Annotated in this window: 52 protein-coding genes and 2 tRNA genes (2 of these 54 running past the window's edge); 41 read left to right on the top strand and 13 right to left on the bottom strand. The window is 71.6% G+C overall.

Annotated elements, in window-relative coordinates:
- Both ABZ822_RS12510 and ABZ822_RS12515 read left to right on the top strand, forming a co-directional pair.
- Window positions 1-701, top strand: the 3' portion of a protein-coding gene (locus ABZ822_RS12510) for an aminodeoxychorismate lyase (RefSeq protein WP_360851147.1). 124 nt of this gene lie to the left of the window's left edge; only the last 701 of its 825 coding nucleotides appear in the window; its start codon lies off the left edge, out of view; it ends in the stop codon at window positions 699-701.
- Between the two features lie 85 nt (window positions 702-786).
- The gene (locus ABZ822_RS12515) at window positions 787-1626 is read left to right on the top strand and encodes a GNAT family N-acetyltransferase (RefSeq protein WP_360851150.1); all 840 of its coding nucleotides are present in this window, start codon (window positions 787-789) and stop codon (window positions 1624-1626) included.
- Window positions 1627-1666: 40 nt separating this feature from the next.
- On the opposite strand, the gene ABZ822_RS12520 is transcribed toward ABZ822_RS12515, so the two are convergent.
- Complete coding sequence (locus ABZ822_RS12520; protein WP_360851153.1) at window positions 1667-2176, bottom strand: DsbA family protein; 510 nt, start codon at window positions 2174-2176, stop codon at window positions 1667-1669.
- Between the two features lie 163 nt (window positions 2177-2339).
- Here ABZ822_RS12520 and ABZ822_RS12525 point away from each other — a divergent pair, with 163 nt between their 5' ends.
- A complete protein-coding gene (locus ABZ822_RS12525; protein ID WP_360851156.1) occupies window positions 2340-2807 on the top strand; it encodes a hypothetical protein in 468 nt (155 codons plus the stop codon).
- An 88-nt stretch (window positions 2808-2895) separates the two neighbouring features.
- On the top strand, window positions 2896-3096 hold the full coding sequence (locus tag ABZ822_RS12530) for a hypothetical protein (RefSeq protein ID WP_360851159.1): 201 nt from the start codon (window positions 2896-2898) through the stop codon (window positions 3094-3096).
- Window positions 3097-3132: 36 nt separating this feature from the next.
- Here the strand turns inward: ABZ822_RS12530 and ABZ822_RS12535 are convergent, their stop codons facing one another.
- Window positions 3133-3690, bottom strand: a complete 558-nt coding sequence (locus ABZ822_RS12535) for a CGNR zinc finger domain-containing protein (RefSeq protein WP_360851162.1) — start codon at window positions 3688-3690, stop codon at window positions 3133-3135.
- A 252-nt stretch (window positions 3691-3942) separates the two neighbouring features.
- Window positions 3943-4356 (bottom strand): SsgA family sporulation/cell division regulator, encoded by a 414-nt coding sequence (locus ABZ822_RS12540; protein ID WP_003959770.1) that lies wholly within the window; start codon window positions 4354-4356, stop codon window positions 3943-3945.
- A 190-nt stretch (window positions 4357-4546) separates the two neighbouring features.
- Between ABZ822_RS12540 and ABZ822_RS12545 the strand changes: the two genes are divergently transcribed.
- A complete protein-coding gene (locus ABZ822_RS12545; RefSeq protein ID WP_360851474.1) occupies window positions 4547-5032 on the top strand; it encodes a TIGR02611 family protein in 486 nt (161 codons plus the stop codon).
- A 54-nt stretch (window positions 5033-5086) separates the two neighbouring features.
- Window positions 5087-5158, top strand: a tRNA-Val gene (locus ABZ822_RS12550).
- Between the two features lie 80 nt (window positions 5159-5238).
- Here ABZ822_RS12550 and ABZ822_RS12555 read toward each other — a convergent pair.
- The gene (locus ABZ822_RS12555) at window positions 5239-8016 is read right to left on the bottom strand and encodes a hypothetical protein (RefSeq protein WP_360851165.1); all 2778 of its coding nucleotides are present in this window, start codon (window positions 8014-8016) and stop codon (window positions 5239-5241) included.
- 299 nt (window positions 8017-8315) lie between these two features.
- Here ABZ822_RS12555 and ABZ822_RS12560 point away from each other — a divergent pair.
- Window positions 8316-8387 (top strand) — tRNA-Val (locus ABZ822_RS12560).
- Window positions 8388-8481: 94 nt separating this feature from the next.
- Here the strand turns inward: ABZ822_RS12560 and ABZ822_RS12565 are convergent.
- Window positions 8482-9207, bottom strand: coding sequence for a 3'-5' exonuclease (locus tag ABZ822_RS12565; protein WP_360851168.1), 726 nt, complete (start codon window positions 9205-9207; stop codon window positions 8482-8484).
- A gap of 179 nt (window positions 9208-9386) precedes the next feature.
- On the opposite strand from ABZ822_RS12565, the gene ABZ822_RS12570 reads away from it, so the two are divergent.
- Both ABZ822_RS12570 and ABZ822_RS12575 read left to right on the top strand, forming a co-directional pair.
- Entirely contained in the window at window positions 9387-9953 is a 567-nt protein-coding gene (locus tag ABZ822_RS12570) for a DUF4365 domain-containing protein (RefSeq protein WP_360851171.1), read from the top strand.
- Window positions 9953-11197, top strand: a complete 1245-nt coding sequence (locus tag ABZ822_RS12575) for a hypothetical protein (protein WP_360851174.1) — start codon at window positions 9953-9955, stop codon at window positions 11195-11197. The genes ABZ822_RS12570 and ABZ822_RS12575 overlap by 1 nt, the downstream gene beginning before the upstream one ends.
- 110 nt (window positions 11198-11307) lie before the next feature.
- Here the strand turns inward: ABZ822_RS12575 and ABZ822_RS12580 are convergent, their stop codons facing one another.
- Entirely contained in the window at window positions 11308-11877 is a 570-nt protein-coding gene (locus tag ABZ822_RS12580) for a DinB family protein (protein WP_360851177.1), read from the bottom strand.
- 109 nt (window positions 11878-11986) lie between these two features.
- Here ABZ822_RS12580 and thrS point away from each other — a divergent pair, with 109 nt between their 5' ends.
- Complete coding sequence (gene thrS / locus ABZ822_RS12585) at window positions 11987-13981, top strand: threonine--tRNA ligase (RefSeq protein WP_360851179.1); 1995 nt, start codon at window positions 11987-11989, stop codon at window positions 13979-13981.
- A 56-nt stretch (window positions 13982-14037) separates the two neighbouring features.
- On the opposite strand, the gene ABZ822_RS12590 is transcribed toward thrS, so the two are convergent.
- The gene (locus ABZ822_RS12590) at window positions 14038-14697 is read right to left on the bottom strand and encodes a potassium channel family protein (protein WP_360851182.1); all 660 of its coding nucleotides are present in this window, start codon (window positions 14695-14697) and stop codon (window positions 14038-14040) included.
- A gap of 67 nt (window positions 14698-14764) precedes the next feature.
- Between ABZ822_RS12590 and ABZ822_RS12595 the strand changes: the two genes are divergently transcribed.
- The gene (locus ABZ822_RS12595) at window positions 14765-15328 is read left to right on the top strand and encodes an HIT domain-containing protein (protein WP_360851185.1); all 564 of its coding nucleotides are present in this window, start codon (window positions 14765-14767) and stop codon (window positions 15326-15328) included.
- A gap of 85 nt (window positions 15329-15413) precedes the next feature.
- Here the strand turns inward: ABZ822_RS12595 and ABZ822_RS12600 are convergent, their stop codons facing one another.
- A complete protein-coding gene (locus tag ABZ822_RS12600; RefSeq protein WP_360851188.1) occupies window positions 15414-17069 on the bottom strand; it encodes a hypothetical protein in 1656 nt (551 codons plus the stop codon).
- A gap of 222 nt (window positions 17070-17291) precedes the next feature.
- Complete coding sequence (locus ABZ822_RS12605; protein WP_360851191.1) at window positions 17292-19490, bottom strand: elongation factor G-like protein EF-G2; 2199 nt, start codon at window positions 19488-19490, stop codon at window positions 17292-17294.
- Window positions 19491-19679: 189 nt separating this feature from the next.
- Here ABZ822_RS12605 and pgsA point away from each other — a divergent pair, with 189 nt between their 5' ends.
- The 15 genes from pgsA to ABZ822_RS12680 all read left to right on the top strand — a co-directional run bounded on the left by pgsA (window position 19680) and on the right by ABZ822_RS12680 (window position 35931).
- Window positions 19680-20342, top strand: a complete 663-nt coding sequence (pgsA, locus tag ABZ822_RS12610; protein WP_360851194.1) for a phosphatidylinositol phosphate synthase — start codon at window positions 19680-19682, stop codon at window positions 20340-20342.
- Entirely contained in the window at window positions 20342-21352 is a 1011-nt protein-coding gene (locus tag ABZ822_RS12615) for a phosphatidylinositol mannoside acyltransferase (RefSeq protein WP_360851196.1), read from the top strand. The genes pgsA and ABZ822_RS12615 overlap by 1 nt, the downstream gene beginning before the upstream one ends.
- Window positions 21349-22512, top strand: a complete 1164-nt coding sequence (locus ABZ822_RS12620) for a glycosyltransferase family 4 protein (protein ID WP_360851199.1) — start codon at window positions 21349-21351, stop codon at window positions 22510-22512. Before ABZ822_RS12615 ends, ABZ822_RS12620 begins: the two co-directional genes overlap by 4 nt.
- A gap of 551 nt (window positions 22513-23063) precedes the next feature.
- Window positions 23064-23609: a hypothetical protein gene (locus ABZ822_RS12625; protein ID WP_360851202.1), complete on the top strand. Its 546-nt coding sequence runs from the start codon at window positions 23064-23066 to the stop codon at window positions 23607-23609.
- A gap of 281 nt (window positions 23610-23890) precedes the next feature.
- Window positions 23891-24820, top strand: a complete 930-nt coding sequence (pdxS, locus tag ABZ822_RS12630) for a pyridoxal 5'-phosphate synthase lyase subunit PdxS (RefSeq protein ID WP_360851205.1) — start codon at window positions 23891-23893, stop codon at window positions 24818-24820.
- Between the two features lie 152 nt (window positions 24821-24972).
- Window positions 24973-25563: a pyridoxal 5'-phosphate synthase glutaminase subunit PdxT gene (gene pdxT, locus ABZ822_RS12635; protein WP_360851208.1), complete on the top strand. Its 591-nt coding sequence runs from the start codon at window positions 24973-24975 to the stop codon at window positions 25561-25563.
- A 62-nt stretch (window positions 25564-25625) separates the two neighbouring features.
- Window positions 25626-26378, top strand: coding sequence for a YebC/PmpR family DNA-binding transcriptional regulator (locus ABZ822_RS12640; protein ID WP_360851210.1), 753 nt, complete (start codon window positions 25626-25628; stop codon window positions 26376-26378).
- A 156-nt stretch (window positions 26379-26534) separates the two neighbouring features.
- The gene (gene ruvC / locus ABZ822_RS12645) at window positions 26535-27095 is read left to right on the top strand and encodes a crossover junction endodeoxyribonuclease RuvC (protein WP_360851213.1); all 561 of its coding nucleotides are present in this window, start codon (window positions 26535-26537) and stop codon (window positions 27093-27095) included.
- A complete protein-coding gene (gene ruvA / locus ABZ822_RS12650; RefSeq protein ID WP_360851216.1) occupies window positions 27092-27706 on the top strand; it encodes a Holliday junction branch migration protein RuvA in 615 nt (204 codons plus the stop codon). Before ruvC ends, ruvA begins: the two co-directional genes overlap by 4 nt.
- Before the next feature lie 86 nt (window positions 27707-27792).
- Window positions 27793-28848, top strand: a complete 1056-nt coding sequence (ruvB, locus tag ABZ822_RS12655) for a Holliday junction branch migration DNA helicase RuvB (RefSeq protein ID WP_360851219.1) — start codon at window positions 27793-27795, stop codon at window positions 28846-28848.
- 173 nt (window positions 28849-29021) lie between these two features.
- Window positions 29022-29546, top strand: coding sequence for a preprotein translocase subunit YajC (yajC, locus tag ABZ822_RS12660; protein WP_360851222.1), 525 nt, complete (start codon window positions 29022-29024; stop codon window positions 29544-29546).
- A gap of 160 nt (window positions 29547-29706) precedes the next feature.
- A complete protein-coding gene (gene secD, locus ABZ822_RS12665) occupies window positions 29707-31500 on the top strand; it encodes a protein translocase subunit SecD (protein ID WP_360851225.1) in 1794 nt (597 codons plus the stop codon).
- Between the two features lies 1 nt (window position 31501).
- Window positions 31502-32629: a protein translocase subunit SecF gene (gene secF / locus ABZ822_RS12670; protein WP_360851228.1), complete on the top strand. Its 1128-nt coding sequence runs from the start codon at window positions 31502-31504 to the stop codon at window positions 32627-32629.
- Window positions 32626-33180: an adenine phosphoribosyltransferase gene (locus ABZ822_RS12675; protein ID WP_360851231.1), complete on the top strand. Its 555-nt coding sequence runs from the start codon at window positions 32626-32628 to the stop codon at window positions 33178-33180. The genes secF and ABZ822_RS12675 overlap by 4 nt, the downstream gene beginning before the upstream one ends.
- A gap of 216 nt (window positions 33181-33396) precedes the next feature.
- On the top strand, window positions 33397-35931 hold the full coding sequence (locus tag ABZ822_RS12680; RefSeq protein ID WP_360851234.1) for a bifunctional (p)ppGpp synthetase/guanosine-3',5'-bis(diphosphate) 3'-pyrophosphohydrolase: 2535 nt from the start codon (window positions 33397-33399) through the stop codon (window positions 35929-35931).
- 73 nt (window positions 35932-36004) lie between these two features.
- On the opposite strand, the gene ABZ822_RS12685 is transcribed toward ABZ822_RS12680, so the two are convergent.
- Both ABZ822_RS12685 and ABZ822_RS12690 read right to left on the bottom strand, forming a co-directional pair.
- Window positions 36005-37234: a DUF349 domain-containing protein gene (locus ABZ822_RS12685; RefSeq protein ID WP_360851237.1), complete on the bottom strand. Its 1230-nt coding sequence runs from the start codon at window positions 37232-37234 to the stop codon at window positions 36005-36007.
- Window positions 37235-37369: 135 nt separating this feature from the next.
- Entirely contained in the window at window positions 37370-38197 is an 828-nt protein-coding gene (locus tag ABZ822_RS12690) for a peptidylprolyl isomerase (protein WP_360851240.1), read from the bottom strand.
- Window positions 38198-38338: 141 nt separating this feature from the next.
- Between ABZ822_RS12690 and ABZ822_RS12695 the strand changes: the two genes are divergently transcribed.
- The 4 genes from ABZ822_RS12695 (at window position 38339) to ABZ822_RS12710 (ending at window position 42924) form a co-directional block, all read left to right on the top strand.
- Window positions 38339-39052 (top strand): MBL fold metallo-hydrolase, encoded by a 714-nt coding sequence (locus tag ABZ822_RS12695; protein WP_360851243.1) that lies wholly within the window; start codon window positions 38339-38341, stop codon window positions 39050-39052.
- Window positions 39053-39063: 11 nt separating this feature from the next.
- On the top strand, window positions 39064-40326 hold the full coding sequence (hisS, locus tag ABZ822_RS12700) for a histidine--tRNA ligase (protein ID WP_360851246.1): 1263 nt from the start codon (window positions 39064-39066) through the stop codon (window positions 40324-40326).
- Between the two features lie 263 nt (window positions 40327-40589).
- A complete protein-coding gene (locus ABZ822_RS12705; RefSeq protein ID WP_360851249.1) occupies window positions 40590-41243 on the top strand; it encodes a vitamin K epoxide reductase family protein in 654 nt (217 codons plus the stop codon).
- Window positions 41244-41403: 160 nt separating this feature from the next.
- Window positions 41404-42924, top strand: coding sequence for a replication-associated recombination protein A (locus ABZ822_RS12710; protein ID WP_360851252.1), 1521 nt, complete (start codon window positions 41404-41406; stop codon window positions 42922-42924).
- A gap of 184 nt (window positions 42925-43108) precedes the next feature.
- On the opposite strand, the gene ABZ822_RS12715 is transcribed toward ABZ822_RS12710, so the two are convergent.
- On the bottom strand, window positions 43109-44017 hold the full coding sequence (locus ABZ822_RS12715; protein WP_360851255.1) for a DUF2470 domain-containing protein: 909 nt from the start codon (window positions 44015-44017) through the stop codon (window positions 43109-43111).
- 55 nt (window positions 44018-44072) lie between these two features.
- Between ABZ822_RS12715 and rpsD the strand changes: the two genes are divergently transcribed.
- Entirely contained in the window at window positions 44073-44684 is a 612-nt protein-coding gene (gene rpsD / locus ABZ822_RS12720) for a 30S ribosomal protein S4 (protein ID WP_360851258.1), read from the top strand.
- A gap of 111 nt (window positions 44685-44795) precedes the next feature.
- Here the strand turns inward: rpsD and ABZ822_RS12725 are convergent, their stop codons facing one another.
- Entirely contained in the window at window positions 44796-47054 is a 2259-nt protein-coding gene (locus tag ABZ822_RS12725; RefSeq protein WP_360851261.1) for a tetratricopeptide repeat protein, read from the bottom strand.
- 185 nt (window positions 47055-47239) lie between these two features.
- On the opposite strand from ABZ822_RS12725, the gene ABZ822_RS12730 reads away from it, so the two are divergent.
- From ABZ822_RS12730 to aroQ, 10 genes are all read left to right on the top strand, one after another.
- Entirely contained in the window at window positions 47240-47680 is a 441-nt protein-coding gene (locus tag ABZ822_RS12730) for a DUF948 domain-containing protein (protein WP_360851264.1), read from the top strand.
- Window positions 47681-47687: 7 nt separating this feature from the next.
- A complete protein-coding gene (locus ABZ822_RS12735) occupies window positions 47688-48002 on the top strand; it encodes a DUF6167 family protein (protein ID WP_360851266.1) in 315 nt (104 codons plus the stop codon).
- Window positions 48002-50668 carry an alanine--tRNA ligase gene (gene alaS, locus ABZ822_RS12740; RefSeq protein WP_360851269.1) on the top strand — a complete coding sequence of 889 codons (2667 nt, stop codon included), beginning with the start codon at window positions 48002-48004 and terminating at the stop codon, window positions 50666-50668. The genes ABZ822_RS12735 and alaS overlap by 1 nt, the downstream gene beginning before the upstream one ends.
- A gap of 19 nt (window positions 50669-50687) precedes the next feature.
- Complete coding sequence (gene ruvX / locus ABZ822_RS12745) at window positions 50688-51152, top strand: Holliday junction resolvase RuvX (protein ID WP_360851478.1); 465 nt, start codon at window positions 50688-50690, stop codon at window positions 51150-51152.
- A 131-nt stretch (window positions 51153-51283) separates the two neighbouring features.
- Complete coding sequence (gene mltG / locus ABZ822_RS12750; RefSeq protein ID WP_360851273.1) at window positions 51284-53119, top strand: endolytic transglycosylase MltG; 1836 nt, start codon at window positions 51284-51286, stop codon at window positions 53117-53119.
- 165 nt (window positions 53120-53284) lie between these two features.
- Window positions 53285-54139 carry a shikimate dehydrogenase gene (locus tag ABZ822_RS12755; RefSeq protein ID WP_360851276.1) on the top strand — a complete coding sequence of 285 codons (855 nt, stop codon included), beginning with the start codon at window positions 53285-53287 and terminating at the stop codon, window positions 54137-54139.
- Window positions 54140-54482: 343 nt separating this feature from the next.
- Window positions 54483-55667, top strand: coding sequence for a chorismate synthase (gene aroC, locus ABZ822_RS12760; RefSeq protein WP_360851278.1), 1185 nt, complete (start codon window positions 54483-54485; stop codon window positions 55665-55667).
- A gap of 74 nt (window positions 55668-55741) precedes the next feature.
- Window positions 55742-56293: a shikimate kinase gene (locus ABZ822_RS12765; protein ID WP_360851481.1), complete on the top strand. Its 552-nt coding sequence runs from the start codon at window positions 55742-55744 to the stop codon at window positions 56291-56293.
- A 22-nt stretch (window positions 56294-56315) separates the two neighbouring features.
- Complete coding sequence (aroB, locus tag ABZ822_RS12770; protein ID WP_360851281.1) at window positions 56316-57413, top strand: 3-dehydroquinate synthase; 1098 nt, start codon at window positions 56316-56318, stop codon at window positions 57411-57413.
- A protein-coding gene (aroQ, locus tag ABZ822_RS12775; RefSeq protein ID WP_360851284.1) for a type II 3-dehydroquinate dehydratase crosses the window boundary here: on the top strand, window positions 57410-57671 show its 5' portion. The gene runs 179 nt beyond the window's last position; the window shows 262 of its 441 coding nt (coding positions 1-262); it begins with the start codon at window positions 57410-57412; its stop codon lies beyond the right edge, outside the window. The genes aroB and aroQ overlap by 4 nt, the downstream gene beginning before the upstream one ends.

The following is a 57671-nucleotide window of genomic DNA, read 5'->3' on the forward strand; positions in this document are numbered from 1 at the left end:
TCGCCCTGACCCGGCACCTCCAGCGGCTCGCGCGCTCCGCCCGCGGGCTCGGGCTGCCGGAACCCGACCTGGACGAGGTGCGGCGGGGCTGCGAGGAGGTGCTCGTGGCCGAACCGGTTCCCCTGGCCCGGCTGCGCATCACATACACCGGCGGGGTCTCGCCGCTGGGCTCGGACCGGGGCACCGCCCCGGCCACGCTGGTCGTCGCCCTGGACGCCACGAAGCCCAGGCCCGACAGCACGGCCGTCGTGACCGTGCCCTGGACCCGTAACGAGAACGGTGCCCTGGCCGGCCTGAAGACCACCTCCTACGGCGAGAACGTCGTCGCGCTCGCCCGGGCGCGGGAGCACGGGGCCACCGAGGCACTCATGGCCAACAACGCCGGTCTGCTCTGCGAGGGCACCGGCGCCAATGTGTTCGTGGTCGTCGACGGTGAACTCCTCACCCCGACGCTCGCCTCCGGCTGCCTCGCCGGCATCACCCGCGCGCTGGTCGTCGACTGGGCCGGCGCGAAGGAGACGGACCTGCCGTTCGACGTCCTGCGGCGGGCGGACGAGGTGTTCGTGACGTCCAGCCTCCGCGACGTCCAGGCCGTGCACCGCCTCGACGACCGCGAGCTGCCCGGTGCGCACGGGCCGGTCACCGCCAAGGCGATGCGGATCTTCTACGAGCGGTCGGCCGAGGACTTCGACCCGCGCTGAGCGGTGTGCGCGGGCGAGCCCCGGTAGGCCTGTGCGCTGTCAAAACGGGTGACGGCAGGACCTGGCGCGGGGTAGAACACCTCTGATGACCACGACCCTGCGGCCCACGGGGCCGGACCGGCACGGCGCGGACGGGATGCGGTCCCGTGACTACGAGGTCTGCGTCAACGGCCGTCGCGTCGGCACGACCGGGCTCTCCACGGACGGCAGATTCGGTCCGGCGGTGGGCCGGATCGTGGATCTGCGGATCGAGGTGCCCGACCGGCGGCGCGGCCGCGCCACCGTCGCCGCGCTCGCCGCGGAGGAGGTCCTGCGCGGCTGGGGCTGCCGCCGCGTGGAGGCCACGATCCCGGAGTCCGCGGAGGTGGCGCTGCGCCTGGCCGCCGCGCTCGGATACATCGAGCGCAACCGGAACATGGTCAAGCGCGTGCCCGACCGGCCGTCCCCGCTACCCGACGGCAGCGCCGTACGCCCCATGACGGCAGGGGAGTTCGGGGTCTGGAGCGCCAACGCCCGGCGCACGTACGCGCAGAGCTGGATCGACCGGGGCATGGCCGAGGAGGAGGCGCGGGCCAAGGCCGAAGCCGATCACGCGGCCCTGCTGCCGGACGGGATCGACACCGCCGCGGCCCTGCTGCGCGTCCTGTCCCACGGCGGGGAGGACGTCGGCACCCTCTGGGTCTCGCTCGCGGACACCCTGCCCGGCGACATGGACGGCTTCGTCTTCGAGGTCGAGGTCGCCGAGCGGCACCGGGGGAACGGCCACGGGCGGTCGCTGATGCTCGCCGCCGAGCAGGAGTGCCGGGTAGCGGGCGCCGACCGGCTGGGCCTGAACGTCTTCGCGGGCAACACCCCGGCACTGCGGCTGTACGCGTCGCTGGGCTACGCGACGACCCGGCGCCACCTCTGGAAGTCCCTGATCTGAGCGTCGCGGTCCGCCGCGGATCCGGCCCGGCGGCGGGGGATCAGCGGCCCAGGAGCCGGTCCGCGATCTCCACGATCCGTGACCGCAGCCCCTCCTGGCTCTTCCCGCCGTCGAAGCGCTCCCCGTCGATCATGTACGTGGGGGTGCCCGTCACCCCGATCGCCTTCCCCTCCGCCTGGTCGGCGTCCACGATCAGCATGTGGCGTCCGTCGATCAGCGCGGTGTCCATCTCCTCGGCGTCCAGGCCCAGTTGGCCCGCCACCTCCACGAGCAGCGGCTCGCCGCGTGCCGCGAGCTCCTCCGTACGCGCGAGCACCGCCTCGACGTACGCCCATCCCTGCCCCTGCGCCGCTGCCTCCTCCGCGGCCTGGGCCGCCGCATAGGCGTGCCGGTGCTTCTCCAGGGGGAAGTGGCGCAGACGCAGCTCGAGCGCGTCGCCGTAGCGCTCGCGCAGGGCGTGCAGGTCGTCCAGGGCGGCGCGGCAGTCCGGGCACTGCAGTTCGCACCAGATGTCGAGGACGACGGGACCGTTCGGGGTGGCGTTGCTCATGGCGGACAGTCTCGCAGGAGGCGGTGACGGCGCCGGACCGGGACCTGGGAAGGACCGTGTCCCGGAGATGTCCCTGAAGGGGCCCGCGGGGCATGGCCGCTGTCGGCGCCGCGGTGCAGGATGGAGGGCGGAACACCACGACGGGGATGGGAGTGCTTGCGCCATGCTGACCACGACCGTATGCGTGGCGCTGTCCGCCGCGGGTCTCGCGATCGCGATCCTCACGGCGTACCGGCGTCGCTACGCGCGCGCGACGCGGATCGCCGCCTTCGCGCTGGTCCCGGTGGGGCTGGCCATGGCGGGCCTGGCCCAGCTGGGCGGGAAGGTGGGGCGGGCCGTCGGGGACTGGGCCGCCGACCTGGTGTTCAAGCCGACGGTGTGGGCGGGCTTCGCCGTTCTCGCCGTCTCCGTGGTGCTCTTCATGATCGCCAGGGTCGCGGGGCGGCGCACGGGGCGCGGCGCGCCTCAGGGCACGGAGGGACGGCCCGGGGTTGAGCCGGCGGCGTCGGCTCCCGCGGTGGGGCCCGGACGCAAGGCGGCACAGCCCGCGCCGAAGGCGAAGAAGGGGCGGTCCGACGGCCTCGACGATTTCGAGGACATCGAGGCGATCCTGAAGAAGCACGGGATCTGACAGGAACTGTCAGATCAGGACGAAGTCCCCTGAAAATTGCGCGTGTTGAGCATGGGCGGGCTCGCCGCTGCGCCATCATCGGCGGGAGATGAACGACGACCTCGCCACCCCGGGCGCCGACCCGTCCCTGTCCCACGGAACAGCCCATCTGTCCCACGGCACAGGAGAATCCGGCGCCGAGCCGCGCGGCTGCCTGTTCGCGCTGTCCCAGCCCCCGCTGATGCTCTTCCTCGCGGTGATCGGTGCCCTGCTGCTGTTCACCGCGCTCTACGACCTGTACCCGTGGTGACGCGGGCCGTGTCCGCCGCACCGGCGGCCCGCCGGATCAGTCCGCGGCCTCGCGGCGCCGCGCCCGGTAGGCGGCCACGTGCAGACGGTTGCCGCAGGTCCGGCTGTCGCAGTAGCGCCGCGAGCGGTTCCGGGAGAGGTCCACGAAGGCCCGCCGGCAGTCCGGGGCCTCGCAGCGCCGCAGACGCTCCTGCTCGCCCGCGACGACGAGGAAGGCCAGAGCCATGCCCCCGTCGGCCGCCAGATGGTCGGCGAGGGACGCGCCGGGCGCGAAGTAGTGCACGTGCCAGTCGTAGCCGTCGTGGTCCGTCAGGCGGGGCGTGGTGCCCGCCCCGGCGACCATCTTGTTGAGCAGCTCCGCGGCCTCCCGGGTGTCCTCGGAGGCGAAGACCTCGGCGAAGAGGCCGCGCACCGCCCGTACGGCCTCCAGATCGTGATCACCGAGCCGTCCGACGTCGCTGATGGTGTGGCGCTCGACGAAGCCCCGCAGGGCCGCGACGTCGGGGAGCGCGTCGGGCTCCTCGCCCTCGGGGACCGTGTTCACGAGATCGACGACCGATTCGAGCGCGCACCGGGTGTCGTGGTTGATCAGCACGGTTCGCTCCCTGGCCGGTGGTCGGCTTCGCTGCCGGTTCCGCGCGTGTGTGCGGCTCCGGATGGTGGCCGACTCTAGCGCCCGCAACGCAGCGGCGCCTTCGTCGCGGGTGCGATCCGCGGCGAAGACGCCGGTGGCTGGCTGCTGTGTGCGGTGTTCCGGGCTCGCGCCGTCTCCCCGAGTCGGACGGCTACGGGCTGTGAGCGGTTCGGGGCGGTTGGTCCCTGCGGTGCCTCTCCGGTGTTCCCCGGCTCAGCTTTCGGCCAGGATGTGGGAGAGCTCGGTATCGAGGTCGAAGTGGCGGTGCTCGGTGCCGGGCGGGACGGCGGCGTCCGTCCGCTTGAGGAACGATTCCAGCGCCCGCGCCGGGGCCTCGAGCAGCGCCTCACCTTCCGGGGAGCTCAGGGCGATGCAGACCACGCCCTGGCCATGGCTGCGGGACGGCCAGACCCGGACATCTCCGGTGCCGGTCGGCCGGTGCAGTCCCTCGGCGAGGAGGTCGCGGGCGAACACCCACTCGACGGTCTCCTCGGCTCCGGTGTGAAAGGTGGCGTGCACGGCGTAAGGATCGGCCGTGTCATACCGCAGACCCGCTGGGACGGGCAGGGAGGATTCGCTCGACACAACGAGGCGCAGGTGCAGCTCGCAGCTGACCGTGGTGTTCATAAGCGCCAAGGCCTTTCGCTCAGTGTGCGCTCGGGGATTCGCACGTCGGCGAAATCGACATGCCACCTACGGTGTCGTTGTAAACCCCTCTGCCCGTTTTGAGGTTGTTCAGGTACCCCGAATGGCGGAGTTCCTGATCATCCTCGGCGCCCATTCCGGTGACGCTTCTCCGTCGGGTACGTTGGGTCGTATGAATGCGGAGAGTGACGAGCGGCAGGAGGCTGCCGGAGTGGCGGCCACCGGCCCGACGGGGGACGGTATGACGGGTGATGCCATGACGGGGACCGGTGCGACGGCTGTCGGCGGACAGCTCGGGTCGAAGGCTCCGCAGTTCATCAAGGCATCCAAGCCGCTGCATCTGAGCTGGCAGGTGGGCGTTTTCCTGGTCGGTCTCGCCGTCGTGGCGGGTGGCGTGATCATGCTGCCGCTCCCCGGCCCCGGCTGGCTGGTGATCTTCGCGGGCATGGCGATCTGGGCGACCGAGTTCGTCTGGGCCCAGCTCGTGCTGCGCTGGACGAAACGGAAAGTGACCGAAGCCGCTCACAGGGCGCTCGATCCGAGGGTGCGGCGGCGCAACATCATCCTGACCGCGATCGGCCTGGCGATCATCGCCGGCGGTGTCGCGGTGTACATCGCCAACTACGGCCTGATGATGCCGTGGCATGTCGCCCGCTGACGCGCAGATGGTCATGGGCACCCTCTGACATGGGGTAATCTGTGCCCTGCGCCCGGGCGATTAGCTCAGCGGGAGAGCGCTTCGTTCACACCGAAGAGGTCACTGGTTCGAACCCAGTATCGCCCACACCGGCCGAGGGCCGGAGGCTTCGAGCCTCCGGCCCTCGGTGTTTTCCGGATCCGGCGGGCCGGAACCTGTTCCCGGAATTACCGCATTCGGCCCAGCGCATCGCGGATTTTCCGCGCGTCACGCAGCCGGTGCTCGTACGTCGCCCCGGTGCCCAGCAGGAGCAGGCCCGCGAGCGCCGGCGGGAGCCAGCGGGGGAGGGCGTCCACGACCTGCACGATGTACGGGGCCAGCTCGTGGAGGGCCACCAGCGCCAGGACCGTGCCGCCGAGCAGCAGAGGCGCCCGGAGCCGCCGGTGGGCGCCGTGGAGCGTCACGGCCAGCGCGCCCAGTCCGAGCAGCAGAGGCCGCATCCAGTGCGTGTCGTCCCAGGCCGCCATGAGGCTCGGCAGCAGCGTCGCGCCCAGGCCCGGGCCGTACGCCGCCCAGGAGGACACCGACGGGTCCTGGCGGTGCCTGCGGACGCCGACGAACAGCGCGGCGGCGCTCACCGGCATGGTGTACGCCTCGGGAGCCGCCACGTCCCACCCCGCGAGCCTGGCCCAGGACGCGAGGACGAACAGCGCTGCCGCGGCGTGGCCCGCGGCCCGGCGGTCCGGGCGCAGGGCCGTGCCCGACACGACGACACCGGCGAGTGCCAGGACCGAGGCGAGGGTGGGGAGGTCCCGCGCGGCCAGGCCGGTCGCGAGGAGCAGTGCGGCGTAGCCGGTGCACTCGACGGCGAGGCCGGCGGGCAGGGCCCGCAGCCGGGCCGCGACGAAGGCGGCGGACGCGGCGACGGCGAGGACGGCGAACGCGGTCCGCCGCGGCGGGAGATCCACGGCGGCACACACGGCGACGGTGAGGGCCACGGTGCAGGCGGTCGCGACGGCCGCCGTGACCCGTTGCCGTACGGAGCGGCCGGCGGCCGAGGCTGCCGCGTGGACGACGAGGAGACCGCCGAGGGTGCCGAGGGTCACCGACTGCTCCGCCAGGCTCCAGAAGGCGGCCATCAGCGTCATGACGACGGCGCACAGCAGTGCGGCGAGCGAGGCCGCGTCCTTCCCCGCCCCGTGGGACGGGTCGGGGGGCGAGGAGGCGGGCCGGGGGCCGGAGGCGACCGGTTCGTCCGCGGCGGACGGTGACGCACTGCCCTCCCTGAATGCGGCGGCATCCGTCACGTCGGCGTCCGCCGCGACGTGGTGCGCGGAGGCCAGCGTCACCGAGGCCACGAGCAGCACTCCGGCCTGTGCCACCAGCAGGGCCACGGCGACCGGATGCGGGAGGTCGAGGGCGACCGGCAGGACGGCGCCGACGGCACACCAGGTGACGACCGCCGCGACCACGGCCGCGGTGCGCCCGGCCGGCGCCCGCCGGTGGAGCGCCATGGCCGTGATGGCGACGACCGCCAGGACGGCCGGCACGGCGCCCGTGCCCGGCCAGCCCAGGGCGACACCCGAGGTGGCGTCGGAGGCGAGCGCGTCCCGCGCCCCGGAGGGCGCGCCGGACCAGACCGCACCGCTCCACGTCACCGGCGCCAGGACGGCCACCGCGACGGACGGCAGGGTCCAGAGCGCCGCGCCCGCGTACACGAGGCCCGCTGCCGCCGACAGCCCGGAGGCCACCGCCGTCCGCGCGGCCAGGAACCGGGTGGCGGCCAGCACGCCGGCGCCGCACAGCACGTAGCCGAGGACCGACCACGACGCGGGCAGGGCGGTCCGCAGCAGTCCGCCGACCGCGGTGACAAGGGCCAGCCCGCCCGCTGCCGCGGGCCAGGCACGCGCGACGGCGCCGAGCGCGGAGACGAGAGGGTCGGTGGCCCAGCCGCCGGTGGTGGCACCGGCCGGTGTCCGGTCCTCGGGCGCCGTTACCGGTGCGTCGACGTCGTCGGTGGAGGGCCTGCCCGTACGGGGCCACGCGGCCGTCACGCCGAGCGCGGCCGCGACGAGCAGCAACCCCGCGGCCTGTGCCGTCCGGAGCGGATCGGTCGTCGTCACCGACACCCCCGCCGCGATCACCGCCCCGAGGACGCCCGTGACGGAGGCCGAGACGGACGCGGTCAGCCGTACGGCACGTCGTGCGGCTCGCTCGCGGAGGGGGAGGACGAGTGCGAGGTCGGCCGTCGCCGTCGCGAGAAGCGCCGAGGCGAAGCCCAGAGGACCGGCCCCGGCCGCCACCGCCGTGAGGAACAGCGGCAGTTGTGCCATGACTACGGCGACGGGCAGCGGCAGCAGGAGCCCCCGCGTCCCGGCGAGCGTGTCCGGACCGGAGCCGTCACCGGCCCCCGCGAACGGCGGCCGTCGCAGCCACAGGCCGTACCCGCCCCAGATCGCGGCCACAGCGGCGGTCGCGAGCGCCGCGTAGCCCGCGGGATCGGTGTCCGCCAGTGCCACCTGGTGCAGGGCGTACGCGTCGAGAAGCAGGAGGACCAGTCCGATGCCCGCCACGGCTTCCGCGGTGGACCGCAGCGCACGGCGCAGCAGGAGGGCGGGCGTTCCCATGGCGCCCAGCGTGAGCGCGCCGAGCACGGCGGCGCGGCCACCGATGCCCATGTGTCCCCAGCTCACGACCGTGAAGGCGGTCACGGCGACGGCCAGGAGCACGCCGCCGAGGGCGAGGAGCACGTTCTGGACGGTCGGCGGCCGGGTCTCCCGCCTCGACGTCGGTCCGGCGCCGGGGCTCCGCGGCGCGGACCAGGGGCCGGGCGGCGGCCCCCAGGAGGGCGGGGGAGCGGCACCGGGGCCGTACTGCCGTAGCTGGTCGAGCAGTTGGGCCCTGCGCGTGAGCAACCAGGCGCGATGCGACTCCACCCGGGCCAGCGTGAGTTCGAGCTGGTGGAGCTCGGCGGCGGGCGGCAGAGCCGGGGGCACGTTGTTCATGCCCCGGAGTGTGGTGGCCGCCACACGGCCCGGGCATGGGTACGCGTACTCAGATCCGTTGAGTACGGGGTGCCCTGCGCGACTGGTGGCCCCGGGCCCGGTCGCGGAGCCCGTCGCCCGTTCCCCGTCCGGTCCGTCCCGTCCGGCCGGTCCGCCTGTCACGCCCTTGAGACCGGTGCCGTGGGGCGGCTGCCCCCGGCCTCCGCGGACCGCGCCACGGCCCCCGGATGTCGTTTGATGGAACTCTCCTGGGCACGGTATGGTTCTGGCCGTGCCGCAGGGGACGCCCCCGGCACAGGGGGCGATTAGCTCAGCGGGAGAGCGCTTCGTTCACACCGAAGAGGTCACTGGTTCGAACCCAGTATCGCCCACACCTCTACAAGGCCGGGACGCCAACAGGCAGCCCGGCCTTCGTCCTTGGTGCACACGGGCCGCCGGCCGGCGAGCCCCGCAGTGCCGTCGTCCCTACGCCGCGGCCGGCAGGTCCGGGCGCAGCGGCCACGCGGGATCGACCGCCTCCTCCATGCCGTTGCGTGCGAACCACGACTGCAGCCCCCGCGCCTGCGCCGCGTGCCAGACCGCCTGCCGGGCGTGCAGCTCGGCCGGGCTCAGCTCCTCCAGCCGCGGCCCGAACCGCAGGCACAGGGCCCGTACGACCTCCAGCGCGCCCACGGCGTCGGCTGCCGCGTCGTGGGCGGCCGTCAGCGTCACGCCGTAGTGCTCGCACAGGTCGGTGAGGGTGCGGCGGCCCTTGCGGTAGCGGTCCAGGTACTTGTCGAGGACCCGGGGGTCGAGCACGCACATCGGTGAGCAGCCCAGGTAGTCCGCGAGGGACTTGGCCCGGTGCCGTCTCAACTCCCGGTCGAGGAGCGTCAGATCGAACGGTGCGTTCATGATGACCAGGGGGGTGCCCGCCGCCGCCTGGGCGGCCAGTGCCCGCGCCACCTCCTCCATCACCGGCGCGGGCCAGCGGCCCTCGCGGTTCAGATGATCCTCCGTCAGGCCGTGCACGGCGACGGCCTCCTCGGGTATCGGAACTCCCGGATTCACCAGCCACCGGTAGATGCGCGGCACCGCTCCCGAGGAGCTCTGCACCACCAGGGCGGCGGAGACAATGCGGTCCTGCTCGACGTCGATTCCCGTTGTCTCGGTGTCGAATGCGGCGAGCGGTCCCTCGAACCAGCACGACATGTCAAACTCCTCGCGCGATACCGGTGGATCGGAATGGAGACCCTCTGTCCGAGCTGGTGATACCCGGGCTGTTTGCGGCGTACGCGGGGCGGAGACAACACAATTGACGGACCGTTCGAAAGTCATCCGGTCCGCACAACGGGGATTCACCACGACAAGGCCCGGAAGGCTTTTCGCACATGACGCTCGCGCAGCCCGAACAAGGGGGGCTGCTGCCGGAGCGGTTAGCACCGCTGCGCGGCGGACTGGCCACCACTGCCTGCATGGAGACGATCCAGGTGGGCTATCTCCACGCGGTCGCTGCCGCGGCGGGCTGCTCGCTCGCGCAGCCCTTTCCCGACAACGGAATCGACTGGCACGTGAGCCACATTGCGCCGGGCCATGCGGTGGACGACGAAGTGACCATCAAAGTGCAGCTCAAATGCACCTATCAAATAGCGCCGCGCCCGCCCGGGGCGTCGTTCTCCTTCACGCTCGACAACGAGCACTTGGTGAAGCTCGCCCGAACTCCGGTGTCGGTGCACAAGATCCTCGTGGTGATGCTCGTGCCGCGCACACCCGAGGAATGGCTGCGCGCGTCCCATGACCGTCTCGAACTCCGCCACTGCTGTTACTGGATCAATCTGGCGGGGCACCGGGTGACGGGCAAGCGCAGGACCACGGTGCGGATTCCGACGACGCGGATCTTCGACGACCGAGCCCTCTGCGAGATCATGACCCGGGTCGGGGTGGGAGGGAGACCGTGATGCACCGGCCGTCCGACAGGTCCGTTCGCCCGCACCCCCGCGAGTCCGTACACCCTCACCCCGATGAGTCCGACGGTCCCTCCGGGGCCGGCGGGCCGGCCCCGGAACGGGTCGACCCCTCCGTGCTCGGCACGCTGCTCGGCCGTCACGGCTGGCAGCGGCGCGGAGGCGAGCCCGGCCGCTACGCACGCTGGACGCCGCCCGGTCCCGCGTCGGCCGGCACCAGCCTGCTGGTGCCGGAGAGCCGCGCCTTCCCCGACAGCGGGGACCTGATCGCCGAAGCCCTCATGGCCCTGGCCCGCAGCGCCGCCCCGTCCGCCCGCGACGTCCTCATGGGGCTCACCGTGCCGAGCGACGAGATCCGGTGGTGGCGGGACGTTCCGCTGTCCGGCGGCGCAGGCGGGGCCTGGCCCGCGCAGGAGCAACTCCGGTCGGGGGCACGGGAGATGCTGATCGCCGGGGCACTCGCCGCGCGGGGGCGGGCCGGCTACCACGGTGCGCGGCACCGGCGGCACGCGGAGGCCGCCCTCGAGCACGTACGGGTCGGGCCGGAGCCGGGCAACGGCCGCCGGCTCACCGTGTTCGTGCCGGTCGAGCGCGGCCGCGCCGCGGCCGCCGGCCTGCTGCGCGCCCTGCACGCCGCCCGCGACGCGGCCGACTACCAGCGCGCCACCGGCGGTATGGAGGCCTTCGACGCCGCCGTCGGACTCGGGGTCAGCCGGGAGCTGACCGAAGCGGTCGTGGCGCTCGTCCGGGGCTCGGAGGGGATCCGGCTGGCCGTGGAATGGGCACCGGCAGCGGGTGCGCCGCAGGGGTTCGCGGACACCCCGGAGCCGGTGGAGTTCTCGCCCGGCGACCTGCCGGCCCTGCGCGAGGCGGGCGCGCGGTACGTACGGCAGGAGCCGTCCGTGCCGGTACGGATCACGGGCGCGGTGGTGCGGATGCGGCGTTCGGCGCCCACGGGGCCCGGGAGCGTACGGCTGCGGGTGCTCGCCGGGGCGGACGTGCCGCAGGTGCGGATGACGCTGGACGAGGAGGCGTACCGGATCGCCGGGCAGGCGCACCTGGTCGGTCTGCCGGTCCGGGTGAGCGGCCGGCTGGAGAGCCGGGGCGGGTTCCGCCGGCTCACCGGTGCGGAGGGTGTGGTGCCGGTGCAGGTGGACGAGGCGGAGCGGGACCGGCTGCTCAAGTCCCTCCACGAGAACCTGGACTTCTTCGAGGGCGCGTGCGGCGGGGAGGAGTAAGGGCCGACGGCGCGGCACGGGTGCGCGCGCTCCGGAGATCGAAGCCGCGCTCCGGAACCGGACCCCGCGCTCCGGAACCGGACCCCGCGCTCCGGAACGGGCCCCGCGCTCTAGAAGATGCCGGACTTCCGGTGCCGGTAGAGGTCGCGCAGCAGCGCCAGTTCCGCCCCGTGGTGGATCATCTCGCGGTTGATGTGCAGCACGAGGGCCGTCATCGTCCGCTCCGCGTACGGTCCTTCGGCCGGGCCGCAGGCGCGCTCCAGGCCTTCCTCCCCGAGGCCGCGCACGCCGGCCGTCCACGCCGCGTACCCTTCGTCGAGCCGGGCCAGGGCGTCGTCGGCGGTGGCGGGGTAGTCGTAGGACTCGTAGCCGACGGGCGGGCCGCCGAAGTGGGAGGCCACGCGCGCGCCGAGGACCCCGACGAGGATGTGGCCGAGCCGCCAGGCGATCGTGGTCACCGGCGACGGGTCGGGCTCGGGGAAGGCGAAGTCGATCGTGTACGCGCCGCCGCCGACGGCGATCGGGGCGGTGGATTCACCCCTGGGTCGCACGTTCCAGCAGCCGGGCACCGGCTCCCAGAAGTACTCGTCGTCGGACAGCCCGTCCAGGCGCGGGCGCAGCTGGTTCCGCCAGTGCCATGCGAGCTGATCGACGAGCTCGTTGTTCCAGTCGTTGGCCATACCGGTCACGGTAGGCGGCGGGCAGCATTTTCGCGTCGCCCCCGCACGGCTCGGTACGATTCAGGCGCGCAGTGTCCGCTGCGGCAGCACCCACAGTCAGGAGAGTCCGGTGTCAGACGTCCGTGTGATCATCCAACGCGATTCCGAGCGGGAAGAGCGCGTGGTGACCACGGGCACGACGGCGGCGGAGATCCTCGGCGGCGACCGCAGCGTCGTGGCCGCCCGCGTCGCCCCCTCGGGCGGGGTCGCGGCCCTCAAGGACCTGGCGTACGAGGTGGCCGACGGCGATCTCGTCGAGCCGGTCCTCGTCTCCTCCGACGACGGTCTGAACATCCTCCGCCACTCCACCGCGCATGTGATGGCGCAGGCGGTGCAGGAGCTGTTCCCCGAGGCCAAGCTCGGCATCGGCCCGCCCGTCAAGGACGGCTTCTACTACGACTTCGACGTGGAGACCCCGTTCCAGCCGGACGACCTCAAGCGCATCGAGAAGAAGATGCAGGAGATCGTCAAGCGCGGCCAGCGTTTCTCGCGCCGCGCGGTCTCCGACGAGGACGCCCGCGAGGAGCTGTCCGGGGAGCCGTACAAGCTGGAGCTGATCGGTCTCAAGGGCTCGGCCGCGGACGCCGCCGAGGGCGCGTCCGCCGAGGTCGGAGCCGGCGAGCTGACGATCTACGACAACCTCGACGCCAAGTCCGGCGAGCTGTGCTGGAAGGACCTGTGCCGCGGCCCGCATCTGCCGACCACCCGCGTCATCCCCGCGTTCAAGCTGATGCGCTCGGCCGCGGCGTACTGGCGCGGCAGCGAGAAGAACAAGCAGCTCCAGCGCATCTACGGCACCGCCTGGCCGTCGAAGGACGAGCTGAAGGCATATCTGGACTTCCTCGCCGAGGCCGAGAAGCGCGACCACCGCAAGCTCGGCTCCGAGCTGGACCTGTTCTCCATCCCGGAGGACATCGGCTCGGGCCTCGCCGTCTTCCACCCCAAGGGCGGCATCATCCGCCGGGTCATGGAGGACTACTCGCGCAAGCGGCACGAGGAGGCGGACTACGAGTTCGTCTACACCCCGCACGCGACCAAGGGGAAGCTGTTCGAGAAGTCGGGCCACCTCGACTGGTACGCCGAGGGCATGTACCCGCCCATGCAGCTCGACGAGGGCGTGGACTACTACCTCAAGCCCATGAACTGCCCCATGCACAACCTGATCTTCGACGCGCGGGGCCGCTCGTACCGTGAACTTCCGCTCCGCCTCTTCGAGTTCGGGACGGTCTACCGCTACGAGAAGTCGGGCGTCGTGCACGGCCTCACCCGCGCCCGCGGCTTCACCCAGGACGACGCGCACATCTACTGCACCCGCGAGCAGATGGCCGACGAACTGGACTCGCTGCTCACGTTCGTGCTGAACCTGCTGCGCGACTACGGCCTGGAGGACTTCTACCTGGAGCTGTCCACCAAGGACCCGGAGAAGTTCATCGGCTCGGACGAGAATTGGGAGCAGGCCACCGAGGCGCTGCGCGAGGCCGCCGAGAAGCAGGGCCTGGACCTGGTGATGGACCCGGGCGGCGCCGCCTTCTACGGGCCGAAGATCTCCGTGCAGGCCAAGGACGCGATCGGCAGGACCTGGCAGATGTCGACGATCCAGGTCGACTTCAACCTGCCCGACCGCTTCGACCTCACCTACACCGCGGCCGACGGCTCGCGGCAGCGCCCGGTCATGATCCACCGCGCGTTGTTCGGCTCGATCGAGCGGTTCTTCGCGGTGCTGCTCGAGCACTACGCGGGCGCGTTCCCGGCATGGCTCGCCCCGGTCCAGGCGGTCGGCATCCCGATCGGCGACGACCACGTGCCGTATCTGCGGGAGGTGGCCGCGGGGCTCCGCAAGCAGGGCATCCGGGTCGAGGTGGACGCCTCGGCGGACCGGATGCAGAAGAAGATCCGGAACGCGCAGAAGGCCAAGGTGCCGTACATGCTCATCGCGGGCGACGACGACGTCTCCAAGGGCGCCGTCTCCTTCCGCTACCGCAACGGCGAGCAGAAGAACGGTGTGCCCGTCGACGACGCGGTGGCCGAGATCGTCGGCGCGATCCAGGACCGCGTGCAGGTCTGATCCGCATGCACCGGCCCGCGGGCCGGTGCACGAGCCCGCAGCAGGCCCTCGGAGCGTCAGCGCTTCGGGGGCCTGCGCTCGTCGCCCGGCCGCGCGAAGGTCTGCAGCAGCCAGGAGGAGAAGGAGCCGGTGACCGCGCCCAGCAGCGCGAGCCCGCACGCCATCAGCACGACGGCGACGATCCGGCCGGTCGGCGTCACCGGCACCGCATCGCCGTAGCCGGTCGTCGTCAGCGTCGAGCAGGCCCACCACACCGCGTCGCCGAAGGTGAGGATCGAGGCGCCAGGCGCACCGCGCTCGGCCCGGTAGACGGCCAGGGACGCGGCGAAGCCCAGAAGGAGCGCGGTCAGGCTCGCGTACGTGATCACCCGCGCGTAGAGTCTGAGCACCGGCTCCTGGTGCCGCTGCTTCATCACGTTGTACATCTGCACCATGCGCAACGGCCGCAGCAGCGGCAGCGCCAGGACCACGGCGTCCAGCGGGTGGGTGGCGACGAACCGCAGACCGCGGCCGCTCAAGCGCAACCGCACCCCGTAGTCGACGAGGAAGCAGGCCCACGTCACCCCGGTCACGATCAGCCAGAACCGGTCCCAGAAGGGCGAGAGGCCCGTGTCGAGCACCCGCACCGCGTACGAGGTCAGGAACAGGAGCGACGCGACGAAGAGCGGAACGGTGGTGCGCCGCTCCCAGCTCCGCATCCGGCTGTCGTCGTTCATCGGCTCAGCATCGCGGGCGGCCCCCGGGCGACCGCCCCGGCGACACGCTGCGAACGGGCGAAGCCATATGCTGCACAGCATGACGAGTGAGCCGGAACAGCAGATCGGAGTCGGGACGCCGGATGCGTTCCAGCGGATGTGGACGCCGCACCGCATGGCTTACATCCAGGGGGAGAACAAGCCGAGCGGTCCCGGTGCCGGCGACGGCTGCCCCTTCTGCACGATCCCGGAGAAGTCCGACGAGGACGGGCTGATCATCGCCCGCGGCGAGCACGTCTACGCGGTCCTCAACCTCTACCCGTACAACGGTGGCCACCTCATGGTGGTCCCCTTCCGGCACATCGCCGACTACACGGATCTGGACCTGGCCGAGACGGCGGAGCTGGCCGAGTTCAGCAAGCGGGCGATGACCGCGCTGCGCACGGCCTCCGGGGCGCACGGCTTCAACATCGGCATGAACCAGGGCACGGTCGCGGGCGCCGGTATCGCCGCCCACCTCCACCAGCACGTGGTGCCGCGGTGGGGCGGGGACACCAACTTCATGCCTGTCGTGGGGCACACGAAGGTGCTGCCGCAGCTGCTCGCCGACACCCGCCGGATCCTCGCCGAGGCCTGGCCGGCCGCGGACTGAACCGGGACGGACACGTCGTACGCGCGAGGGGCGCGGGCCCGCCATGGGCCCGCGCCCCTCGCCCGTACCGGTGCGGCGGGTACGCCTACGCGTCGTAGAGGTCGGCCTTCATCGGGCTCGCGCCCTGGACGTTGCCGCTGAGCAGCGTGGAGCGGTTGCCGAACTGCTCGGTGTCGACGCCGTTCTCCTCCAGGACGCGGAGCGCGGCCGAGTGCACCACCCGCAGCACGGGAGTGGCGGCGCGCAGCGCGTCGTCCGCCATGAAGCGGTGGCGCCACGGCTTGTCGGCCCAGGCGTGCCGCAGTCCGAAGGGCTCGGGGAGCCCGACCTTGCCGCCGAGGTAGTCGAGGACCGGCGGGAACCAGGTGAGGGGGGCGCGGGCGGCGAGCCGCACCACCTCCTTGGCGTCGACCAGCGGCAGGGCCACCGACTTGGTCTCCCAGAACTTGACGGCCTTGGCGACCTCTTTGGACTTCGCCGCCGGCTTGCTGGTGAACAGCGGGTGCACCGGGCCGAGCGCGTGCCCCGTCACCTCGATGCGCAGGGTCTCGTGCAGGACGGTCACGGTGACCAGCATCGTGATCACGAGCTGGCCGTCCCAGAGGACGAACTGCACGCCCAGATAGTGGCGGTTGCCGCTGCCGAACTGCTGCTCGTTGCAGATCCGCTGGACCTCATGGCCCCTGATCTGGAAGGCGTCGGTGTCGCTGTCCTGCGGCCGGGCCACCTCGTCGGCGCCCTCGCCGATGGGGGAGACGATCCAGTGCGTGACGGACGGCTTCGGGAAGCCGCCGGTGTGCAGCGGGCCGCGCTCCAGCATGCGCAACTGGTCGTGGACCGCCTTGACCACGTCCCAGCTCCGGAAGGGGTTGATCTCCTTGTCCGGATCCCGGGAGACCAGCTCCTCCGCCATCTGCCAGCTGCCCCAGCGCGTGCCCATGCCCAGGATGCCCTTGGGGCCCGCGTAGAAGACGAGGTTGCTGCGCTCCTCGGCGGACAGCTTGGCCAGCCCGAGGCGCAGCCGCTCGGCGCTGGTCTCGTTGGGGTTCTGCGGTACGGCCTCGGGGATCTTCGCGCCGATCCCGCCCCCGGCGAGCATGCCGGCCCAGGCGTCGCGCAGCACCTTCGCCGTACGTTCGGCGATCTGCTTCGCCCACACCCAGCCGATCACCGGGGCGATCACCATCGCGCGCAGGTAGATGCCCCAGAAGCCGGTGAACGGCAGCCGGAGAAGGAAGATCACGGCCAGCACGCCCATGGCGATGAGGACGGCCGTGCCCAGGGCGCCCGCTCGGCGGTTCTGCGACCCCGCGAGCGTACGGCGGATCTGGAACGCCGCCAGCCAGAGCAGCATCCCCGGCAGGAACAGCAGGCCGAAGAGCACCATCACCACGGTGAGTTTGGTGTCGCGCTCCTTGCGGATGCGGTTGGCCGCCAGGCAGTGCTCGACCACCGCCTGCGGCTCGGTGCCGAAGGACTGGATGATCGGCGCCCGGCCGCCCCCGAGCAGCCGCGTCTGCACGGCGCGCGAGAACGCCTCACCGAGGTTCGGCTCGAACAGTGACAGCTTCGGCGGAGTCACCTTCGACTTGTGCCAGTCGCTGTTCGCTTTCAGCAGCTCGGCGACCGGACTGTCCCGGTAGGCCGCCGAGGCCAGGGCGTTCGTCGCCGCCGTCTGTCCCGCGGCGCCCGTGAGCGGAACCTGCGCCCCGGGACTGAAGTCGAAACCGCCGTCTGCCACTACCGCCCCCAAGCCGCTGCGCTTCCGCTCAACGATCTTCCCGACTACAACGCCCGGCAACCCTGCCTGTGTTCAGGGACTACCGTCGGACGTGCATCTCAGCGTATCGGCGGAGTGCCGCCCACCGCACGGCAGTTGGGTGGGCGGCACCTGGATCTCGCCCCGGATCCGGCCTCGTTCACACGCCGGATCCGGTCGTTCCTGTGCGCCGGTCCGGCTCCTCTACGCGCCGGACCCTTCCTCCTCGCGGATCTTCGTGGCGAGTTGCGGCGGCATCGGTTCGTGCCGGCTGTACGAACGGCTGAACCGGCCCGTGCCGTGCGAGAGCGACCGCAGATCCACCGCGTACCGGCCGATCTCGATCTCCGGCACCTCGGCCCGTACGAGCGTGCGCCCGCCCGGGGTCTGTTCGGTGCCCACGACCCGGCCGCGGCGCCCCGACAGATCGCTCATGACGGACCCCACGTACTCGTCCGAAACCAGTACCTGGACCTCCGAGTACGGCTCCAGCAGATGGATCTTGCACTGTGCCGCGGCCTCGCGCAGCGCGAGCGCGCCCGCCGTCTGGAAGGCGGCGTCGGAGGAGTCGACCGAGTGCGCCTTCCCGTCGAGCAGGGTCACGCGGACGTCCACGAGCTGGTAGCCGGCGGCGACGCCGCGCTGGGCCTGGGCGCGTACGCCCTTCTCCACCGACGGGATGAACTGGCGCGGCACCGCACCGCCGACGACCTTGTCGACGAACTCGATGCCGGACCCCTCGGGCAGCGGCTCGACCTCGATCTCGCAGATCGCGAACTGCCCGTGTCCGCCGGACTGTTTGACGTGCCGGCCGCGCGCGCCGGCCTTCTCGCCGAACGTCTCACGCAGCGACACCTTGTGGGGCACGGCGTCGACCTGGACGCCGTACCGGCTGCGCAGCCGTTCCAGCACCACGTCCATATGGGCCTCGCCCAGGCACCACAGGACCACCTGGTGCGTGTCCGGATTCTGCTCCAGGCGCATCGTCGGGTCCTCGGCGACCAGGCGGGACAGGCCGACCGAGAGCTTGTCCTCGTCCGCCTTGCTGTGAGCCTCGATCGCGACGGGGAGGAGCGGGTCGGGCATCACCCACGGCTCCATCAGGAGCGGGTCGTTCTTGGCGGACAGGGTGTCGCCCGTCTCGGCCCGGCTCAGCTTCGCCACGCACGCGAGATCACCGGCGATGGCCTGGGACATGACCCGCTGCTGCTTGCCGAACGGTGCCGAGAGCGCGCCGATCTTCTCGTCCACGTCGTGGTCCTCGTGGCCGCGGTCCTCCAGGCCGTGGCCGGAGACGTGCACGGTCTCGTCGGGGCGCAGCGTGCCGGAGAAGATCCGTACGAGGCTGATCCGGCCGACGTACGGGTCGGAGGCGGTCTTCACGACCTCCGCGGCGAGCGGACCCTCGGGGTCGCACGCCAGGGCGGGGCGCGGGGCGCCCTCCGGGGTGGTGACGGCCGGCGCTTCGCGCTCCAGCGGGGTCGGGAAGCCGCCGGTGATCAGCTCGAGCAGTTCGACGGTGCCGATGCCCTGCTTGCTGCCCTCGGACGCGGGGGCGGCCGCGAGGACCGGGTGGAAGGTGCCGCGCGCCACGGCCCGCTCCAGGTCCTCGATCAGCGTCTTGACGTCGACCTCCTCGCCGCCGAGATAGCGGTCCATGAGGGTCTCGTCCTCGCTCTCGGCGATGATCCCCTCGATGAGGCGGTTGCGGGCGTCCTCGATGAGCGGCAGATGCTCGTCGTCGGGTGCGCGGTCGACCCGTTCGCCCGAGGAGTAGTCGAGGATCCGCTGGGAGAGCAGGCCGATGAGGCCGGCGACAGGGGCGTGCCCGTCCGCGCCCTCCTCGCCGTGCAGCGGCAGGTACAGCGGCAGGACGGCGTCGGGGTCGTCGCCACCGAACACCCTCTGACACACCGCCGTCATCTCCTCGAAGTCGGCACGCGCCGACTCCAGGTGCGTCACCACGATCGCGCGCGGCATGCCCACCGCCGCGCACTCCTCCCACACCATGCGCGTCGACCCGTCCACGCCGTCCGCCGCCGAGACGACGAAAAGGGCCGCGTCCGCTGCTCGCAGACCGGCCCTCAGCTCCCCGACGAAGTCGGCGTATCCAGGTGTGTCCAGAATATTGATCTTGATCCCGCCCCATTCCACCGGGACGAGGGTGAGCTGTACGGATCGCTGCTGCCGGTGCTCGATGTCGTCGTAGTCGGAGAGACTGCTCCCGTCCTCGACCCGGCCCGCCCGGTTCACCGCGCCCGCTGCGAGGGCGAGTGCTTCGACCAGCGTGGTCTTTCCCGATCCGCTGTGGCCGACCAGCACCACGTTCCGCAGCGAAGAGGGCTGGTCGGCCGATACTGCCCTGCCGGCGGCCCCGGGGTGTGTGTTCGTCCTGTCGCCCATGTGCCTCGCCTCCCGGTCTGCACCTGTTGCGTTCTTTCGAGCTTTCCACCGCTCTCAGGCCGCGTCCATACGTCCGGACCCCGGGCACGCCCCGGGTGCCCTCACCCCGGGCAGGCGCGCGCTGGCTACGATGGGGCGGCGCCGGTGGCCGTAGGGGCCGCGCGGCCCCCACCGACCCTCGGGAAGGCCATGCTGAACAAGTACGCGCGTGCGTTTTTCACGCGTGTTCTCACACCGTTCGCCTCACTCCTGCTGCGCCTCGGCGTCAGCCCCGACGCGGTCACGCTCACCGGTACCGCGGGCGTCGTGGCGGGCGCGCTGGTCTTCTATCCCCAGGGCGAGCTGTTCTGGGGCACTGTGGTAATCACCCTGTTCGTCTTCTCGGACCTGGTGGACGGGAACATGGCCCGGCAACTGGGCAGGTCGAGCCGGTGGGGCGCCTTCCTGGACTCCACGCTCGACCGGGTCGCGGACGCGGCGATCTTCGCGGGGTTCGCGCTCTGGTACGCGGGCGGCGGCGACAGCATCGCGCTGTGCGCGGTCGCGATCTTCTGCCTGGCCAGCGGGCAGGTCGTCTCGTACACCAAGGCGCGCGGCGAGAGCATCGGGCTGCCCGTCAATGTGAACGGGCTGGTGGAGCGCGCCGAGCGGCTGACGATCTCGCTGGTGGCGGCGGGCTTCGCCGGATTCGAGACGTTCGGGGTGCCGCACATCGGGATCCTGCTGCCGATCGCCCTGTGGATCGTGGCCGTCGGCAGTCTGGTGACACTGGGGCAGCGTATGGTCACCGTACGGCGTGAAGCCGCGGAGGCCGACGCGAGTTCGGCCTCGGCGCAGGGGAGCGAGGCGTGATGACGGGGATCGGGCACCGGCTGACGGACGGGCTCTACGGCCTGGGCTGGAGCACGGTCAAGCTCCTCCCCGAGCCCGTGGCCGTGAGGCTGGGGCAGCAGATCGCCGACGCGGCCTGGAGACGGCGCGGCAAGAGCGTGCTGCGCCTGGAGGCCAACCTCGCCCGCGTCGTCCCGGAGGCGGGCCCCGAGCGACTCGCGGAGCTGTCCCGCGCGGGCATGCGCTCGTACCTGCGGTACTGGATGGAGTCCTTCCGCCTCCCCGCCTGGAGCAAGAAGCGCATCGCGAGCAGCTTCGAGGTCAAGGACATCCACTTGCTGGAAGAGGGCCTGGCCGCGGGCAAGGGCGTGATACTCGCCCTGCCTCACCTGGCGAACTGGGACCTGGCCGGCGCCTGGGTCACCACCAAGCTCGGCGTGCCCTTCACCACCGTCGCCGAGCGGCTGAAGCCGGAGACGCTCTACGACCGGTTCGTCGCCTACCGCGAGGGCCTGGGCATGGAGGTCCTGCCGCACACCGGCGGCCGCGCGTTCGGCACCCTGGCGCGGCGGCTGCGCGCGGGCGGCCTGGTCTGCCTCGTCGCCGACCGCGACCTGTCGGAGTCCGGAGTGGAGGTGTCCTTCTTCGGGGACACGGCGAGGATGCCGGCGGGGCCCGCGATACTCGCCCAGCAGACGGGCGCCCTGCTGCTCCCGGTCACCCTCCGGTACGACGAGCCGCCGCTCATGCGCGGCCGCGTGCATCCGGCGATCGAGGTCCCGGCGACCGGCAGCCGGGCCGAGAAGACGTCCGCGATGACCCAGGCGCTCGCCGATGTCTTCGCCGCCGGGATCGCCGAGTACCCGCAGGACTGGCACATGCTGCAGCGGCTGTGGCTGAAGGATCTCGAGCCCCGGGAGCCGGCCGGCGGTGCCGCTGCCGCCGCTCCTGGAGAGGCAACAGGCGCCGCCGGCCCGGGCGTTCAGGACAGCGGTTCACGTGACGACGGCTCCGGAACGGAGAAGCCTTGAGGATCGGCATCGTCTGCCCGTACTCGTGGGATGTGCCGGGCGGCGTCCAGTTCCACATCAGGGACCTGGCCGAGCACCTGATCCGCCGCGGCCACGACGTCTCCGTCCTGGCCCCGGCGGACGACGAGACGCCGCTCCCGCCGTACGTCGTCTCGGCCGGACGCGCGGTCCCGGTGCCGTACAACGGCTCGGTGGCGCGCCTCAACTTCGGCTTCCTGTCCGCCGCGCGGGTCCGCCGCTGGCTGCACGAGGGCGACTTCGACGTCCTGCACATCCACGAGCCCACCTCGCCCTCGCTGGGATTGCTGTCCTGCTGGGCCGCTCAGGGCCCGATCGTGGCCACGTTCCACACCTCCAACCCGCGCTCGCGGGCGATGGTCGCCGCGTACGCGATCCTGCAGGCGGCCCTGGAGAAGATCAGCGCCCGGATCGCGGTGAGCGAGTACGCGCGCCGCACCCTCGTCGAACACCTCGGCGGTGACGCCGTGGTCATCCCGAACGGTGTGGACGTCGGTTTCTTCGCCGACGCCGAACCCAAGCCCGAGTGGCAGGGCGGCACCATCGGCTTCATCGGCCGCATCGACGAGCCCCGCAAGGGCCTGCCCGTGCTCATGAAGGCGCTGCCCCGGATCATCGAGGAGCGGCCGGAGACGCGGCTTCTCGTCGCCGGGCGCGGCGACGAGAAGGAAGCGGTCGCCGGACTGCCGGCCGAGGTGCGCAAGCGCGTGGAGTTCCTCGGCATGGTCAGCGACGAGGACAAGGCGCGCCTGCTGCGCAGCGTGGACGTGTACGTGGCACCCAACACCGGCGGCGAGTCCTTCGGCATCATCCTCGTCGAGGCGATGTCGGCGGGCGCCCCGGTCCTCGCGAGCGACCTGGACGCGTTCGTTCAGGTCCTGGACAGGGGAGAGGCCGGCGAACTGTTCGGCGTCGAGGACCCGGACGCGCTGGCGACCGCCGCCGTACGGCTGCTCGGCGACCCCGCGCGCCGCGAGGAACTCAGCGACCGCGGCACCCGTCACGTACGCCGCTTCGACTGGGAGACGGTGGGCGCCGACATCCTGGCGGTCTACGAGACGGTCACCGACGGCGCGGCCTCGGTCGCCGCGGACGACCGTACGAGCGGTCTGCGCGCCCGCTTCGGGCTGGCCCGGGACTGACGCCACGGGCGCCCGAGGCGACTGACGCCGCGTGCATGCGAGGGCGACGGCGTGCCCTATCTCGGGTGAGTGCCTGGGGTCTTGGGGGTCTGTCGGTTGGGGGCGTTGGGTGTACTTCCCGTGCCGGCGGGCGCCGGTGGGTGGTGTTCGAGCATCGGGCGGGGTGGGGGTCGGCTGGGCTGGGTGTCCGAGGGTCGGGCGTCGTTGGGGTTGCCCGACGAACGGGCGGGCGTGGCACGGGCGTTTCAAAGTGCTTGACCGAAGGCAAGCGTTTTTGCAACGGGTACGGGGGCCAGTTCGGGCCCGTTTGAACTGTGGCCGACCACCGGCCCGTGCTGCGGGTGCGGGCCTGTACCGGGCTGCCGCCGCCCCGCTGCTCCGCTTTGCGCCGTCGGCGCGAGACGAAACGGCTACCCGTGGGGCGGTCCCAGCCGATTCGGCCCAGTTGAGACCTGGGCCGATCGACCGGACTTCCGCCGGAGCGCCCCGCAGGGCACCGCGGTGATTCGCCGTGCCGGAAAAGGATTTCCCGGCCGGTAGCCTTTCCGCCCGTGACCTCGACTTGGATCTGGATCGCGGTGGCGCTCGTCGCGATCGCGCTGTACCTGAGCTGGACCGCGGGACGGCTCGACCGGCTGCACGCACGGATCGACGCCACCCGCGCCGCGCTCGACGCGCAGCTTCTGCGCCGCGCCTCGGTCGCTCAGGAGGTGGCGACGTCGGGTGTGCTCGATCCGGCCGCGTCGATCGTGCTGTACCAGGCCGCGCACGCCGCCCGCCAGGCGGAGGAGGAGCAGCGCGAGGTGACCGAGAGCGAACTCAGCCAGGCGCTGCGCGCGGTGTTCGGCGAGGCCGCGCAGGTCGATGCCGTACGCGACGCCCCCGGGGGCGAGGAGGCGGTCGGGGAACTGGCCGCAGCGGTGCGCCGCGTCCCGATGGCGCGGCGCTTCCACAACGACGCCGTGCGCGCGGCGCGCGCCCTGCGGCGCCACCGCAAGGTGCGCTGGTTCCGGCTCGCGGGGCACGCGCCGTTCCCGATGGCCTTCGAGATGGACGACGAGCCGCCGGCCGCCCTCGCGGCCCACGCCCGGCCCTGAGCCGCGCCGCGGCCACGGTGTGATGCACGCCATCGCGCGGTGGCGTCCTGGTACGGCCGGCTCCGCTGCGGAGCGTCCTCGTGCGGCCGGAGTCCGGGGAACGACCGGGCCACCGGCGGTTGATTGGCCCTTGTCGCGGCACGGCGGCGCGCGGTTGTCTCTTCCCGGTAGCAGGCCCCCGTGGTCGTGCGGTCCACCCGAGCCGGGTGCGGGTCGGGGACGGACTTCGAACGGGCCTACGATGGGCTCATCGCACATTCGTCATCGAGTGAGGTCAAACCGTGTCCAGCACGCTCCCCAGCACGTCTGCCAACGCTTCCTCCGGGACCCCCGAGACCGGCACCGCGCGCGTCAAGCGCGGCATGGCCGAGCAGCTCAAGGGCGGCGTGATCATGGACGTCGTCACGCCGGAGCAGGCGAAGATCGCCGAGGACGCCGGCGCGGTCGCGGTCATGGCGCTGGAGCGTGTGCCCGCCGACATCCGCAAGGACGGCGGCGTGGCCCGGATGTCCGACCCGGACATGATCGAGGGCATCATCGGCGCCGTGTCCATCCCGGTGATGGCCAAGTCCCGTATCGGCCACTTCGTCGAGGCGCAGATCCTCCAGGCGCTCGGCGTGGACTACATCGACGAGTCCGAGGTCCTCACCCCGGCCGACGAGGTCAACCACAGCGACAAGTTCGCCTTCACCACCCCCTTCGTCTGCGGCGCCACCAACCTGGGCGAGGCCCTGCGCCGGATCGCCGAGGGCGCGGCCATGATCCGCTCCAAGGGCGAGGCCGGCACGGGCAACGTGGTCGAGGCCGTGCGCCACCTCCGCCAGATCAAGAACGAGATCGGCAGGCTGCGCGCCTTCGACAACAACGAGCTGTACGCCGCGGCCAAGGAGCTGCGCGCCCCGTACGAGCTGGTGAAGGAGGTCGCGGAGCTCGGCAAGCTGCCCGTCGTGCTGTTCTCCGCCGGCGGTGTCGCCACCCCGGCCGACGCCGCGCTGATGCGTCAGCTCGGCGCCGAGGGCGTCTTCGTCGGCTCCGGCATCTTCAAGTCCGGCGACCCGGCCAAGCGCGCCGCCGCCATCGTGAAGGCCACCACCTTCTACGACGACCCCAAGATCATCGCGGACGCGTCCCGCGGCCTGGGCGAGGCCATGGTCGGCATCAACTGCGACACCCTCCCCGAGACCGAGCGGTACGCCAACCGCGGTTGGTGAACGGGATCTTCGACAGGTGGGCGGTCGGCGGGGGACCGCGGGCCGCCCACCGGCCGTCAGCCCCTGAGACCCGGCCGCGGAGCTGCGTAACCCGTAGAGCTGCGTAACCCGCACCGCCCGTACGCCACCCACACCGCTGAGAGGTCCCTCCCGTGTCCACCCCAGTCATCGGCGTCCTCGCCCTCCAGGGCGACGTCCGTGAGCACCTCGCCGCGCTCGCCGGGGCCGGTGCCGAGGCCCGCCCGGTCCGCCGGGCCGAGGAGCTCGCCGAGGTCGACGGCCTGGTGATCCCCGGGGGCGAGTCGACCACGATGTCCAAACTCGCGGTGATCTTCGGCCTCCTGGAGCCGCTGCGCGAGCGCGTCCGCGGCGGCATGCCCACGTACGGCACCTGCGCGGGCATGATCATGCTGGCGGACAAGCTGCTGGACGGCCGGGACGACCAGGAGACGCTGGGCGGCATCGACATGATCGTGCGCCGTAACGCCTTCGGGCGGCAGAACGAGTCCTTCGAGGCCGCCGTGGACTTCACCGGCATCGAGGACGGGAAGGTCGAGGGCGTCTTCATCCGCGCCCCGTGGGTGGAGTCGGTCGGCGGCGACGTCGAGGTGCTGGCCACGCACGAGGATCACATCGTCGCCGTGCGTCAGCGCCATGTGCTCGCCACGTCCTTCCACCCGGAACTCACCGGGGACCACCGGGTTCACCGTTTGTTCGTGGACACGGTGCGAGGCGGTGGCTGAGCGGATCCCGGTAGGATCACCGGTGTTGGTCCAGGAACGGGTTACGTGAAGGAGACAGGCGGATGTCCGGCCACTCTAAATGGGCTACGACGAAGCACAAGAAGGCCGTGATCGACGCCAAGCGCGGCAAGCTCTTCGCGAAGCTGATCAAGAACATCGAGGTCGCGGCCCGCATGGGCGGTGCCGACATCGACGGTAACCCGACGCTCTACGACGCCATCCAGAAGGCGAAGAAGCAGTCGGTTCCGAACAAGAACATCGACTCCGCGGTCAAGCGCGGTGCGGGGCTCGAGGCCGGCGGCGCCGACTACGAGACGATCATGTACGAGGGCTACGGGCCCAACGGCGTCGCGGTGCTCGTGGAGTGCCTCACCGACAACCGCAACCGCGCCGCCTCGGACGTGCGCGTCGCCATGACGCGCAACGGCGGCTCGATGGCCGACCCGGGCTCGGTGTCATACCTCTTCCACCGCAAGGGCGTGGTGATCGTCCCGAAGAACTCGCTGGGCGAGGACGACGTCCTGGCCGCGGTCCTCGACGCCGGTGCCGAGGAGGTCAACGACCTCGGCGAGAGCTTCGAGGTCCTCAGCGAGGCCACCGACCTCGTCACGGTGCGCACGGCGCTCCAGGACGCGGGCATCGACTACGACTCGGCCGACGCCAACTTCGTCCCCACCATGCAGGTGGAGCTCGACGAGGACGGCGCGCGCAAGATCTTCAAGCTGATCGACGCGCTGGAGGACAGCGACGACGTGCAGAACGTCTTCGCCAACTTCGACGTCGCGGACGACGTCATGGAGAAGGTCGAGGCCTGATCCCGGGTCACCCACGGGGTCGACCACCTGCGGCAGTGGGCCGGCGGGGCAACATGCCCGGCCGGCCCGCCGCTGTATGTGCGGGAGTTGTCGGTGGGGGCCGATAGCCTGCGGGAACGCAGGAACAGGTGCGCGAGAGAGTGGGGAGGGGCCGCGGTGCGGGTGCTCGGCGTGGACCCAGGGCTGACCCGGTGCGGCATCGGCGTGGTCGAGGGCGTCGCCGGCCGGCCGCTGACGATGCGCGGAGTCGGCGTCGTACGAACCCCCGCGGACGCGGACATCGGCGAGCGGCTGGTGGCGATCGAGCGCGGCGTGGAGGAGTGGCTGGAGGAGTACCGGCCCGAATGCGTCGCCGTGGAGCGGGTGTTCAGCCAGCACAACGTCCGCACGGTCATGGGCACCGCCCAGGCCAGTGCCGTGGCGATGCTCTGCGCCTCGCGGCGCGGGCTCCCCGTCGCCCTGCACACCCCCAGCGAGGTGAAGGCCGCCGTCACCGGCACAGGACGCGCCGACAAGGCGCAGGTGGGCGCGATGGTGACCCGGCTGCTGCGGCTGGACGCTCCGCCCCGGCCCGCCGACGCGGCCGACGCCCTCGCGCTCGCCATCTGCCACATCTGGCGCTCTCCGGCGCTGAACCGGCTCCAGCAGGCGCACGCCGCGGCGCGGCGTACCGCGCCGTCCCGTATCCCGCCGACCCCGAAGGGCACCGCCCGATGATCGCCTTCGTCAGCGGCTCCGTCGCCGCTCTCGCCCCGGACACCGCGGTCGTCGAGGTCGGGGGTGTGGGCCTGGCGGTGCAGTGCACCCCGGACACGCTCTCCGGGCTCCGCCTCGGGCAGCCCGCCCGGCTCGCCACCTCCCTCGTCGTGCGCGAGGACTCCCTCACGCTCTACGGCTTCGCCGACGACGACGAGCGGCAGACCTTCGAACTGCTGCAGACCGCCAGCGGCGTCGGCCCGCGCCTCGCGCAGGCCATGCTCGCCGTGCACTCCCCGGATGCCCTGCGGCGCGCGGTCGCCACGGGGGACGAGAAGGCGCTCACCGCCGTACCGGGCATCGGCAAGAAGGGCGCCCAGAAGCTGCTGCTCGAACTGAAGGACCGGCTCGGCGCACCGACCGGCGCGGTCCAGGCCGCGGCGCCGGCGGCCGGAGCGGCCGGCTGGCGCGACCAGCTCCACACCGCCCTCGTGGGCCTGGGGTACGCCCCGCGCGAGGCGGACGACGCGGTCACCGCCGTGGCGCCCCAGGCCGAAGCGGGGGACGGCCCGCCCCCGCCCGTGTCCCAGCTCCTGCGCGCGGCCCTGCAAACCCTGAACCGGGCGCGATGACGCGTGCGTGAAGCGGCCGCGGGCGCCCGCGCACCCGGCCCCGTACAGGACCACGCGCACCACAACGACAGGCAAGGAGCACCGAGTTGAACTGGGAAGACGGCGCGGACCGCCTCGTGGGCCCCGCCGCCGACGGCGAGGACCAGGCGGTCGAGGCCGCCCTCCGCCCGAAGGACCTCGAGGAGTTCATCGGCCAGGAGCGGGTGCGCGAGCAACTGGACCTCGTGCTGCGCGCGGCGCGCGCCCGCGGCGCGACCGCCGACCACGTCCTGCTCTCCGGCGCCCCCGGCCTGGGCAAGACCACCCTGTCCATGATCATCGCGGCCGAGATGGGCGCCCCGATCCGCATCACCTCGGGCCCCGCCATCCAGCACGCGGGCGACCTCGCCGCGATCCTCTCCTCCCTCACCGAGGGGGAGGTCCTCTTCCTCGACGAGATCCACCGGATGTCCCGGCCCGCCGAGGAGATGCTCTACATGGCGATGGAGGACTTCCGTGTCGACGTGATCGTCGGCAAGGGCCCTGGCGCCACCGCCATCCCGCTCGAACTCCCGCCATTCACCCTGGTCGGCGCCACCACCCGGGCCGGCCTGCTGCCGCCCCCGCTGCGTGACCGCTTCGGCTTCACCGGTCACATGGAGTTCTACGAGCCGGCGGAGCTGGAGCGCGTCCTCCACCGCTCGGCCCGGCTGCTCGAGGTCGACATCGAGCCGGAGGGCGCCGCCGAGATCGCCGGCCGCTCCCGCGGCACCCCGCGCATCGCCAACCGCCTCCTGCGCCGCGTGCGCGACTACGCCCAGGTCAAGGCCGACGGGGTCGTCACCCGCGACGTCGCAGCCGCGGCCCTGGGGGTCTACGAGGTCGACGCCCGCGGACTGGACCGCCTGGACCGCGCCGTGCTCGGCGCCCTGCTCAAGCTGTTCAACGGCGGCCCGGTGGGTCTATCCACACTCTCGGTCGCCGTCGGTGAGGAGCGGGAGACCGTCGAGGAGGTCGCCGAGCCCTTCCTCGTACGGGAGGGACTGCTGGCCCGCACACCGCGCGGGCGGGTCGCGACGCCCGCGGCCTGGCAGCACCTCGGTCTCGTACCGCCCCAGCAGGGCGGTGGGGCGCCGGGACAGCAGGGTTTGTTCGGGGTGTGACCATACGGCTACGGCGCGGGACTCGCCGCACCCGGAACCCGGGTGCCATGCTGAACGTTGTTCCTCTGGTGCGGACTCGCTTAGACTCCGCCGATGCCGTCTTTGCCGGATGGCGTGCCCACCCCCGAATACCAGGCCGCCCCAGTGCGGTCGTGCGAAGGAAACCTCGTCCCGTGAATAACGTCGGTCTCTTCCTCCCGTTCCTCGTGCTGATCGGGGCCATGTTCCTGATGACCCGGTCTGCGAAGAACAAGCAGCGCCAGGCCGCAAACATGCGTGACCAGATGCAGCCCGGTACCGGCATCCGCACGATCGGTGGCATGTACGCCACGGTCAAGGAGGTCGGTGACGACACGGTCCTTCTCGAGGTCGCTCCAGGCGTCCACGCGATCTACGCGAAGAACGCCGTGGGTGCGGTTCTCGAGGACTCCGAGTACAACCGCATCGTCCACGGCATCGAGTCCGACGACGATCTCAAGGTCGACGGTCCTGTGAAGACCGATGGCCCGGTCGTCCCGGACGACGCCTCCTCGCTGATCTCCGACGGAGCTCCCGCCTCGGCCGACGGCGACAAGCCGCGCATCGACCTCGGCAAGTCCGACGAGGACGCCGAGGACGGCACCGACGCGGCGGCCGGCACCAAGGGTGCCGCCGAGGCCAAGGACGGCAAGAAGGACGGCGACGCCGACGCGAAGTAGCCCGCCTCCGGGACCGCGCCGCACCGAACGCCGCACCGAACGGGGTGCCCGGCGCGGTTCCGGGACGGTCGGGCATCGGCGGGGCGCCGACCCCCACAAGACTTCGTGGCCGCCTCCGTACATCTGATACGGGGGCGGTTGGACAGGGAGAAACGAGAAGGTGGCAGCACCGAAGAAGGGCCGTAAGCCCTCCGGGGCCCAGGGCAGGCCGGGGCGTGCCCTGGCACTGATTCTGATCGCCCTGGTGGCGCTCACCGGGGGGATGTTCCTCTCCGGGCACACCAAGCCACGCCTGGGCATCGACCTTGCGGGCGGCACGAGCATCACGCTCACCGCCAAGAGCCAGCCCGGCGAGAAGAACGCGATCAACCCGACCAACATGAACACTGCGGTCGACATCATCAACCGCCGTGTCAACGGTCTGGGTGTGTCCGAGGCCGAGGTCCAGACGCAGGGCGACCAGAACATCATCGTCAACATCCCGCGCGGGACGAACGAGAAGCAGGCGCGGGAACAGGTCGGTACCACCGCCCAGCTCTTCTTCCGCCCGGTGCTGACCGCGGCCCAGGGCAAGAAGACGCCTGAGCCGAGCGCCAGCCCCAAGGCCCCGGACAAGGCCAAGGGCGGGGACCAGAAGAAGAGCGACGAGCAGGCCAAGCCCTCGAACGAGCCCTCTTCGAGCCCGACGACCCAGGGCCGCGCCGTCACCGACGCGCTGAAGGCCGACGACGCCCCGAAGAAGGCCGACGACGCCCCGAAGGGCGACGCGGCGAAGGCGGCCCCCTCTCCGTCCGGCAACCCCTCGCAGTCGCAGCCGCCGGCCCCCCAGCCGCAGCCCGGCACCGCCATCCCGGCCGATCTGCAGAAGAAGCTGAACGCGCTGGACTGCTCCACGCCGAAGAAGCGCGCCAATGCGGGCCTGGGCAGCAAGCCCGACCAGCCCACCGTCGCGTGCGAGGAAGACGGGTCGGTCAAGTACGCGCTCGGCCCGGCGGACGTCGAGGGCGTCGACGTCGATGCCGCGAAGGCCCAGTTCGACCAGACCCGCGGCTCCGGCTGGGTCGTGACGCTGGACTTCAACGACAAGGGCGCGAAGAAGTTCGCGGACTCCACCGGCAAGCTGGCCGGCAAGCAGCAGCCGCAGAACCAGTTCGCCATCGTCCTGGACGGCGAGGTCGTCTCGGCGCCCGGCGTCGACAACGCGATCACGGGCGGCAACGCCGAGATCTCCGGCAGCTTCACCCAGCAGAGCGCCGAGGACCTGGCGAACGTCCTGTCCTACGGTGCGCTGCCGCTGACGTTCGACACGTCCGCCGTGGACACGGTCTCGCCCGCGCTCGGTGGCGAGCAGCTCAAGGCCGGTCTGATCGCCGGTGCGATCGGTCTCGCGCTGGTCGTCCTCTACCTGGTGATCTACTACCGAGGCCTGTCGCTCGTCGCCATCCTCAGTCTGCTGGTCTCCGCGGCCCTCACCTACTCGATCATGACGCTGCTCGGACCCGGTATCGGTTTCGCACTGAACCTGCCGGCGGTCTGCGGTGCGATCGTGGCGATCGGTATCACCGCGGACTCGTTCATCGTGTACTTCGAGCGCATCCGCGACGAGATCCGCGAGGGCAGAACGCTCCGGCCCGCGGTCGAGCGGGGCTGGCCGCGTGCCCGGCGCACCATCCTGGTGTCCGACTTCGTGTCGTTCCTCGCCGCGGCGGTGCTCTTCGTCGTCACGGTCGGCAAGGTGCAGGGCTTCGCGTTCACGCTCGGCCTCACCACGCTGCTCGACGTGGTCGTGGTGTTCCTCTTCACCAAGCCGCTGATGACGCTGCTGGCCCGCCGGAAGTTCTTCGCGAGCGGCCATCCCTGGTCCGGTCTGGACCCGAAGCGGCTCGGCGCCAAACCCCCGTTGCGCCGCAGCCGTCGTACCTCCGGTGCTCCGACCGACCCCAAGGAGGCGTGAGATGTCGCGACTCGGCAGTATCGGCGCCAGGCTCTACCGCGGTGAGGTCGGCTACGACTTCGTCGGCAAGCGGATGATCTGGTACGGCCTGTCCGTCCTGATCACCATCACCGCCATCGTCGGGCTCGGGGTCCGCGGCCTGAACATGGGCATCGAGTTCTCCGGTGGCGCGGTCTTCACCACGCCCAAGTCCAGCATCTCGGTCGCCGAGGCCCAGGAGGCCGCAGAGACGGCGTCCGGACACCAGGCGATCGTGCAGGAGCTGGGGAGCGACGGCATCCTCCGCATCCAGATCAGCGAGGTCGAGACGCAGCAGGCGGACAAGATCCGCGAGGAGCTCGCGAAGGACTTCGGCCTCAAGGCGCAGGACATCAACGCCGAACTGGTGGGCCCGAGTTGGGGCGAGCAGATCGCCAACAAGGCCTGGCTGGGCCTGGGGATCTTCATGGCCCTGGTGGTGGTCTATCTCGCCATCGCCTTCGAGTGGCGCATGGCGATCGCCGCCCTCATCGCGCTGATCCACGACCTCACGATCACCGTCGGCATCTACGCCCTCGTCGGCTTCGAGGTCACACCGGGCACGGTCATCGGTCTGCTCACCATCCTCGGCTATTCCCTCTACGACACCGTCGTCGTCTTCGACGGCCTGAAGGAAGCCAGTAAGGACATCACCAAGCAGACCCGCTGGACCTACAGCGAGATCGCCAACCGCAGCCTCAACGCGACCCTGGTGCGCTCCATCAACACCACGGTCGTGGCGCTGCTGCCGGTCGCCGGTCTGCTGTTCATCGGCGGCGGTGTCCTCGGCGGCGGCATGCTCAACGACATCTCGCTGTCGCTGTTCGTCGGTCTGGCCGCCGGTGCGTACTCCTCGATCTTCATCGCCACACCGCTGGTCGCCGACCTCAAGGAGCGCGAGCCGAAGATGAAGGCCCTGGCCAAGCGGGTGCGCGCCAAGCGTGCCTCCGCCGCCGCCAAGGCGGAGAACGAGCCGGAGGACGCCCAAGGTGACGGCGCGGCCGAGGAGGCCCTCACGGGCGGCGAGGCGGCCGTGGTCGGCCAGCGCAGCCGTCCGGCGCCCCGCAGCGGCGGCGGCCGCCGTGGACGCCCGTCGGGCAAGCGCCGGTGACCGCGGTGGAGCAGAAGGCGCTGCAGGACCTTCTTCTCGCCCGTATCCGTGATGTGCCGGACTATCCCAAGCCCGGTGTGCTGTTCAAGGACATCACCCCGCTGCTCGCCGACCCGGCGGCCTTCGGGGCCCTCACCGAGGCGCTCGCGGAGCTGTGCGTCCGGCACGGCGCCACCAAGGTCGTCGGTCTGGAGGCGCGCGGCTTCATCCTGGCGGCGCCGGCGGCGCTCCGGGCCGGACTGGGCTTCGTCCCGGTGCGCAAGGCGGGCAAGCTGCCCGGCGCGACCCTGGCCCAGGCGTACGACCTGGAGTACGGCACGGCCGAGATCGAGGTGCACGCGGAGGACCTGGAGCCGGGCGACCGGGTCATGGTCATCGACGACGTGCTGGCCACGGGAGGTACGGCCGAGGCCTCGCTGGAGCTGATCCGCCGCGCCGGTGCAGGCGTCGCGGGCCTTGCGGTCCTGATGGAGCTGGGCTTCCTCCCCGGCCGGGAGCGCGTCACCCCGGCCCTGGGAGACGCTCCGCTGGAGGCGCTGATCACGGTGTGAGACGGCGCGCACACCGACCGTAGGAGCGCATCGCCGCGCGAAGGGGCGGGCACCCGGGAGAACCGGGTCCCCGCCCCTCGGTCGTGCGCCGGTGGCGGACTGCCGACTTGCTTCACGCCTCGGGTCGATACCATGGGGGTTCTCCGGTCCTGATCGGAGGCCGGACGAACCCTCCTGGCATGCCCTCGCGAGGAGGGGCCCACCCGAGGAGTGCTCTTGCCCGACAAGGCTCAGCCGCTGACCGCCGCGGAACCGGAGCAGCCCGCAGCCGAGACCGCCGCGGCCGGAGACGGGTCTGCCGAGACCGCCTCCGAGGCCGCCCCGCGCACCCCCGCCGCCGAGGCCCCCGTCTCCGGCCCGCAGCCGCCCGCCGCCGAGCGTCCGGCCGCCGCTGCCACCGGGCCCAACGGGTCCTCCGCCGCGGGGCGCCCGACGCAGGGTCCCGCCGCCAGGTCGGCCTCCTCCAACCGCGTGCGCGCCCGCCTGGCCCGCCTCGGTGTGCAGCGCTCCAGCCCGTACAACCCGGTGCTCGAGCCGCTGCTGCGCATCGTCCGGAGCAACGACCCGAAGATCGAGTCGGGGACGCTGCGCCAGATCGAGAAGGCGTACCAGGTCGCCGAGCGCTGGCACCGCGGCCAGAAGCGCAAGAGCGGCGACCCGTACATCACGCACCCCCTCGCCGTGACCACCATCCTGGCCGAGCTGGGCATGGACCCGGCGACCCTGATGGCGGGGCTGCTGCACGACACCGTCGAGGACACCGAGTACGGCCTGGACACCCTGCGCCGCGACTTCGGTGAGCAGGTCGCCCTGCTCGTGGACGGCGTCACCAAGCTGGACAAGGTCAAGTTCGGCGAGGCGGCTCAGGCCGAGACCGTCCGCAAAATGGTCGTCGCGATGGCCAAGGACCCGCGCGTCCTGGTCATCAAGCTCGCGGACCGCCTGCACAACATGCGCACGATGCGCTACCTCAAGCGGGAGAAGCAGGAGAAGAAGGCCCGCGAAACCCTGGAGATCTACGCCCCGTTGGCGCACCGGCTGGGCATGAACACCATCAAGTGGGAGCTGGAGGACCTCGCGTTCGCGATCCTCTACCCCAAGATGTACGACGAGATCGTGCGGCTCGTCGCCGAGCGCGCGCCCAAGCGCGACGAGTATCTGGCCGTCGTCACCGACCAGGTGCAGAGCGATCTGCGCGCCGCCCGCATCAAGGCGACCGTCACGGGCCGCCCGAAGCACTACTACTCCGTCTACCAGAAGATGATCGTCCGCGGCCGGGACTTCGCGGAGATCTACGACCTGGTCGGCATCCGCGTCCTCGTCGACACCGTCCGCGACTGCTACGCGGCGCTCGGGACCATCCACGCGCGGTGGAACCCGGTGCCGGGGCGGTTCAAGGACTACATCGCGATGCCCAAGTTCAACATGTACCAGTCGCTGCACACCACGGTGATAGGGCCCAGCGGCAAGCCCGTCGAACTGCAGATCCGTACCTTCGACATGCACCGTCGCGCCGAGTACGGCATCGCCGCCCACTGGAAGTACAAGCAGGAGGCGACGTCCGGCGCGTCCAAGGTCCGCAGCGACGCCCCGAAGAGCAAGGCCGGCAAGGACGACGCCGTCAACGACATGGCGTGGCTGCGGCAGTTGCTGGACTGGCAGAAGGAGACCGAGGACCCGGGCGAGTTCCTGGAGTCGCTGCGCTTCGACCTCTCCCGCAACGAGGTCTTCGTCTTCACGCCCAAGGGCGACGTCATAGCGCTTCCGGCCGGTGCCACCCCCGTCGACTTCGCGTACGCGGTGCACACCGAGGTGGGCCACCGCACGATAGGAGCACGGGTCAACGGGCGGCTCGTGCCGCTCGAATCGACCCTGGACAACGGCGACTTGGTGGAGGTCTTCACCTCCAAGGCGCCCGGGGCGGGGCCGTCCCGCGACTGGCTCGGCTTCGTCAAGTCCCCGCGCGCCCGCAACAAGATCCGCGCGTGGTTCTCCAAGGAGCGCCGCGACGAGGCGATCGAGCAGGGCAAGGACTCCATCGTCCGGGCCATGCGCAAGCAGAATCTGCCGATCCAGCGGATCCTGACCGGCGACTCGCTCGTGACGCTCGCGCACGAGATGCGCTACCCCGACATCTCCGCGCTCTACGCGGCGATCGGCGAGGGCCATGTCTCCGCGCAGAACGTCGTGCAGAAGCTGGTGCAGGCCCTCGGGGGCGAGGAGGCGGCCAACGAGGACATCGCCGAGACCGCGCCGCCGATCCAGCGCCGTACCAAGCGCCGGTCGAGCGCCGATCCGGGCGTTGTCGTCAAGGGCGTCGACGACGTGTGGGTCAAGCTGGCCCGCTGCTGTACGCCCGTGCCCGGTGACCCGATCATCGGCTTCGTCACCCGCGGCAACGGCGTCTCGGTGCACCGCGCGGACTGCGTCAACGTGGACTCACTGTCCAAGCAGCCCGAACGGATCCTCGAGGTCGAGTGGGCCGCCACCCAGTCCTCGGTCTTCCTGGTCGCCATCCAGGTCGAGGCGCTGGACCGCTCCCGCCTGCTCTCGGACGTCACGCGCGTGCTGTCCGACCAGCACGTCAACATCCTGTCCGCGGCGGTGCAGACCTCCCGCGACCGGGTCGCCATCTCCCGCTTCACCTTCGAGATGGGTGACCCGAAGCATCTCGGCCATGTGCTGAAGGCCGTACGGGGTGTGGAGGGCGTGTTCGACGTGTACCGCGTGACCTCGGCCCGCAGGCCGTAGAAGACAGGCCCACATGGGAAACGGCCCCGGCGCTCAGGCGCCGGGGCCGTTCACTTCGCAGTCGGTCAGCGGCTCAACCGCCGAACTCGTGCAGGCCCTTGAGCGCCTGGTCGAGCAGCGCCTGACGGCCCTCCAGCTCCTGCGCGAGCTTGTCCGCCTTGGCGTTGTTGCCCGCGGCACGCGCCTGGTCGACCTGCCGGGCCAGCTTGTCGACGGCGGCCTGGAGCTGCCCGGTGAGACCCTCGGCGCGGGCCCGCGCCTCCGGGTTCGTACGCCGCCACTCGCTCTCCTCGGCGTCCTGCAGCGCACGCTCCACCGCGTGCATCCGGCCCTCGACCTTGGGACGCGCGTCCCGCGGTACGTGGCCGACGGCCTCCCACCGCTCGTTGATCGAGCGGAAGGCGGCCCGCGCGGCCTTGAGATCGGTGACGGGGAGCAGCTTCTCGGCCTCGGCCGCCAGCTCCTCCTTACGGCCCAGATTCTCCCGCTGCTCCGCGTCGCGCTCGGCGAAGACCTCCCCGCGGGCCTGGAAGAAGATGTCCTGGGCGCCGCGGAAGCGGTTCCACAGGTCGTCCTCCGCGTCGCGCTGCGCACGCCCCGCGGCCTTCCAGTCCTGCATCAGCTCGCGGTACCGCGCCGCGGTCGGACCCCAGTCGGTGGATCCGGACAGCCCCTCCGCCTCGGCGACGAGCTTCTCCTTGATCCGCCGGGAGTCCTCGCGCTGCGCGTCCAGCGCCGCGAAGTGCGCCTTGCGGCGCTTGGAGAACGCCGAGCGGGCGTGCGAGAAGCGGTGCCACAGCTCGTCGTCGGTCTTGCGGTCCAGACGGGGCAGGCTCTTCCAGGTGTCGACCAGCCCGCGCAGCCGCTCACCGGCGGCCCGCCACTGCTCGCTGGCCGCAAGCTCCTCGGCCTCGGCGACGAGCTGCTCCTTGGACGCACGAGCCTCTTCCGACTGCCGCGCCTTGGCCGCCTTGCGCTGCTCGCGGCGCGCATCGACGTCGCCGGTGAGCTTGTCGAGGCGCTTCCTCAGGGCGTCCAGATCGCCGACCGCGTGGTGCGCGTCAACCTGTTCCCGCAGGTGCTCGATCGCGGTCGTGGCGTCCTTCGCGGACAGGTCGGTGGTCCGCACCCGGCGCTCGAGGAGGCCGATCTCGACGACGAGCCCGTCGTACTTCCGCTCGAAGTAGGCGAGCGCTTCTTCGGGTGATCCCGCCTGCCACGATCCGACGACCTTCTCACCGTCGGCCGTCCGCACGTATACGGTCCCCGCCTCGTCGACGCGTCCCCATGGGTCGCTGGTCACAGCGCCTCCTCCACATGATGCTCGCGCGGGGGTGCAGCCCACGGGCATCGTCCACAGTTTCGTCACCGCCAACATAGGCGAACCATGGGTCGGCTGTCCGCATCCAGCACGACCGAAATTTGACGTTCGCGCGTGTCAGGACTTGCTTACGGTGGCTTTGTCGATCACAACTGTCGCGTTGGGCGCGGTGTTCTGAGCGGCGTCCGGCGGGGTGGCCCCGGCGTCGGCGATCTTCTTCAGGACGTCCTGGCCGGCCTTGATCGTCCCGAACGGCGTGTAGTCGGGGGGTAGCCGGCTGTCCTGGTACACGAGGAAGAACTGACTGCCGCCGGTGTTGCGCCCCTTCTTCGACCGGGCGTCGTACTGGTTGGCCATCGCGACCGTCCCCGCCGGGTACACCTTGCCCTTGAGCTTCGGGTCCTTGAGGTTCTCGTCCGGGATCGTGTAGCCGGGGCCGCCCTGACCGGTGCCCTTGGGGTCGCCGCACTGCAGGACGTAGATACCGCCCGTGGTCAGGCGGTGACACCTGGTGTGGTCGAAGAACCCTTTGCCCGCCAGGAAGTTGAAGGAGTTCACCGTGCGCGGCGCCTTCGCGGCGTCCAGCGCGATGCCGATGTCGCCGCAGGTGGTCCGCAACGTCATCGTGTACGCGGCCGACGAGTCGATCGTCAGCGCCGGCTCCTTCTTCCACTGCTGGGTGCCGGGCGAGCCCTTGGCGGGCTCGGCGCAGGGGTCCTTGGCCGTGGGCGAGGCGGACGGGGACGCGCTGTCGCTCTTCTCGTCCTCGCCGCCGAAGCCGCTGACCGCGTACGCCGCGGCACCCGCCGCCAGTACGGCCGCCAGGCCTCCCGCGATCACGACGTTGCGCAGCCGCATCTTCCGCCGCTGCACGGAACGCCGCTGCTGCTGCCGCTGGAACTTCTCCCGGGCGAGCTGCCGCCGCCGCTGGTCCTTCGTGGCCACCGGGCCTCTCCTCGCATGCGTCGTACGCCTTGCGGGCGTGATGTCAGCCGTACGGTAATACGGGTTCGCTGTGGCCCGTACGTCGCCGGTAGGCTCTGAACTGCTCAGATTGCTGATGCCGGACGACACTGAGGAACGAACGTGCTGATTGCCGGGTTCCCTGCCGGAGCCTGGGGGACCAACTGCTACCTGGTCGCCCCTGCCGCAGGCGAGGAGTGCGTGATCATCGACCCGGGCCACGAGGCCACCGAAGGGGTCGAGGAGACGCTGAAGAAGCACCGACTCAAGCCCGTCGCCGTCGTCCTCACCCACGGTCATCTCGACCATGTCGCCTCGGTCGTCCCGGTGTGCGGCGCCCATGACGTCCCGGCATGGATCCACCCCGAGGACCGCTACATGATGAGCGACCCCGAGAAGGCGCTGGGCCGGTCGATCGGACTGCCGCTGCTGGGGGACCTGACCATCGGCGAGCCCGACGACGTACGGGAGTTGTCCGACGGCTCGGCGCTCGAGCTGGCCGGCATGGAGTTCTCGGTCGCGCACGCGCCCGGCCATACCAAGGGGTCGGTGACCTTCCGGATGCCCGAGACCTCCGACATCCCGTCGGTGTTCTTCTCGGGCGACCTGCTGTTCGCCGGCTCCATCGGACGCACCGACCTGCCCGGCGGCGACCACGCCGAGATCCTCGAGTCGCTGGGCCGCGTGTGCCTGCCGCTCGACGACTCGACCGTGGTGCTGTCCGGCCACGGCCCCCAGACGACCATCGGCCGCGAGCGCGCCACCAACCCGTTCCTGCGGGAGGTGGCGGCCGGCCTCGGAGACGGCGGAACTGCCGCTCCGCGACGAGGAATGTGACGACTTCTTCCGTGAGCACCTTCAAGGCCCCCAAGGGCACGTACGACCTGATCCCGCCCGTGTCCGAGACCTTCCTCGCCGTACGGGAGGCCCTCGCCGCTCCGCTGCGGCGGGCCGGGTACGGCTATGTGGAGACCCCCGGGTTCGAGAGCGTCGAGCTCTTCGCGCGCGGTGTCGGGGAGTCCACCGACATCGTGACCAAGGAGATGTACGCCTTCACCACCAAGGGCGGTGACGAGCTGGCGCTGCGCCCGGAGGGCACCGCGTCCGTGCTGCGCGCCGCCCTGGAGGCGAACCTCCACAAGGCGGGCAACCTGCCCGTGAAGCTCTGGTACTCCGGCTCGTACTACCGCTACGAGCGGCCGCAGAAGGGGCGCTACCGTCACTTCTCGCAGGTCGGCGCAGAGGCGATCGGTGCCGAGGACCCGGCGCTGGACGCCGAGTTGATCATTTTGGCGGTCGACGCGTACAAGTCGCTGGGCCTGCGCACCTTCCGGCTGCTGCTCAACTCGCTGGGCGACAAGGAGTGCCGGCCGGTCTACCGCGCCGCGCTCCAGGACTTCCTGCGCGGTCTCGACCTCGACGACGACACCCGCCGACGCATCGACATCAACCCGCTGCGCGTACTCGACGACAAGCGGGAGGCGGTGCAGAAGCAGCTCACCGGCGCGCCGATGATGCGGGATCACCTGTGCGAGGCGTGCAAGACGTACCACGAGCAGGTGCGGGAGCTGCTGACGGCGGCGGGCGTGGAGTTCGAGGACGACCCCAAGCTGGTGCGGGGCCTGGACTACTACACGCGGACCACCTTCGAGTTCGTCCACGACGGCCTCGGCTCGCAGTCCGCGGTGGGCGGCGGCGGCCGGTACGACGGCCTGTCCGAGATGATCGGCGGCCCGGAACTGCCGTCGGTCGGCTGGGCGCTGGGCGTGGACCGTACGGTGCTGGCGCTGGAGGCCGAGGGCGTGGAGCTCCATGTACCCGCCTCCACCCAGGTGTTCACGGTCGCTCTGGGCGAGGAGGCGCGCCGCACGCTGTTCGGCGTGGTCACCGAGCTGCGCAGGGCCGGGGTCCCGACGGACTTCGCGTTCGGCGGCAAGGGCCTGAAGAACGCGATGAAGTCCGCGAACCGGTCGGGTGCGCGGTACGCGATCGTGGCCGGCGAACGCGATCTCGCCGAGGGCGGGGTGCAGCTCAAGGATCTGCAGAGCGGCGAGCAGGCGCCGGTGGCGCTGGGCGAGATCGTCGCGGAGCTGCGGCGGAAGCTCGTCTGACAGGGCAGGGCGGCGGCCCGCCGGAGTGCGGTGGGCCGTCCGTTTCCGCCCGGTTGGTGAGTCCCGGTGCCCCGGCTGGTGAGTCCCGCTGCCCCGGCTGGTGTGTCCGGGTATGCGGATCCTTACGTTCATCGAACGCGCGCAGGGCAACCATGGGTGCGCACGGTCACTCGTCCGGTGGGCGACGCCCTGCGGGCGCCCGAACTGCGGCACAATGTGCGTGTCCGGTAGGCGGAATCTTCGGTAGCGACGGAAACGGCGATATGGCGACGACAGTGGTTGACGACGTGTCCACCGAGAGGGACGACCGGGAGCACGGCAGTCGCGATGCCGTCGGCAGCAGCCGCGGTTTCGCCTGGCTGCTGGTGATCACGGGAGCGGCGGGCCTCCTCGCGGCCTGGGTCATCACGCTCGACAAGAACAAGATCCTCGAGGCGAAGGCCGAGGGGAAGACGTTCACGCCGGGGTGCAGCCTCAACCCGATCGTCTCCTGCGGCAACATCATGGAGAGCGACCAGGCCTCCGCCTTCGGATTCCCCAACCCCATGCTGGGGCTCGTCACGTACGGCATGGTGATCGCCATCGGCATGGCGCTGGTCGCCGGCGCCCGGTACCGCCGCTGGTTCTGGCTCGGGCTGAACGCGGGCACGCTCTTCGGCGTCGGTTTCTGCACCTGGCTCCAGTACCAGTCGCTGTACGTCATCGGCTCGTTGTGCCTGTGGTGCTGCCTGGCCTGGGTCGCCACCATCGTGATGTTCTGCTACGTCACGAAGTTCAACATCGAGCGAGGCTTCCTCCCGGCGCCCGAAGGGCTCCGGCGCGGGCTGGCGGAGTTCCACTGGGTCCCGCCGGTGGTCTGGATCGGGATCATCGGGATGATGATCCTGACCCGCTGGTGGGATTTCTGGACAGGCTGAGCCCGCAGGCGCGGCCCCTCGGCGGGGCCGGCAGATCTCACCCTGAGGCCCGGGACGGCGTCGCCGTCCCGGGCCTCAGGCGTGCCGCAGCAGGCCGCTCCTGGCCGGTCCCGGCCGGTTCCGGGCGGCGTTGTCAGTGGGGTGACATACGCTTCCGGACGTGGAGCCCGACCTGTTCACCGCAGCCGAAGAGGACCGTCGCGAGAAGGATCCGGCCGCCAGTCCGCTCGCCGTGCGGATGCGCCCCCGGACCCTCGACGAAGTGGTGGGGCAGCAGCATCTGCTGCGCCCCGGATCGCCGTTGAGACGCCTCGTCGGCGAGGGGAACGGCGGGCCCGCGGGCCCCTCCTCGGTGATCCTCTGGGGTCCGCCCGGCACCGGCAAGACGACCCTGGCCTATGTCGTCAGCCAGGCCACCAACAAGCGCTTCGTGGAGCTGTCGGCGATCACGGCGGGCGTGAAGGAGGTGCGCTCCGTCATCGACGGTGCACGCCGCGCCTCGGGCGGCTACGGCAAGGAGACCGTTCTCTTCCTCGACGAGATCCACCGCTTCAGCAAGGCCCAGCAGGACTCCCTGCTGCCCGCGGTGGAGAACCGCTGGGTCACGCTCATCGCCGCCACCACCGAGAACCCGTACTTCTCGATCATCTCTCCGCTGCTCTCCCGCTCGTTGCTGCTGACGCTGGAGTCACTCACCGACGAGGACCTGCGCCGTCTCGTCCGCCGGGCGCTGGAGGAGGAGCGCGGGCTCGGCGGCGCGGTCCGGCTCCCCGAGGACGCCGAGGCGCATCTGCTGCGGATCGCGGGCGGGGACGCCCGCCGGGTGCTCACCGCCCTTGAGGCGGGCGCCGGTTCGGCCCTCGCGAAGGGTGAGGAGGAGGTCACGCTCCAGTCGCTGGAGGAGGCCGTCGACCGTGCCGCCGTGACGTACGACCGCGACGGCGACCAGCACTACGACGTCGCGAGCGCCCTGATCAAGTCCATCCGCGGCTCGGACGTGGATGCGGCCCTGCACTATCTGGCGCGGATGGTCGACGCGGGGGAGGACCCGCGGTTCATCGCGCGCCGGCTGATGATCTCGGCCAGCGAGGACATCGGCATGGCCGATCCGACCGCGCTGCAGACCGCGGTGGCGGCCGCCCAGGCCGTGGCCATGATCGGCTTCCCGGAGGCGGCTCTCACGCTGAGCCACGCCACCATCGCCCTCGCCCTGGCGCCGAAGTCCAACGCCGCCACGACGGCCATCGGCGCCGCGCTCGCGGACGTACGCGCGGGGGTGGCGGGCCCGGTGCCCGCGCATCTGCGGGACGGCCACTACAAGGGCGCGAAGAAGCTCGGCCACGCTCAGGGCTATGTCTATCCGCACGACGTGCCGGGCGGTATCGCGGCCCAGCAGTACGCCCCGGACGCCCTGCACGGCAAGCGCTACTACGAGCCGACGCGCTACGGCGCGGAGGCCCGGTACGCCGACGTGGTGGAGCGGGTGCGGGCCCGCCTGCGGGGCGAAGCCCCCACGCGCCCCGTGGACGCCCCGCCTCCGGCCGCCCCGAAGGGCGACGGCGGCGAGCGCGCGGCGAAGACGAGTGGCGGCGAGAGTGCGCCCAGGAAGGACGGCGGTCAGGGCGCCGAGAAGGACGGCGGCGAGGACGCAGGGGACGGGACGCCTCGGACGTCCGACTGACCGTCCCCGCGCGGCAGTTGGCCCTGGCTCCGGCCCCGAGGCCTGGCCGCGGCACGGCGGTTGGGCGGCGCTCCGTGCCCCGGGGCCCGGCGCCCGGGGTCTGCGCGACTCCCGGCCCGCCCCCGCGCGGACCACGGCCCCAGCGGCCGGGCCGCCGTTCAACGGCGGCCTGGACCGCCGTCGTTCACTCGCTCTCGAGCGCGGCCTCGAAGAGCAGGTGCATCGCCCGGCGCAGCTCCGCGATGTCCGCGACCGGCTCGGGGAAGTCGAAGCGGGCGTCGAAGGGCCGGTCGGCCGCGTCGGCGAACCGGACGCGCAGGCCGAAGCGGTCCAGCGCCACCGGCACGGCCCGCTCCCGCAGCCCGCAGTCCCCCTCCGAGCGCTCGCCCAGCAGGGCGCACAGTCCCCGCACCTGGTCGCCGTGGGCCGCCGCGAGATGCTGCAGCAGCTCGGCCTCGTGGCGTACGAGCGGGTCCGCGGCGGCCGCCGCGAACTCCTCGGGCTCCACGGACTCCGCGCCCCACAGATCGTCGACCGCCGCTTCCCCGAGTTCCAGGCGCAGCAGCATCCAGGCGGGACGGCCGTACTCCCCGGCTCCCGGGTTCTCCCGCAGGGCCTCGCCGATCCCCAGGATCTGGCCCACGGGGTGGTGCTCGGCGAGCAGCATCGCGGCGTCCGCACGGTCCTCGTTCCGTACAGGAGTGAGCCACCCGCCGACCCACCCGCGGCCCCGGATACGATGGGGTACGGCGACCGGCGCGACGTCGGTGATCTCGATCACTGCCGTCAGGTCGTCGTCCTGTGCATGGGCCGCTGCGCGAGCAGCGGGGGAGTCCCCAGGCACCAGCAGCAGTACGTCTCCGTCCGGTGTGACGGCGCGTGCCGCGGGCGCTGCGGCGCCCAGTTCGTCGAGGTCCGCACCCGGAATGCACAGTGCGGCCGAGGCGTTCGACTCCACGAGGGTTCGTACACGCTCGGCGGCCGTCGGCTGTCGAGTCTCGTCCAAGGGGCGCGGCTGACCCGGCCTTGCGCTGTCCGTCGTCGATTCCGCGGCGCGGCCGGTGCTGGGCAGGGGGCTCCCAGGTCGAAACATGCGTTCTCCTCCGCTAAGGTAAGCCTCACCTAACTTACACGGAGGTTCGTTCCACGTGAACCAGTCGCGTCCCAAGGTCAAGAAGTCGAGGGCGCTCGGCATCGCCCTGACCCCGAAGGCGGTCAAGTACTTCGAGGCCCGTCCCTACCCGCCCGGCGAGCACGGCCGTGGTCGCAAGCAGAACAGTGACTACAAGGTCCGTCTGCTCGAGAAGCAGCGTCTGCGCGCTCAGTACGACATCAGCGAGCGCCAGATGGCCCGTGCCTATGACCGCGCTCGGAAGGTCAGCGGCAAGACGGGCGAAGCGCTCATCATCGAGCTCGAGCGCCGTCTGGACGCGCTCGTCCTGCGGTCGGGTATCGCCCGCACGATCTACCAGGCCCGTCAGATGGTCGTCCACGGTCACATCGAGGTCAACGGCCGCAAGGTCGACAAGCCCTCGTTCCGTGTGACCCCGGACGACGTCGTCATGGTCCGCGAGCGCAGCCGCGAGAAGCACCCCTTCCAGGTGGCCCGCGAGGGTGGCTACGCCCTCGACGGCGAGACCCCGCGCTACCTGGAGGTCAACCTCAAGGCGCTCGCCTTCCGCCTCGACCGGGAGCCGAACCGCAAGGAGGTCCCGGTGATCTGTGACGAGCAGCTCGTCGTCGAGTACTACGCCCGCTGATCCAGGCGTAGACACTCCCGGCAGTGCCGGAGACCGGCGGCGCAGCCCGCGTCACCGCTCCGGCGCCCGCCCGCGCAGGGCCCGCTCGTGCGGGCCGTGCGCGCGCACGGCTCAGCCCGCCGTCTCCCCGCCCTTCGCGGAGGGGGAGGCGGCGGGTTCGTGCGTGACCGAGGACGAATCGGCCCGGTCCTCCCCGCGCTGCACCGGCAGCCGGGTACGGCCGCCGTCCCCGCGGCGCGCTCGCGCGACCACCGCGTCCAGGTCGAGGCGCGCCCCCTCGGACAGGCACTCCTCGTACCGCTCGGTGCCCAGTGCCTCCCGCGTCTGCTGCTCGCACTGCTGGTGCGGGGCGTTGAAGTACCGCGAGCCGAACAGCGGCAACCCGACAGAGCGCCAGAGCTGCCCCGCGGCCCCTTGCAGTACGGCCGCCTCCTCGGGATCGCCCTCCTCGGCCGTGAACAGCGCGAGCAGTTCGATGGCCGTCACCGCCCCCACCAGGTCACGGAAGGCGTGATCGATGCCGAGGCACTCCTCCAGCAGCCTGCGGGCCTCGGCGCTCTCGCCGCGCGTCCAGGCCGCATAGCCCAGGACGTAGAGCGCGTACGCCAGGGTCCAGCGCTCTCCGTGGTCCTCGCAGACCTGGCGGACCTCCTCGCACAGCGCGACGGCGGCCGCGAGATCGCCCTGGAAGGCCACCGTGATGCCCAGGGCCACCTGCCCCATCAGCACGTCACTGTTCAGCTCGCCGATCTCCCGGTAGCGCGCCAGGGCCGTGCGCAGCAGTTCCTCGGCGCGCGGCATGTCGTCGGTGACCAGAGCGAGACAGCCGGAGCGGTGCAGCGCGTACGCCGCCGCGAGCTGGTTGCCGGTCCGCTCCGCCTCGTCGCCGCACTCCTGGAGCGCCGTGATCGCGCCGATCGCGTCGCCCTGGAGGAGCGCCACGTACGCGAGCACCCACAGGGCCTTCAGCCGCGACTCCTCGTGCCCGCTCTCCAGCTCCAGCGCCCGGTCGAGCCAGTGGCGGCCCTCGGCCACGTGGCCGCAGCCGACCCAGTAGAACCACAGGCTGCCGGCGAGGTGCTGCCCGATGTGCGCGTCGTCGCTGCCCTCCAGGCTGAATTCGAGCGCGACCCGCAGATTGCTCAGCTCCGCGTCGATCCTGGCCGCCACCTCGGCCTGCCGCGGGCTGAACCACTCCAGCTCGCACCAGGTGGCCAGCCCCAGATACCAGTCGCGGTGGCGCCGGCGCAGCCGTGTGGCGTCGCCCGTCGCCTCCAGCCAGGACGCCCCGTACGCCCGTACCGTCTCCAGCATCCGGTAGCGCACCCCGGTCGCGGTGTCCTCGCGGACCACGATGGACTGGGCCACCAACTCGGCGATCACATCGAGGAGATCGTCGGCCGCGAGCCCGGTGCCGGAGCAGACGTACTCGGCCGCGTCCAGGTCGAAGTGGCCGGCGAACACCGAGAGCCTGGCCCACAGCAGCCGCTCCTGCGGGGAGCACAGCTCATGGCTCCAGCCGATCGCCGTGCGCAGCGTCCGGTGGCGCGGCAGGCCGGCGAAGCCGCCGCCGGTGAGCAGCCGGAAGCGGTCGTCGAGCCGCTGCAGCATCTGCTCCAGGGAGAGCGCGCGGAGCCGCCCGGCGGCCAGTTCCAGGGCGAGCGGGATGCCGTCGAGCCGGTGGCACAACTCGGCGACCGCCCACCGGTTGTCGTCGGTGATCCCGAACCCGGGCAGGACGGAGGCGGCGCGTTCGGCGAAGAGCGCGGGCGCGTCCCGGGCGGCCGGTGGCGTGGTCGCGGTCGTCGTCACGGTCGCGGGGGAGGAGCGTACGGGCGCGGGCGCGGGCATGGGCGACAGCGGGAAGGTCTGCTCGCCCGGCACGCCCAGCGGCCGCCGCCCGGCCGCGAGGACGGTCAGGCCCGGTGCGCGCCGGAGCAGGTCACGGACGAGGGTCGCGCAGTCATCGGCGATGTGCTCGAAACCGTCGAGGAGGAGCAGGAGTTGGCGGTCGGCCAGCATCTCGGCGACCGCGGTGCGCGGAGGCCGGGCGGCGTGTGCGGCCATCCCCAGCGCCTCGGCCAGCGCGTGCTCCAGCAGATGCGGATCGTGCACCGAGGACAGCTCGACCAGCCAGACGCCGTCGGAGAAGCGTTCCTGCCCCAGCAGGGCGGCCCGCAGGGCCAGCCGGGTCTTCCCCACCCCGCCCACACCGGTCACGGTGACCATCCGGGACCGCTTCAGCAGGCGTCCCACCTCGGCGAGTTCAGCCTTCCGGCCCACGAACGAGTTCAGTTCCGCGGGGAGATTGCCGGGAGCGGGATCGCAAGGGCCGTACGGGGCGGTGCCCTGTCGGGTGGAGCGTCGCATGACAAACGGAGAGTACTCGCATATATGCGCACCGTACAATCCTGTGCAGCGGCCGTTGCCGTGGCGACCCGAATTCCGGTACGGGGCGGTGCTCCCGACGCGATAGGGTCGACATCTGCCCGCCGTTCCCGGAGAGACCGCCCGTGACCGGCGGCGACCGATACGTCTACAGGGAGCGGTGCATCGTGTCCGGTGGAGAGGTGGCCGGGATCCTCGTGGCCGTCTTCTGGGCCATCCTGGTGTCGTTCCTCGCCGTGGTGCTGGTGAGGCTCGCGCAGGTCCTCAGAGCGACCACCCGGCTCGTCGCGGACGTCTCCGAGCAGGCGGTGCCGCTGCTCGGTGAGGCGTCGGCGACGGTGCGTACGGCGCAGTCCCAGCTCGAGCGGGTCGACGCGATCGCGACCGACGTCCAGGAAGTCACCTCCAACGCGTCGGCGCTGTCCTCGACCGTCGCCACCACGTTCGGCGGGCCGTTGGTCAAGGTCGCGGCGTTCGGCTACGGGGTGCGCCGGGCGCTGGGGCGCAAGGACGCGCAGCCGCGTGAACGCCGCCGTACCGTGATCGTAGGACGCACCGTGCCGCGTGCCCGGCGAGGCGGCCGCGGCTCCCGCGGCGGAAAGGCCTGAGCAACCGATGTTCCGCCGCACGTTCTGGTTCTCCACCGGCGTGGCCGCCGGGGTATGGGCCACCACCAAGGTCAACCGCAAGCTCCGGCAGCTCACACCGGAGAGCCTCGCCGCGCAGGCCGCGGACAAGGCCGTCGAGGCCGGCCACCGGCTCAAGGAGTTCGCCCTCGACGTCAAGGCCGGGATGGCGCAGCGCGAGGAAGAATTGAACGACGCCCTGGGGTTGCAGTCCCAGGACCACCACGACCGGGAGCTGCCCGCGCCGCGCCGACCCGAGGCGCTGGGCACGAGTCACCCGTACAACCGGAATGAGGACCACTGATGGAGTCGGCTGAAATCCGTCGCCGCTGGCTGCGCTTCTTCGAGGAGCGGGGGCACACCGTCGTGCCGTCGGCGTCGCTGATCGCGGACGACCCGACGCTGTTGCTGGTCCCGGCGGGCATGGTCCCGTTCAAGCCGTACTTCCTGGGTGAGGTCAAGCCGCCGTTCGACCGGGCCACCAGCGTGCAGAAGTGCGTGCGGACGCCCGACATCGAAGAGGTCGGCAAGACCACCCGGCACGGCACGTTCTTCCAGATGTGCGGCAACTTCTCCTTCGGCGACTACTTCAAGGAAGGCGCCATCAAGCTGGCCTGGGAGCTGCTGACCTCCTCCGTGGAGGGCGGCGGCTACGGCCTGGAGCCGGAGAAGCTCTGGATCACCGTCTACAAGGACGACGACGAGGCCGAGGCGATCTGGCGCGACGTGATCGGCGTGCCCTCGACACGCATCCAGCGGCTGGGCATGAAGGAGAACTACTGGTCCATGGGCGTCCCCGGCCCCTGCGGACCGTGCTCCGAGATCAACTACGACCGCGGCCCGGAGTTCGGCGTCGAGGGCGGCCCGGCCGTCAACGACGAGCGCTACGTGGAGATCTGGAACCTGGTCTTCATGCAGTACGAGCGCGGCGAGGGCTCCGGCAAGGAGGACTTCCCGATCCTCGGGGAGCTGCCGAGCAAGAACATCGACACCGGTCTCGGCCTCGAGCGCCTGGCGATGATCCTCCAGGGCGTCCGGAACATGTACGAGATCGACACCTCGCGCATGGTCATCGACAAGGCCACCGAACTCACCGGAGTCGCCTACGGTGCCGCTCCCGAGTCCGACGTCTCGCTGCGCGTCGTCTCCGACCACCTGCGCACCTCGGTCATGCTCATCGGCGACGGCGTCACCCCGGGCAACGAGGGCCGAGGCTACGTCCTGCGCCGCATCATGCGCCGCGCCATCCGCAACATGCGCCTGCTGGGTGCCGACAAGCCCGTCGTCGGCGAGCTGCTCGACACCGTCGTCAAGGCCATGAGCCCGCAGTACCCGGAGCTGGCCGAGGACCGCAAGCGCATCGAGACGGTGGCCCTGGGTGAGGAGGCCGCCTTCCTCAAGACCCTGAAGACGGGCACCAACATCCTCGACACCGCCGTCTCCGACACCAAGGCTTCCGGCGGCAGCGTCCTCCCCGGCGACAAGGCCTTCCTGCTCCACGACACCTGGGGCTTCCCGATCGACCTCACCCTCGAAATGGCCGCCGAGCAGGGCCTGTCGGTGGACGAGGACGGCTTCCGCCGCCTGATGAAGGAGCAGCGGGAGCGGGCCAAGGCCGACGCCAAGGCCAAGAAGCAGGGGCATGCCGACCTGTCCGCGTACCGCGAGGTCGCCGACGCCTCGGGCGCCACCGAGTTCATCGGCTACGGAGACACCTCGGGCGAGTCCCGCGTCGTCGGGCTCCTGGTCGACGGTCTGCCCTCCCCGGCCGCCCACGAGGGCGACGAGGTCGAGGTCGTCCTGGACCGCACCCCGTTCTACGCCGAGGGCGGTGGCCAGCAGGCCGACACCGGCCGCATCAGGCTGGACAACGGCGCCGTGGTGCAGGTCCGCGACGTCCAGCAGCCGGTGCCGGGCGTGAGCGTGCACAAGGGTGTCGTCCAGGTCGGTGAAGTCACCGTCGGCGCCCAGGTGTTCGCCGAGATCGACGTCACCCGCCGCCGGGCCATCGCCCGCGCCCACAGTGCCACCCACCTCACCCACCAGGCGCTGCGCGACGCCCTCGGCCCCACCGCCGCACAGGCGGGTTCCGAGAACGCCCCGGGCCGCTTCCGCTTCGACTTCGGCTCGCCGAGCGCCGTGCCGACCGCCGTGCTCACCGATGTCGAGCAGCGGATCAACGAGGTGCTGGCCCGTGAACTCGACGTCACCGCCGAGGTGATGAGCATGAGCGAGGCCAAGAAGCAGGGCGCCATCGCCGAGTTCGGCGAGAAGTACGGCGAGCGGGTCCGCGTCGTGACCATCGGCGACTTCTCCAAGGAGCTGTGCGGCGGCACGCATGTGCACAACACCTCCCAGCTCGGCCTGGTGAAGCTGCTCGGCGAGTCCTCGATCGGCTCCGGTGTGCGCCGCGTCGAGGCCCTGGTGGGCGTGGACGCCTACAACTTCCTGGCCCGCGAGGCCACGGTCGTCGCCCAGCTCACCGAGCTGGTCAAGGGCCGCTCCGAGGAACTCCCCGAGCGTGTCGCCGGCATGCTGAGCCGGCTCCGCGAGGCGGAGAAGGAGATCGAGAAGTTCCGCGCCGAGAAGGTCCTCCAGGCCGCCGCCGGTCTCGCCGAGGGCGCCAAGGACGTACGGGGTGTGGCGCTGGCCACCGGGCAGGTGCCCGACGGCACCTCCGCCGACGATCTGCGCAAGCTCGTCCTCGATGTGCGCGGCCGTCTCCAGGGCCGCCCGGCCGTCGTCGCCCTGTTCACCGTCGCGGGTGGCCGTCCGCTGACCGTGGTCGCCACCAGCGAGGGCGCCCGCGACCGCGGCATCAAGGCCGGTGAGCTGGTCCGTACGGCCGCCAAGACCCTCGGCGGCGGCGGTGGCGGCAAGGACGACGTCGCCCAGGGCGGCGGCCAGAACCCGGCCGCCATCGAGGACGCCGTGGCCGCCGTGGAGCGGCTCGTCTCCGAGAAGGCGTGACGTGACGGAGGCTCAGCCCATGCGCCGCGGTCGGCGTATCGCCGTGGATGTCGGGGATGCCCGGATCGGGGTCGCCTCGTGCGACCCCGACGGAGTCCTCGCCACCCCGGTGGAAACCGTCCCCGGTCGTGACATTCCGGCCGCGCAGCGCCGGCTCGCCGCCATCGTCGCGGAGTACGAGCCGATCGAGGTCGTCGTCGGCCTGCCTCGCTCGCTCAGCGGCGGGGAGGGCCCGGCCGCGAAGAAGGTGCGCACCTTCGCGCAGGGCCTCGCCCAGGGAGTGGCCCCCGTGCCCGTACGCCTGGTGGACGAGCGGATGAGCACCGTCACGGCGGCCCAGGGACTGCGTGCTTCCGGGGTCAGTTCGAAGAAGGGCCGCGGCGTCGTCGACCAGGCGGCGGCCGTGGTGATCCTGCAGAACGCCCTCGAAACGGAGCGCTCGTCGGGTAAAGCTCCCGGGGAGTGCGTCCAAGTGGTCATCTGATCGCGATACGGTAACGTTCCGCGCGACCGGCATCGTTCGACACACGGATGCCGCCGTACGGACAGAGGCGGACCGGACGCCTGCGCACGGACGACGCGCACCGGAAGCCGTCTCGCGCCTCTAGGGGATCGATGACTGAGTATGGCCGGGGTCAGGGCTCCGAACCGTGGCATCCCGAGGACCCGTTGTACGGGGACCAGGGCTGGCACGGGCAGCCGCAGTGGGACGGTCGGACGACTCCGTACGACGCTGCACAGCAGCAGTACCCCGGCAGACAGCAGCCCTCCCCGCACGGCTATGCCCAGCAGGGTTACGACCAGCAGGACTACGCCCGGCAGGGCTACGAGCAGCAAGGGTACGACCAGCAGGGCTACGGTCATCAGGGCTATGACCAGCAGGGCTACGCCCGGCAGGGTTACGGTCAGCAGGGTTACGACCAGCACGGCGCCGGCCGGCAGCAGGGCTACGGCTGGGACCCCGCCCCTGCCGCACGGCCGATGGCCTACGGCACCCCCGAGGACCCGTACGGACAGCAGCCGCCGCAGCACCATGACCCGTACGGCGGTCAGCGCCCCGATCCGTACGGCACCCAGGACGCCTACCCGCCGCCGCAGCCGCCCGGCAGCCGGAACCAGCCGCACGCCCACCCTCACCCGCATCACCAGCAGCAGCAGGCCGCGCAGCCGTACGGCGATCAGCTGCAGTACACCGAGCCCCCGCGGCGCGGCCGGCCCGCGCAGGACGAGACCGCGGAGTGGCAGGCCGTCCCCGAGCGCGACGAGCACCCCTTCTTCGCGGGTGACCACGGGCGCGAGGACGATGACGGCGACGAGCCCGCCGGCGCGGGAGGCGGTCGCCGTGGCGACCGCGACCGGGACCGGAAGGGCGACCGCGGGCCCAAACGGCGCAGCGGCATGGCCCTGTTGCTCTCCGGTGCCGTGATGCTCGGCGCGGTCGGCGGCGCCGGATACTTCGCGTACGACTTCTGGCAGACCCACTTCGGCCCGCCGCCGGACTTCTCCGGGAGCGGCAGCGGTGAGGTCCAGGTGGAGATCCCGGACGGCGCCACCGGCAACCAGATGGGCAACATCCTCAAGAGCGCCGGTGTGGTGAAGAGCGTCGACGCCTTCGTGGAGGCGCAGAACGACAACCCCAAGGGCGACGCCATCCAGCCCGGGGTCTACGTCCTGCGCAAGGGCATGTCGGCGAATTCGGCCGTCGAGATGATGACGGACCCGGCGAACCTCAACGCGCTCATCATCGCCGAGGGCCTGCGGGCCACCTCCGTCTACCGCGCCATCGACAAGAAGCTCGACCTCCCGGAGGGCACGACCAACTCCGTCGCCAAGAAGAAGGCGGACAGTCTCGGCCTGCCGTCGTGGGCCGACGACAACCCCGCGATCAAGGATCCGCTGGAAGGGTTTCTCTACCCGTCGCGGTACAGCGCGGCCAAGGGAACCAAACCCGAGGACGTCCTGCGCCAGATGGTCGACCGCGCGAAGGGCGAGTACAAGAAGCTGGACGTGGAGGGCGAGGCCAGGAAGCTGGGGCTCAAGTCGCCGCTCGACGTCATCACGCTGGCCAGCCTCGTCCAGGCCGAGGCCCAGGAGGACCACGAGTTCGGCAAGGTCTCCCGCGTCATCTACAACCGGCTCGAGCAGAACATGACGCTGGGCTTCGACTCGACCATCAACTACGCCAAGGGCCGGTCGACGCTCGACACCTCCATCGAGGACACCAATCTGAATTCGCTCTACAACACCTACCGCCACCGGGGCCTGACGCCCGGCCCGATCGACAACCCGGGCCACCAGGCGCTGGAGGCCGCCCTCCAGCCCACCCAGGGCGACTGGCTGTACTTCGTCACGGTCAAGCCCGGTGACACCCGCTTCACCAGGAGCGACGCGGAGCACCAGAAGAACGTCGACGACTTCAACAAGTACCAGCGGGAGCAGCGGAATTCCTGAGGTCCCGTCACGGAGTTCCGTGACGAGGGCCGTCCGTTTCCCGAACTCCGCCGGGCACGGTCGGTGCGATCACGGCTCGCCGCCGTGAGATACGGCTGACGGGTGTGCCGTGCCGTCGCGCGGCCCCGCCCGAGTGCCCGGTGCCCGTTCCTATCCGAGGTGCACATGCCTGGTCAGACCCCGCCCTCGCGCAGAGCGGCGGTTCTCGGTTCGCCGATCGCCCATTCCCTCTCACCGGTCCTGCACCGTGCCGCGTACGAGGCGCTGGGGCTGGACGGCTGGAGCTACGACCGCTTCGAGATCGACGAGGACACCCTCGCCGGCTTCCTCGGCGACCTCCCCGAGGGCGACTGGGCCGGGCTGTCCCTGACCATGCCGCTCAAGCGCGCGGTCATCCCGCTGCTCGACGGGATCAGTGATACGGCGGCCTCCGTGGAGGCGGTCAACACCGTGGTGTTCACGGACGATGGGCGCCGTACGGGCGACAACACCGACATCCCCGGCATGCTCGCCGCACTCCGCGAGCGCGGCGTCGAGAAGGTCGACCGGGCCGCCGTGCTCGGTGCCGGAGCCACCGCCTCCTCCGCGCTCGCCGCCCTCTCCCGGATCTGCACCGGCCAGGTCACGGCCTTCGTACGCAGCGAGGCGCGGGCAGCCGAGATGCGGCAGTGGGGGGAGCGGCTGGCCGTCGACGTGGCGGTCGCCGACTGGGCCGATGCCGCCCTCGCGTTCTCCGCGCCGCTCGTCGTCGCCACCACTCCGGCGGGCACGACCGACGCCCTCGCCGCGTCCGTTCCTGACCTGCCCGGGACGCTGTTCGACGTGCTCTACGAACCCTGGCCGACCCGGCTGGCCGCGGCCTGGTCGGACCGTGGCGGGGCGGTCGTGGGGGGCCTCGACCTGCTCGTCCACCAGGCCGTACTCCAGGTCGAGCGGATGACGGGGCATGCGCCCGCGCCGCTCGCCGCGATGCGCGCGGCCGGGGAGCGGGCGCTGCGGGAGCGTACGGCGGAGGGGTGAGCGTCCGGCAGAGCCCCCGGTGTACGGAGGCGTGAGAGCCCCGAAGGGCTGGACGACGCCTGGGCGCCGAGCCGGGAAGCCCTGCTGTGTCGAACCGCGGGCGGCCGGGCGGCCGGGCGTCCGGGACGATCCGTGCGCCGTCCCGTCCGTCATGGTTCGGCGGAGGGCGTCCGCTCTGTGGACCGGCGTCCGGACGGACCGCCCGGACGTGGGAGGATCGGAGGTGGCGGGCCCAGGGCCGCGCTCCCTCAGCGACCGCGGAGTGGGGGTACCCCCCAGCGGTGGCCGGGGGATCGCCCCGAGGCCGCGCCGCACGACCGAGGCGCGAGCATGAGGAGCATCGTTGAGCAGGTTGCGCTGGCTGACCGCGGGGGAGTCGCACGGCCCCGCACTCGTCGCGACGCTGGAGGGTCTCCCGGCGGGCGTCCCGATCACCACCGACATGGTGGCGGACGCGCTCGCCCGGCGGCGTCTGGGATACGGCCGCGGCGCGCGGATGAAGTTCGAGCGTGACGAGGTCACCTTCATCGGCGGCGTGCGTCACGGTCTGAGCCTCGGCAGCCCGGTCGCGATCATGGTGGGCAACACCGAGTGGCCCAAGTGGGAGAAGGTCATGGCGGCCGATCCGGTCGACCCGGCCGAACTCGCCGAGCTGGCCCGTAACGCGCCCCTCACCCGCCCCCGCCCCGGCCACGCCGACCTCGCGGGGATGCAGAAGTACGGCTTCGACGAGGCCCGTCCGGTGCTGGAGCGCGCTTCCGCCCGTGAGACGGCCGCCCGGGTCGCCCTGGGCACCGTGGCCCGTTCGTACCTGAAGGAGACGACCGGGATCGAGATCGTCTCCCATGTGGTGGAGCTGGCCGCGGCCAAGGCTCCGTACGGCGTGTACCCGAAGCCGTCCGACGTCGAGCGGCTCGACGCCGACCCCGTGCGCTGCCTCGACCAGGACGCGAGCAAGGCCATGGTCGCCGAGATCGACCAGGCCCACAGGGACGGCGACACCCTCGGCGGCGTCGTCGAGGTGCTGGCCTACGGCGTGCCCGTCGGCCTCGGCTCCCACGTCCACTGGGACCGGCGGCTCGACGCCCGCCTCGCCGCGGCGCTGATGGGCATCCAGGCGATCAAGGGCGTCGAGGTCGGTGACGGCTTCGACCTGGCGCGGGTGCCCGGATCCAAGGCCCATGACGAGATCGTCTCGACCGACGAGGGCCTGCGCCGGAGCACCGGCCGCTCGGGCGGTACGGAGGGCGGGCTGAGCACCGGTGAGCGCCTGCGCGTACGGGCCGCGATGAAGCCCATCGCGACCGTGCCCCGCGCGCTGGCCACCGTCGACGTCGCCACCGGCGAGGCCACCCAGGCGCACCACCAGCGCTCCGACGTCTGCGCCGTTCCGGCCGCGGGAATCGTCGCCGAGGCGATGGTGGCGCTGGTACTGGCCGACGCGGTCGCGGAGAAGTTCGGCGGCGACAGCGTCGCCGAGACCCGGCGCAATGTGCAGGGCTACCTCGACCACCTGGCGATCCGGTGAGCGGCGGCGCGGAGCGCCCGGCACCCGGCGACCGGGGGAACGCGAGCGGTCCGGTCGTCGTTCTCGTCGGGCCGATGGGCGTCGGCAAGTCGACCGTGGGTGCGCTGCTCGCCGAGCGGCTCGGCACCGAGTACCGCGACACCGACACGGACATCGAGCGCATGGCGGGCCGCCCCATCCCCGAGATCTTCATCGACGAGGGCGAGGCGCACTTCCGCGAGCTGGAACGTCAGGCCGTGCACGCGGCTGTCGTCGAGCACTCCGGTGTCCTGGCGCTCGGCGGCGGCGCGGTCATGGACTCCGGTACGCGCAAGCTGCTCGCCGGACTGCCGGTCGTCTTCCTGGACGTGGGTGTGACCGACGCGATGAAGCGCGTCGGCCTCAACGCCCCACGCCCGCTGCTCGCCGTCAACCCGCGGCAGCGCTGGCGCGAGCTGATGGAGGAACGACGCCCGCTTTACACCGAGGTGGCCCGCGTCGTCGTGGAGACCGACGAACGCACCCCCGAGGACGTCTCCGACGCCATCGTCGACGCATTGGACCTGCAGGCCGCCGGGACGGCCTCCGCCGACCGTCCCAGCACCCCGGACGGCGACGGCGGCCCCCGCGCGGGGAGGACATCGTGAGGCACCACGCAGTGAGGAACGCATGAGCGAGACCGGCAGCCCCACCCGTATCCAGGTCGGCGGCAGCGCGGGCACGGACCCGTACGAGGTCCTGGTCGGCCATCAACTCCTGGGCGAACTGCCCGGCCTGATCGGCCGTTCCGCCCAGCGCGTCGCCGTCCTGCACCCGGAGGCGCTGGCCGCCACCGGCGAGGCCGTGCGCGAGGACCTGGCCGGACAGGGCTACGAGGCCATCGCGATCCAGCTCCCGAACGCGGAGGAGTCCAAGACCGCCGAGGTCGCCGCGTACTGCTGGAAGGCGCTCGGCCAGACCGGCTTCACCCGTTCCGACGTCATCGTGGGCGTCGGCGGCGGAGCCACCACCGACGTGGCGGGCTTCGTCGCCGCGACCTGGCTGCGCGGTGTGCGCTGGGTCGCGGTCCCGACCACGGTGCTCGGCATGGTCGACGCGGCCGTCGGCGGCAAGACCGGCATCAACACCGCCGAGGGCAAGAACCTCGTCGGCGCCTTCCACCCGCCGGCCGGTGTGCTGTGCGACCTCGCAGGCCTCACCTCGCTGCCCCCCAACGACTACATCAGCGGTCTCGCCGAGATCATCAAGGCGGGCTTCATCGCCGACCCGGTGATCCTCGAACTGATCGAGGAGGACCCGGCCGCCGCCCGTACGCCGGAGGGCCGGCACACCGCCGCGCTCATCGAGCGGTCGATCCGGGTCAAGGCCGAGGTGGTCTCCGCGGACCTCAAGGAGTCCGGTCTCCGCGAGATCCTCAACTACGGCCACACCCTCGGGCACGCCATCGAGAAGAACGAGCGCTACAACTGGCGCCACGGCGCGGCCGTTTCGATCGGCATGGTCTTCGCCGCCGAGCTCGGCCGCCTCGCCGGCCGTCTCGACGACGCGACCGCCGACCGGCACCGGGCCGTCCTGGAGTCCGTCGGACTGCCCCTGGCCTACCGTGGCGACCAGTGGCCCAAGCTGCTGGAGACCATGAAGGTCGACAAGAAGTCCCGCGGCGATCGCTTGCGCTTCATCGTCCTCGACGGCCTGGCCAAGCCGACCGTCCTGGAGGGCCCCGACCCCGCCGTGCTCGCCGCCGCCTACGCGGAGGTCTCGAAGTGACACGCCGGGTCCATGTGCTGAACGGCCCGAACCTCGGGCGGCTCGGCTCGCGCGAGCCCGACGTCTACGGCTCCACCTCGTACAAGGGCCTGGTCGAGGAGTGCACGCGGCTCGGCGAGGAGCTGGGCCTCGAGGTCGAGGTCCGCGAGACCAACGACGAGGGCGAGATGATCCGCTGGCTGCACGAGGCGGCCGACGGGTCCGTGCCGGTGGTGCTCAACCCGGGCGCGTTCACGCACTACTCGTACGCGATGCGGG

The sequence above is a fragment of the Streptomyces sp. NPDC047108 genome (assembly GCF_040643575.1).
Classification (GTDB): Bacteria; Actinomycetota; Actinomycetes; order Streptomycetales; family Streptomycetaceae; genus Streptomyces.

Coding starts and splice junctions, on each gene's coding strand:
- mltG (WP_360851273.1), top strand. CDS start 51,284: ATGACTGAGTATGGCCGGGGTCAGGGCTCCGAACCGTGGCATCCCGAG.
- ABZ822_RS12755 (WP_360851276.1), top strand. CDS start 53,285: ATGCCTGGTCAGACCCCGCCCTCGCGCAGAGCGGCGGTTCTCGGTTCG.
- ABZ822_RS12715 (WP_360851255.1), bottom strand. CDS start 44,017: ATGTTTCGACCTGGGAGCCCCCTGCCCAGCACCGGCCGCGCCGCGGAA.
- ABZ822_RS12575 (WP_360851174.1), top strand. CDS start 9,953: ATGCACCGGCCGTCCGACAGGTCCGTTCGCCCGCACCCCCGCGAGTCC.
- ABZ822_RS12520 (WP_360851153.1), bottom strand. CDS start 2,176: ATGAGCAACGCCACCCCGAACGGTCCCGTCGTCCTCGACATCTGGTGC.
- ABZ822_RS12705 (WP_360851249.1), top strand. CDS start 40,590: ATGGCGACGACAGTGGTTGACGACGTGTCCACCGAGAGGGACGACCGG.
- alaS (WP_360851269.1), top strand. CDS start 48,002: ATGGAGTCGGCTGAAATCCGTCGCCGCTGGCTGCGCTTCTTCGAGGAG.
- aroB (WP_360851281.1), top strand. CDS start 56,316: ATGAGCGAGACCGGCAGCCCCACCCGTATCCAGGTCGGCGGCAGCGCG.
- ABZ822_RS12515 (WP_360851150.1), top strand. CDS start 787: ATGACCACGACCCTGCGGCCCACGGGGCCGGACCGGCACGGCGCGGAC.
- ABZ822_RS12605 (WP_360851191.1), bottom strand. CDS start 19,490: ATGGGCGACAGGACGAACACACACCCCGGGGCCGCCGGCAGGGCAGTA.
- ABZ822_RS12725 (WP_360851261.1), bottom strand. CDS start 47,054: ATGCGACGCTCCACCCGACAGGGCACCGCCCCGTACGGCCCTTGCGAT.
- ruvX (WP_360851478.1), top strand. CDS start 50,688: ATGCGCCGCGGTCGGCGTATCGCCGTGGATGTCGGGGATGCCCGGATC.
- ABZ822_RS12595 (WP_360851185.1), top strand. CDS start 14,765: ATGCTGCACAGCATGACGAGTGAGCCGGAACAGCAGATCGGAGTCGGG.
- ABZ822_RS12765 (WP_360851481.1), top strand. CDS start 55,742: ATGGGCGTCGGCAAGTCGACCGTGGGTGCGCTGCTCGCCGAGCGGCTC.
- ABZ822_RS12580 (WP_360851177.1), bottom strand. CDS start 11,877: ATGGCCAACGACTGGAACAACGAGCTCGTCGATCAGCTCGCATGGCAC.
- ABZ822_RS12530 (WP_360851159.1), top strand. CDS start 2,896: ATGAACGACGACCTCGCCACCCCGGGCGCCGACCCGTCCCTGTCCCAC.
- ABZ822_RS12540 (WP_003959770.1), bottom strand. CDS start 4,356: ATGAACACCACGGTCAGCTGCGAGCTGCACCTGCGCCTCGTTGTGTCG.
- ABZ822_RS12555 (WP_360851165.1), bottom strand. CDS start 8,016: ATGAACAACGTGCCCCCGGCTCTGCCGCCCGCCGCCGAGCTCCACCAG.
- ABZ822_RS12565 (WP_360851168.1), bottom strand. CDS start 9,207: ATGTCGTGCTGGTTCGAGGGACCGCTCGCCGCATTCGACACCGAGACA.
- ABZ822_RS12570 (WP_360851171.1), top strand. CDS start 9,387: ATGACGCTCGCGCAGCCCGAACAAGGGGGGCTGCTGCCGGAGCGGTTA.
- secF (WP_360851228.1), top strand. CDS start 31,502: ATGTCGCGACTCGGCAGTATCGGCGCCAGGCTCTACCGCGGTGAGGTC.
- pgsA (WP_360851194.1), top strand. CDS start 19,680: ATGCTGAACAAGTACGCGCGTGCGTTTTTCACGCGTGTTCTCACACCG.
- ABZ822_RS12590 (WP_360851182.1), bottom strand. CDS start 14,697: ATGAACGACGACAGCCGGATGCGGAGCTGGGAGCGGCGCACCACCGTT.
- ABZ822_RS12640 (WP_360851210.1), top strand. CDS start 25,626: ATGTCCGGCCACTCTAAATGGGCTACGACGAAGCACAAGAAGGCCGTG.
- ABZ822_RS12545 (WP_360851474.1), top strand. CDS start 4,547: ATGAATGCGGAGAGTGACGAGCGGCAGGAGGCTGCCGGAGTGGCGGCC.
- ruvA (WP_360851216.1), top strand. CDS start 27,092: ATGATCGCCTTCGTCAGCGGCTCCGTCGCCGCTCTCGCCCCGGACACC.
- ABZ822_RS12615 (WP_360851196.1), top strand. CDS start 20,342: ATGACGGGGATCGGGCACCGGCTGACGGACGGGCTCTACGGCCTGGGC.
- ABZ822_RS12525 (WP_360851156.1), top strand. CDS start 2,340: ATGCTGACCACGACCGTATGCGTGGCGCTGTCCGCCGCGGGTCTCGCG.
- ABZ822_RS12735 (WP_360851266.1), top strand. CDS start 47,688: ATGTTCCGCCGCACGTTCTGGTTCTCCACCGGCGTGGCCGCCGGGGTA.